The 42,925-nt window shown below is 44.1% G+C and carries 25 protein-coding genes and 1 tRNA gene; 8 read left to right on the top strand and 18 right to left on the bottom strand.

Annotated features, from left to right (window positions below; genetic code table 11):
* The first annotated feature begins 1,346 nt into the window (after nucleotides 1–1,346).
* Nucleotides 1,347–1,796, top strand: a complete 450-nt coding sequence (locus DXA54_RS15585; RefSeq protein WP_004305184.1) for a hypothetical protein — start codon at nucleotides 1,347–1,349, stop codon at nucleotides 1,794–1,796.
* A 301-nt stretch (nucleotides 1,797–2,097) separates the two neighbouring features.
* Entirely contained in the window at nucleotides 2,098–4,662 is a 2,565-nt protein-coding gene (locus DXA54_RS15580; protein ID WP_120067143.1) for an outer membrane beta-barrel family protein, read from the top strand.
* 27 nt (nucleotides 4,663–4,689) lie between these two features.
* On the opposite strand, the gene DXA54_RS15575 is transcribed toward DXA54_RS15580, so the two are convergent.
* From DXA54_RS15575 to DXA54_RS15485, 18 genes are all read right to left on the bottom strand, one after another.
* Nucleotides 4,690–6,063, bottom strand: a complete 1,374-nt coding sequence (locus DXA54_RS15575) for a glucoamylase family protein (protein ID WP_008024291.1) — start codon at nucleotides 6,061–6,063, stop codon at nucleotides 4,690–4,692.
* Between the two features lie 48 nt (nucleotides 6,064–6,111).
* Complete coding sequence (gene bglX, locus DXA54_RS15570; protein ID WP_120079988.1) at nucleotides 6,112–8,421, bottom strand: beta-glucosidase BglX; 2,310 nt, start codon at nucleotides 8,419–8,421, stop codon at nucleotides 6,112–6,114.
* 142 nt (nucleotides 8,422–8,563) lie between these two features.
* Nucleotides 8,564–10,096: a RagB/SusD family nutrient uptake outer membrane protein gene (locus DXA54_RS15565; protein ID WP_099146323.1), complete on the bottom strand. Its 1,533-nt coding sequence runs from the start codon at nucleotides 10,094–10,096 to the stop codon at nucleotides 8,564–8,566.
* Between the two features lie 64 nt (nucleotides 10,097–10,160).
* Nucleotides 10,161–13,226, bottom strand: a complete 3,066-nt coding sequence (locus DXA54_RS15560; RefSeq protein WP_120079986.1) for a SusC/RagA family TonB-linked outer membrane protein — start codon at nucleotides 13,224–13,226, stop codon at nucleotides 10,161–10,163.
* 180 nt (nucleotides 13,227–13,406) lie between these two features.
* Nucleotides 13,407–14,297, bottom strand: a complete 891-nt coding sequence (locus DXA54_RS15550) for a carbohydrate kinase family protein (RefSeq protein WP_008642866.1) — start codon at nucleotides 14,295–14,297, stop codon at nucleotides 13,407–13,409.
* 56 nt (nucleotides 14,298–14,353) lie between these two features.
* A tRNA-Leu gene (locus DXA54_RS15545) sits at nucleotides 14,354–14,438 on the bottom strand.
* Nucleotides 14,439–14,511: 73 nt separating this feature from the next.
* Nucleotides 14,512–15,546 carry a S41 family peptidase gene (locus DXA54_RS15540; protein ID WP_008649432.1) on the bottom strand — a complete coding sequence of 345 codons (1,035 nt, stop codon included), beginning with the start codon at nucleotides 15,544–15,546 and terminating at the stop codon, nucleotides 14,512–14,514.
* 45 nt (nucleotides 15,547–15,591) lie between these two features.
* A complete protein-coding gene (locus tag DXA54_RS15535; protein WP_008642868.1) occupies nucleotides 15,592–16,452 on the bottom strand; it encodes a DUF3316 domain-containing protein in 861 nt (286 codons plus the stop codon).
* Nucleotides 16,452–19,097, bottom strand: coding sequence for a DNA gyrase/topoisomerase IV subunit A (locus DXA54_RS15530; protein ID WP_004309592.1), 2,646 nt, complete (start codon nucleotides 19,095–19,097; stop codon nucleotides 16,452–16,454). Before DXA54_RS15530 ends, DXA54_RS15535 begins: the two co-directional genes overlap by 1 nt.
* Before the next feature lie 135 nt (nucleotides 19,098–19,232).
* Nucleotides 19,233–20,561: an MFS transporter gene (locus DXA54_RS15525; protein WP_008998021.1), complete on the bottom strand. Its 1,329-nt coding sequence runs from the start codon at nucleotides 20,559–20,561 to the stop codon at nucleotides 19,233–19,235.
* A 101-nt stretch (nucleotides 20,562–20,662) separates the two neighbouring features.
* On the bottom strand, nucleotides 20,663–22,414 hold the full coding sequence (locus DXA54_RS15520; protein WP_008642871.1) for a RagB/SusD family nutrient uptake outer membrane protein: 1,752 nt from the start codon (nucleotides 22,412–22,414) through the stop codon (nucleotides 20,663–20,665).
* 22 nt (nucleotides 22,415–22,436) lie between these two features.
* Complete coding sequence (locus DXA54_RS15515) at nucleotides 22,437–25,979, bottom strand: TonB-dependent receptor (RefSeq protein WP_120079982.1); 3,543 nt, start codon at nucleotides 25,977–25,979, stop codon at nucleotides 22,437–22,439.
* 23 nt (nucleotides 25,980–26,002) lie between these two features.
* The gene (locus DXA54_RS15510; RefSeq protein ID WP_004312646.1) at nucleotides 26,003–26,989 is read right to left on the bottom strand and encodes a FecR family protein; all 987 of its coding nucleotides are present in this window, start codon (nucleotides 26,987–26,989) and stop codon (nucleotides 26,003–26,005) included.
* 123 nt (nucleotides 26,990–27,112) lie between these two features.
* Nucleotides 27,113–28,195 (bottom strand): SGNH/GDSL hydrolase family protein, encoded by a 1,083-nt coding sequence (locus DXA54_RS15505; protein ID WP_004312647.1) that lies wholly within the window; start codon nucleotides 28,193–28,195, stop codon nucleotides 27,113–27,115.
* A 39-nt stretch (nucleotides 28,196–28,234) separates the two neighbouring features.
* The gene (locus DXA54_RS15500) at nucleotides 28,235–29,173 is read right to left on the bottom strand and encodes a glycerophosphodiester phosphodiesterase family protein (RefSeq protein ID WP_008020125.1); all 939 of its coding nucleotides are present in this window, start codon (nucleotides 29,171–29,173) and stop codon (nucleotides 28,235–28,237) included.
* Nucleotides 29,174–29,186: 13 nt separating this feature from the next.
* Nucleotides 29,187–30,068 (bottom strand): PL29 family lyase N-terminal domain-containing protein, encoded by an 882-nt coding sequence (locus DXA54_RS15495; RefSeq protein WP_008642877.1) that lies wholly within the window; start codon nucleotides 30,066–30,068, stop codon nucleotides 29,187–29,189.
* A 12-nt stretch (nucleotides 30,069–30,080) separates the two neighbouring features.
* Nucleotides 30,081–32,501: a PL29 family lyase N-terminal domain-containing protein gene (locus DXA54_RS15490; protein ID WP_225739704.1), complete on the bottom strand. Its 2,421-nt coding sequence runs from the start codon at nucleotides 32,499–32,501 to the stop codon at nucleotides 30,081–30,083.
* A 30-nt stretch (nucleotides 32,502–32,531) separates the two neighbouring features.
* Nucleotides 32,532–35,876, bottom strand: coding sequence for a PL29 family lyase N-terminal domain-containing protein (locus DXA54_RS15485; RefSeq protein ID WP_120079980.1), 3,345 nt, complete (start codon nucleotides 35,874–35,876; stop codon nucleotides 32,532–32,534).
* A gap of 417 nt (nucleotides 35,877–36,293) precedes the next feature.
* Here DXA54_RS15485 and DXA54_RS15480 point away from each other — a divergent pair, with 417 nt between their 5' ends.
* The 6 genes from DXA54_RS15480 to DXA54_RS15455 all read left to right on the top strand — a co-directional run bounded on the left by DXA54_RS15480 (nucleotide 36,294) and on the right by DXA54_RS15455 (nucleotide 42,825).
* A complete protein-coding gene (locus tag DXA54_RS15480) occupies nucleotides 36,294–37,235 on the top strand; it encodes a helix-turn-helix domain-containing protein (RefSeq protein ID WP_117892651.1) in 942 nt (313 codons plus the stop codon).
* A gap of 133 nt (nucleotides 37,236–37,368) precedes the next feature.
* Nucleotides 37,369–38,487 carry a tyrosine-type recombinase/integrase gene (locus DXA54_RS15475; RefSeq protein ID WP_087395221.1) on the top strand — a complete coding sequence of 373 codons (1,119 nt, stop codon included), beginning with the start codon at nucleotides 37,369–37,371 and terminating at the stop codon, nucleotides 38,485–38,487.
* A 258-nt stretch (nucleotides 38,488–38,745) separates the two neighbouring features.
* Complete coding sequence (locus DXA54_RS15470) at nucleotides 38,746–39,567, top strand: transposase (protein WP_120080004.1); 822 nt, start codon at nucleotides 38,746–38,748, stop codon at nucleotides 39,565–39,567.
* 197 nt (nucleotides 39,568–39,764) lie between these two features.
* Nucleotides 39,765–40,139: a helix-turn-helix domain-containing protein gene (locus tag DXA54_RS15465; RefSeq protein WP_087395202.1), complete on the top strand. Its 375-nt coding sequence runs from the start codon at nucleotides 39,765–39,767 to the stop codon at nucleotides 40,137–40,139.
* Between the two features lie 5 nt (nucleotides 40,140–40,144).
* Nucleotides 40,145–41,275, top strand: coding sequence for an AAA family ATPase (locus DXA54_RS15460; protein ID WP_117892648.1), 1,131 nt, complete (start codon nucleotides 40,145–40,147; stop codon nucleotides 41,273–41,275).
* A 437-nt stretch (nucleotides 41,276–41,712) separates the two neighbouring features.
* Entirely contained in the window at nucleotides 41,713–42,825 is a 1,113-nt protein-coding gene (locus tag DXA54_RS15455; protein ID WP_117892660.1) for a DUF6371 domain-containing protein, read from the top strand.
* The last annotated feature ends 100 nt before the right edge of the window (nucleotides 42,826–42,925 follow it).

The raw sequence follows: 42,925 nt of genomic DNA, 5'->3' as shown, positions 1-42,925 counted from the left end.
GTGTAGAAAACAGTCATACTGTATACATTAACTTCCCGTTTCCAGGCGGGGAACTGTCGTTTCCGGCATTAGAAATTACAATTTCCACGGTAGGAAACGAGAGTTTCTAAGGCGGGACACTACAGTTTCTACGTAAGGATACTGTCGTTTCCCCGTAGAGACACCACCATTTCTCCATAGAGTCACCCCAATTATCCCATAGCTTTGCATCAAGGAATCAAGGCTTTTTCTTTGATTATATAACGTGTTGCAGATACTTTATCTGCAACCTATCTGCCGCAGGTATCTGCAACGTTCCAACTGTTTGTCAACTAGTGTATTACACGCGTTTGGTTGCAGGTGCAGATGTTTTTATGTTTTTTCAACTTTATAGAGGAAGGATTACGCATCAAAATTAGGGTCACAACCGTAAGTCATAAACCCAATTCACCTCTGTGTCCTCCGTGTCCTCTGTGGTGAAAAGAATCAAAACTGCATAGAAACGAGTTAAACGGTGCGCTAATGAATAGGTCCAGGGTGAGGGGTGGTGAGGGTAGATTTATAACTTTCGTATTTTTTTTTGAGGATAAAAAAGGAGATAGTATAGAAAATAATAAAATAAAAGGTTATAAATCTACCCTCACCACCCCTCACCCTGGACCCATATCTTATAATAAAAAGATAACGGGGAATCTTAAAAACTCAATCATCTTTTTCAGATTTACCACAACGTTTCCAGAATACTCCATTATTTTATTCAAAACCGTACAGAGAATGAGCCAAACCCGTACGGGAATGAATCAATTTTTAGGGATATGGCTGTCCTGAACCAAATCCCCAAGAATTATAATTGAGCTGGCTTGCTGAATATACATAACTTCCAGCATTTATTTCCATATTTCCACCACATTTAAAAAAATATGTATATCTTTGTCACACGCTTTCTGCTCATCAGCGTGATGAAATTAGCGGGAGGCGCTATATATTACTTAAATTAGGAATATGTAAGTGTTATCTCTCGGAATCAGAATCTAGCGATTTAAACCAAGGAGAGATGATGCGACAGATGTTCCACGTTAACGGCTTATATCAACATATCCGTAAAAGATGTGTTATATATAAACGATTGACGTGGGTGTCTGTTGTCATTATTATCTTTTGGGAGGGTTTCGCTAGGCCTTGATTCCGGATAATGGTGCAACAGCATTCACGTCTTTTTTGTGTCCGGTCGGTTATGATTACCCCTAAAAGTCTAACCTAAACAATTCCCCGTCCGCCCGAAATACAGAAAACGTGGATGTCCGTTGTGCCACATAAACAAAATAATACTCCATTTTTATTGTGGAACACATTAAAACAAAAGCATTATGCCAAAATGGATTAGCGTAGAAGAAGCGGCGGCCAAGTATGGAATCAACAAAGAAGTAATCTGGCTTTGGGCGGATATGAAAAGATTCCCAATGTCGTATGAGAAAGGTATCACCACTGTTGATGAAGAAAGCCTTATCGGATTCCTGCATCAGAATAAGGATCGAGTTACAGCCGAGTATATCGACACATTGGAAGACCTATGTATTGAAAAAGCAAATATCTGTAACTTATATGCTGAAATTATTGGCTGTCAAGACAAAGAACTCTTGTATCAAAGAGAGCAAATAGCTCGAATGAAAGAGATACAAACAGCTATGAAAAGGCAAAACAGCCGGCTCCGGGATTGTGAGAAAGTGTTCACGAAATATGAAGAGAACTTTAGTACCTGCTGGGTTGGAAGAATCTGCGCTCACTTAAGGCGGCTGATATGGTTGATACGACGGTAAATACCATTCTATCTCCTTTTAAATAAGGAATAACCGATACCGTTGAGCGGAAATGTCTAAAAGTACTCTTGAATAGAAAATTTAAAGATGCCCATGAATAGATATATTTAAAGATATCCCTAAATAGAAATGTTTAAAAATACTAGAAATATACTGTAGTAAGATTTTTTATCCATTCGTTTTATATTCTTAACTCCGAAAAATTCGTAAGTGTAGATAAACCAACTACTTTTGGCTCTCGAATTTACAGCATTTTTGAATGTCTTGCGTCTAATAAACATAAACTAATATATTTCTAGTCATGAAACACAGACTGTTACTACTAATTCTATTCGTATTCGCTACCTCCGTGGCGGCGGGGTGGGCACAAAAATCCACAGCTCCTTCTTATACAGTCAAAGGAGTACTTATTGATTCTTTAACACAAGAGGGAGAACCGTATGCTACCATCAAAATAGCAAAGAAAAATGCTCCGGATAAAGCAGTCAAGATGGCGGTGACTGGGGCGAATGGTAAATTTCAGGAGAAACTGAATGTCGCTGCGGGCAATTACATCATCACTATTTCTTCGATTGGTAAAGCGCCGATAGTAAAGGAATTTACTCTAAAACCGTCCGTGAAGGAGGTTGACTTGGGCACAATGATTTCTTCAGAGGCCAATAACGTATTGAAAGGAGTGGAGGTAGTTGCACAAAAACCTTTGGTAAAGGTAGATGTGGATAAGATTGAATATAATATTGAAGATGACCCGGACTCAAAATCGAACAGTATATTGGAGATGCTTCGGAAAGTGCCTTTGGTAACGGTGGATGGAGAAGACAATGTACAGGTGAACGGCAGTAGCAGTTTCAAGATACATGTAAATGGAAAGCCCAATAATATGATGAGTAATAATCCGAAGGAAGTACTGAAAAGTATGCCGGCAAACACGATCAAATATATTGAGGTGATAACTTCACCGGGAGCTAAATATGATGCGGAAGGTATCGGAGGTATTCTGAATATCGTCACAGTAGGTTCCGGATTTGAAGGATACACGGCTACTTTCAGAGGAAATGCTAATAATAACGGAGTAGGTGCCGGCACTTACGCAATGGTGAAACAAGGTAAACTGACTGTTTCTGCCAACTATAACTACAATTATAATAATAGCCCGCGCAGCTATTCCGACAGTTATCGCGAAAACTACGAACCGGATAAAGAGAATGAAAAATATCTGGAATCGGAAAGTAGCTCCAAGTCGAAAGGGAATTTCCAGTATGGCAATTTGGAAGCCAGTTACGAGATTGATACGTTGAGGTTGCTGACCGTGGCTTTCGGAATGTACGGTAGCAGTGACAAAAGTAACAGTGGCGGAAATACGATTATGCACGGAGCTGATCGACAGGATTTTGCGTACCGTTATAGAACCGACAATCATGGAAAAGGGTCATGGTATTCTATCAACGGAAATATAGACTATCAACGTACTTCCCGAAAAAATAAAGAACGGATGATTACGTTTTCTTATAAAATCAATTCCCAACCCCAAACGAATGATTCATATAATACTTATCTGGACATCGAGCCTGATGAGAATAAACTGGATATCATCAAAGAATTGTCATTAAAGAATTTCCATTCGGACGGAAAGACAAATACGATGGAGCAGACTTTCCAGGTGGACTATACTACTCCGATTGGAAAGCTGCATACAATTGAAACCGGTGCCAAATATATTTTCCGACGTAACTCCAGTGATAATCGGTTTTATGAAGCCGAGGGAGCAAGTGAAAACTATGCATATAATGAGAATCGTAGTAGCGAGTACCGTCATTTGAATCATATTCTCTCTGCTTATGCCGGATATACGCTGAAATACAAGGGATTTACTTTCAAACCGGGATTACGTTATGAGCAAACCATACAAGAGGTGAAGTATCTGGTGGGTCCGGGCGAGAACTTTGATTCGAATTTTAGTGATCTGGTTCCTTCCGTTTCCTTGGGAATAAAACTAGGAAAGACGCAGAATTTGCGTGGTGGATATAATATGCGTATCTGGCGTCCGGGTATCTGGAATTTGAATCCTTATTTCGATAATCAGAATCCGATGTTTATCAATCAGGGAAATCCGAACCTGAAGAGTGAGAAGAGTCATTCGTTCGACTTGTCTTACAGCAGTTTTACGTCCAAGTTCAACATCAATCTTTCTTTGCGTCATTCTTTCAATAACAATGGAATTGAAAGAATCAGCCGTTTGATTACTGATAAAGACGGAGAAATCTTTGAAGGTGGGCATAAAGCTCCCTACGGTGCACTGTATAGCACATACGGTAATATCGGAAAGAGCCGGGAAACAGGATTGAACTTTTATTTGAACTGGAACGCTTCTCCTAAAACGAGAATTTACGTCAATGGACGTGGCAATTATAGCGATTTGCGGAGTCCTGCCCAAGAGTTGCACAATTATGGATGGAATGCTTCTGCTTATGGAGGAATTCAGCAGACCTTACCGGGAAAAGTACGTTTGAGCCTGAACGGCGGAGGTAGCACACCCCGAATCAGTTTGCAGGGAAAAGGTTCAGGATATAGTTATTATAGTTTGGGATTGAGCCGTTCTTTCCTGAAAGAAGAACGTCTTTCTTTGAATATTTATTGCAGCAATGTTCTGGAGAAATACAGAACTTACAATAATCACACAGAAGGAGCTAACTTTATTTCGAAGAGTTCGAGCAAATATCCGAGCCGGTATTACGGTTTCAGTATTAGCTATCGGCTTGGAGAGTTGAAAGCCAGTGTAAAGAAAGCCGCACGAAGCATCGACAATGACGATGTGAAAGGTGGCGGCGGAGGAGGTGGAAACACCGGTGGTGGAGGTGGTCAGTAGACCACTTCCGCACACCGAGATTCCCTCTTATTTCTGTCTCACGTCTTGCTTGTTGGTGTTAAAACCAAGTTTGGTTAATCCGGCCTGTACGTCGGGATGGCTCATGAAGAGTTTCCACAATAATCCGCTCCGGTAGTTTTCGATCATGACAGCAATAGGACCCTGGTCGATAGCCAGATAACGTTGCGGATACCAATTGTCCGTTTCGCTGAAAGCATCGTAGAATCCGAAAGGACCGAACACTTTATCTCCCATACCATATAGATGGCGCATCACTTGCATGGAATATTCCGGTGTATAGACAATGGATGAAAGCGCGGCGGTAGGGGAGATTACTCCTTTGTCCTCCTGCTCATTGGGCGAATGAGCTGCATATCCATCGACGGAATAGCTGGCGGTCAGTCCCCAACAATCCGGTCCGAAACCTTTGTAATGTTTAGGGTTGCGGATGCAGTAAGCACGGTTCACCAGTGTCAGGTTGCGCATTTCGTGGAAGTAGCTGGGGCAGTATTCATCTTTCAGTCCCACCGGATCAAGTCCGAGGAAAGAATATTGAGCCCAGAAAAGCGGTCCGGCTTCGGTGCCCTGATAGCGGAGGTGCAACTCGATTCCTTCCACTTTATGCGGAGAAACGATGGCTCCGTTCTGTGCCCAACCGTCATGATAGACAGCCGCAGGTACTCCGTGTGTAGGAGAAGCGGCGGCAAGAATATACATAATCATACATTCGTTGTAGCCGTGTACAGGGAAATTCATTTCCCAGCCATACGTCGGACTCCAATGCCAGTAAAGAACGTTTTGCCCGCCTTGCCGATACCAGTTCCAGTCGACATCCCGCCAAATCTGGTCGATACGTTGGGCGAGGGCTTTCTCTTTCTCGTTTCCGTTGACGTAATATTGGTGTACGGCCAGCAGCCCTTGGATGAGGAAAGCGGTCTCTACCAGATCGCCCCCATTATCTTTTTGCCCGAATGGTTTCACCTTGCCCGTATCACCATACCACCAATGAGGGTAGGCTCCGTGGAAACGGTCTGCCTTTTCGAGGAAAGAAACGATGCGTTCCATTCGTGCCAGTCCCTCTTCGCGGGTGACGTAACCGCGGTCGATTCCCGCAAGGATAGCCATGATGCCGAAGCCGCTGCCGCCGGAAGTGACTACGTTGGCATCGTTTTCAGGATAAACGCCGTCTACATGATAACGTTCGGGAGCTAAGCCGCTATTCGGCTCGGCACCTTCCCAGAAATAGAGGAAAGTCCGTCGCTGGACGGTATCCATCAGGGCGTCGTCCGATAACGAGTCGGTGGCTGCGGAAAGGTTGTTGCTTTTGCTTTTCCCTTTACAGCTCTGGAAAGTCAGGGCAACGGCGGATAGAAATAGTAACATGAGTGGAAGTGCACTCATTTCTATTATTCTTTTATATTTATCGTTCATAATCAAGGTGATAAAAGTTTAGTTTAACGTGAATTTCGCGGTTTTCACATCACGGCTGTTCGTACCGATCATCACTTCAAAGTCGCCCGGTTCGGCAACCAGTTGCAAGTCATAATTATAGTATCGAAGCATTTCCGGAGCAATCTTGAAACGGACAATCTTCATTTCTCCCGGTTCGAGGAATATCTTTTGGAAACCTTTCAGTTCTTTGACGGGACGGGTACTGCTACCCACAACGTCGCGGATATAAAGCTGTACCACTTCCGAGCCGGGCCATGTTCCGGTATTGGTAACCTCCACTGCCGCGGTCAACGAACCGTTCATGTCCATGGAAGAATGACTCAAGTCGATGTCGCTGTAAGAAAACGTCGTATAAGAAAGGCCGTAACCGAACGGATAAAGCGGATCATTATCCACATCGAGATAGTTGCTGCGGAATTTCTCGAACCATTTGCCATCTTTCAATGGGCGTCCGGTATTTTTGTGCGCATAATAAAGAGGTATCTGGCCGACATTCTTCGGGAAAGTCATGGTCAGTTTTCCACCCGGATTGACGTAACCGAAGAGGGCGTCACCAATGGCATAAGCGGCTTCACTACCTCCGAACCATACATTCAGAATGGCAGGCACATGCTCCTGTTCCCAGTTCAGCGTAAGCGGACGTCCGGTAAATAATACCAGTACCACCGGTTTGCCTGTCTTTAAAAGTTCTTTCAATAGATTCTGTTGTACATCGGGAATGTTCAAATCCGTGCGACTGCTACTTTCACCACTCATTTCAGAAGATTCGCCTAAAGCTGCGATGATAATATCCGATCGGCGGGCCACGTTCAATGCTTCGTCCAACAACTGTTGGTCGGTGCGGTTGTCACGGTTCAGGGAACGGCCGAACATCGTTGCCCGTTCTTCGTAACTTGCGTCACTAATCAGATTACTTCCTTTAGCGTACATGATATTCGCTTTTCCGGCTGTCATCTCTTTCAATCCTTCTACCAAAGAAGGGCAACGGTCGAGCACAGCAGCTACGCTCCATGTACCCGGCATATTGCTACGGCTGTTTGCCAACGGACCGATTACTGCAATATTTCCTTTAGGGTTGAAAGGCAACAACGGATTTCCGTTCGGATTACCGTCGGGACTGTCATTCTTTAGAAGAACGAAACTTTCTGCTGCAATTCTGCGGGCTGCATCACGATGGGCTTTGGTAAAGATGTCGCGTGCCGGACGTTTCGGATCGCAATATTTATAAGGATTATCAAACAATCCCAGTTTATATTTGGCTTCCAGAATACGACGGCAAGCCGTATTCAATGCTTCCATAGAGACTTTTCCTTCCTGAACGGATTTCTTCAGTGTCCCTACAAAACCCTCGCTTACCATATCCATATCCACTCCGGCGTTGATGGCACGGGCGGATACTGTCTGAAGATCACCGATACCGTGGTCGATCATTTCTGAAATGCCCGTATAATCAGTTACCACAAAACCGTTGAATCCCCACTGTCCGCGGAGAATATCCGTCATCAGCCATTTATTGGCAGTGGCCGGAATACCGTCTACTTCATTAAAAGAAGCCATCACGCTGCCTACACCCGCTTCAACGGCTGCTTCATACGGCAGCATATAATCATTGAACATTCGTTGGCGGCTCATATCCACGGTGTTATAGTCGCGGCCGGCTTCGCCTGCCCCATATAACGCAAAGTGTTTTACGCAGGCCATGATTTCGTCATTCCGTTCCATGTTTTTCCCCTGATAGCCGCGCACCATCGCTTCGGCAATCATGGCACCGAGAAACGGGTCTTCGCCACTACCTTCGGATACGCGTCCCCAACGAGGGTCACGTGAAATATCCACCATCGGGCTGAAAGTCCATGAGATTCCATCAGCACTTGCCTCTACGGCTGCAATGCGGGCAGACTCTTCAATGGTTGTCATGTCCCAGGTGCAAGACAAACCGAGCGGGATAGGGAACATCGTTTCGTATCCGTGAATAACGTCCATCCCGAACAATAACGGAATACCCAGCCGGGAATCTTCCACAGCTTGTTTCTGTACTTCACGTATTTTCTCTACTCCTTTCAGATTGAACAATCCTCCCACTTCGCCTTTCTTGATTTTTGCGGCGATGTCGCTGCTTTTAGCTTGTCCCGTAGTGATCTCTCCGGTGACGGGAAGGTTTAACTGTCCGATTTTTTCTTCCAGCGTCATTTTATTCATCAATACGTCGATGAAACGATCCATATCCTGTGGCGACTTTTGTGCCGACGCGGTTAGAAAACCTGCGGCAAACAACAGGACGGATAGGCTTAACTTTTTGTATATCATATTATTATGGTTACTTTTATCTCTATTCATATAAAGTCCTCCTGATGCGTTGAATGTTCGGCACCGAGGAGGACATTGTTCGACACCGAGGAACAGTAGTTTCGGCACCGAGGAAACAACCGTTCGGCACCGAGGAACTTTCTTATTGGTAGTCGGGGTTCTGTACTAACACTCCCTTAGACTTGTCGATCTCTGTCTGCGGCAGTGGAAGCAGTGCGTTTTTGTCCTGATAATTGGTTTTACCGGCTGCGTGCAACACTTCTTTTGCAATGCCCCAACGAACGAGGTCATAGAAACGGTCGAATTCCAACCCTAATTCCACACGGCGTTCGTGGCGGATGGCCTCACGCAATTCTCCCTGATCGGTAGTCGTCACTTTAGGCAATATATTGCTATTGGTGCCTCTGGCGCGTGCGCGTACTTGTTCCAAATAGTCGATTGCTTCACCCGGAATACCTTTTTCATTAGCTGATTCGGCTCCCATCAGCAGTACATCTGCGTAGCGGATCAGACGAATGTTTACCCAGAATCCTTTGTTGGTATATTCTTTACGCAATGCCGGGTCGGTATAGGCTTTCTTATTGAAATAAGCACCCATTGCCGGGGAAACCGGAGACTCGCCGTATGGTTCGTTGGTGTTTTCCGGTGTGATAGGATCGCTGTCCGAGTGGCGGAAGTAGAGTAGGGTAGAGTTTTTGCGTGGATCACCCTGTTCGTATGCTTGCGCCATATACTCTGTTGCCATGTGCCATCCCCATCCCAAGTCCCATTGACCTGCTCCGCGTACACCTTGTACTTCACAGAACTGGCTACCGATAACGGTACTTTGAGGAAGAGCGGCAGTAGCTGTACATTGCAACTCGAATATGGAACCTCCGTTATTTTCACCATCATCCGTGAAAATCTCATTATACGGAGTCTTTAAGTTGTAGAGCCCCTTTTTGATGACATCGGTGGAGGCTGTGTACATATTGTTCCAGTCGTTGCGCATCATATAAGTACGCGCGTGTAAGGAACGGGCAGCTCCCCAAGTCAGTCGTCCGGTGTATTCGCTGCTCCATGTTTCCGGCAATGACTCTTCTGCTGTTTTCAGGTCCTTGTCGATTTGCTCATAGATTTTATCAGCACTTGTCTTCGGGATATTGGCTTCCGAAGCATCGTTGATTTTATAAGTCACCAAAGGAACTTCGCCGAAAGCTCTTACCAGATTGAAGTAGCAATAAGCACGGAAGAAAGAGGCCTCTCCCTTATTGATGATGTCTTCAGTTTCTGTTTGTCCGGCTGTTTCTTTTTCTGCAATGGCATCAAGAATCTCATTACATTGGTAGATGATGGCATAATTCTGTCCCCAATAAGCACCCAGTAGGCCGTTGGTCGGTGTATACACAAAATCATCATACATTTCGGCTACATCAGAGCCATCGCTGGCAATACTTCCTTTTTCCGAATCTTCCGAACGAAAACAGTGGATGGCAAAAGCAGGAGGGCCGGCTGTCACATTATAGTTACGCATCATCGTATAGACATTATAAATCTTACCGTTGACCAGAGCGTTCGGATTATCATCTTCCGTGAACTGTCCTTGCGGACTACGATCCAGAAAGTCACTACAGCTACCTAGAAATAATGTAGTTGAAGTAATAAGGGTTGCAAATATATATTTATTCAGTTTCATATAATGATAGTTTTAAAGATTAAAGTTGTGTTCCGCATGGAAAACTGGCAGTGGCACCTTGTCACTAGAATGTTAGGTTGATACCGAAGGTATAGACTGCAGGTACAGGATAACTGCCGTTATCTACTCCGAATGCGGTGGCAGTTCCTCCAAGTTCGGGAGTATATCCGGTGTTATGTTTCCATGTCTTCAGGTTCTGTATGTTGACATAGACTTTCAGAGCTTGCAGACGTATTTTGGAAATTAAGCTCTTGTCGAACGTATACGCTAACTGTACGTTGCGGATACGGAAGAATTTGCCGTCCTCAATGTAATAGTCGGAGTTGAGGTTGTTGATGGAATGTTTGGTGTTCAGCAACGGTTGGGTGTTGGACGTACCTTCTCCGTGCCAGCGGTCCAAACGTTGTTCCAGGTAGTTGAACTGGGCAAAATTGTAGTTATCCCATGTACGGAAAATCTTGTTTCCACCTTGTCCCATCATGTCGATGCCTAACGACCAATTCTTATAGTCTACTCCGAGAGAAAAACCGTAAGTTACCTTTGGAGTCGGGTTACCTATCATGGTACGGTCTTCCGGGGTGATTTCTCCGTCACCGTTCACATCGGCGAATTTCAGGTCACCGGGGGTAACGGTAGCCAGTGTATTTTTGGGTGATGCGTCAATATCTGCTTGTGACTGATAAACGCCTGCCACTTTGTAACCATAGAAATATCCGATAGGATAACCTGCCATTGTGTAACTTTGCTGCTTATCTCCGGCAATGATGGAATATCCTTCCTGAACAAGACTTTTTACCTCATTCTTGATAGTAGTCAGGTTGGCACTGACGGAATATCCCCAGTCACCAATCTGATCGCGCCAGGTTACAGCCATTTCCACTCCTTTATTCTGAATCTCTCCCAAGTTTCCGATACCGGGGATAGTTCCGGAAATCCCGGGAACTTCGGCTAACAAATCTTTGGTATTCTTCTTATAGTAAACACCCTCAAAATGCAAGCGGTTGCGAAGCAGGTTCGTTTCAAATCCGGCTTCCCAGGCTTCTACTTTTTCCCAACGCAGGTTAGGATTAGGAAGATAGGCAAGCTGGTACCCGGGATAAATGATGGACGGTTTACCGAATACGGCCGAATAAGCATTGGTCAATAAGGGTTCGGCAGGATAGGCTTTATCCAGGTTCTGGTTTCCTAACGTACCGTAAGATGCTTTGATTTTCAACATATCCAGCCATTTGATGTCTTTCATAAATTCTTCTTCGGACATCAACCAACCTCCACCCAGCGAGAAGAAGTTCTGCCATTCATTTCCTGTATAGGAGAAAGCGGAAGAACCATCCCGGCGGAAAGATCCGTTGAACAGATATTTACCTTTATAGTTGTAGATCACACGTGCAAGTACGGATAATGTACTGCGTTCCCATTGAGTACTTCCATTGGTAGCGGTAGCCGCATCGCCGATGCTGACAAACCATTTGTCCGGATTATCCGGAATAACCAGTCCGACCCCCTGCTTGCGTGCTCCGTCCAACCGGCTCAACGAATTATAATAGGTAGTAAAACCGGCAGTAGCTGTCAGGTTATGATTTCCATTATCAAAGCTGTTGGTGTATGTCAACAGGTAGTCGCTCTGAACTTTTGTTTCATTCTCTTTAAACTGGCTGACCTCGGTCTTGCCTGTTCCCAAAGTAGAGATCCCTCCGTTGACAGCGGCATCGTATACTTTTACGATCGGTGTATACGTCCGTCCGTTGTTCGACGCATAATCCATGGAGAACATTGCTTTGAACGTGAAATGTTTCAGGAAGTCTACTTCACCATAAATATTACCGGATGCCCGGTAGTTCTCCGCTTTGGTAGTATTCGCTTTCAATTCGACGTCTACCATCGGGTTGCTAATCTGCGCTTTCTGGAATTCGGGCAGAGCCGTATATAATCCGTATTCGTTGTTATACACCGGAGCGATAGGAGTTGCACGCAGGGCATTCAACACCTGTTTGGAATCGGCAGGAAGCATACGTGCTCCGTTGAATTGGAAACCGACTTTTAAAAAGTCCGTAATCTTATAATCATTACTTGCGTTGATGGTTACCTTGCTGAATTTCTCATGCTCGATGTTGCCTTGTTCGTAAGAGTAGCCTACGCCCAGATAGAAACTGTGTTTGGGCGAAGCCCCTGTAATACTGATGTTATTGTTTGTAATGAAAGCAGTCTGGAAAATTTCGTCTTGCCAGTCGGTATTGGCATCCCAGCCGGTATAATCGAAAGGGTCATCTTTCTGATTGGCAAGCTGTTCGTTATATAGTTCCTTGAATTGTGAACCATTCACCAGTTTCACTTTATCTACCACTTTCTTGAAACCGAAAGAAGTATTAATATTGACTAGTGTCTGTCCCTCTTTGGCTTTCTTTGTGGTAATGATGATAACACCATTCGCACCGCGAACACCGAAGATAGCCAGAGATGACGGGTCTTTCAGGATTTCCATGGATTCGATGTCCTCCGGATTCAGGAAATTGATGTTGTCATTGAATAATCCGTCGACAATGTACAGCGGTTTATATCCGTTGATGGAGTTTGTTCCGCGAATACGGATTTCCGGGTCCGATCCGGCTCGTCCGGAGTTTACAATCTGCACACCTGCCACTTTCCCCTGAAGGGAAGACAGCGGATTCATTGCCGGTTTGTTGGCTAACTCTTCTCCTTTGATATTGGTGATAGAACCTGTCAAGTCTCTTTTCTTTGCACTACCGTATCCGATAACGACTGTTTCGGCTAGTACTTGTGAATCTTCTTTTAAAGTGACATTGATGACGTTCTGTGTCCCCACTTTAATGGTTTGCGAAGTCATCCCCACGTATGAAAATGCCAGTACGTCCTCCGGAGTGACAGAGATTGAATATTTACCGTCCATGTCCGTGATGGTTCCGGTGGAAGTTCCTTGTACGAGTACCGATGCGCCGATCAATGGTTCATTGGCAGCGTCCGTCACTGTTCCTGTCACCGTCTTTGTCTGTGCAAAGGCTGATGCAGAGGCCAGTAGCAGGTAAACAAGCGTCATGATGCTCTTTGACCTGATGGCTTTTTTCTGAAGATGTTGTAAAAGTATAGTCCTCATTGCATTAAATTTTTCCATTTGTTATTATTTAGGTTGAAGTCTTTTTTCTGCCGTCTTTTGGCAAGAGTAACAAAGGAAACAAACGAAATTCAAAAAAGATTTTGGAAAAAAGAGGGAATGGTTGATTTTAACACTAAAAGAGAGGTGACTGTTGAAAAAAGTCAGGCACGAACCGGTGTTGTTCATGCCTTTCCTGTTTTAAAACATTTGTTCCGCAGTGGTCATACATTGAATGACGTCTTCTTTGCTGCCATTGAAAGGACCTGATTTCTCTATTTTTAAAGTTGACATGGCTGCTGCAAAACGTCCTGCTTCTTCGATGCCGGCACCTGATACCCGTTGATATAAATAGCCGATGGTATACGTGTCTCCACATCCCGTTGCGTCTACCACTTCTCTGGGCTTATAAGCCGGAATACGATAGAAGTCTTTTCCGTCGAAGATAAGTGAGCCCATGCCGCCTAATGTGACTAATACTTCTTTCACTCCCCATTCATATAATTGGCGGGCAGCTTCATGCGGGTCGGAAAGACCGGTCAGTACTTCCATTTCATGCTCGTTGACTTTGAGGAAATGAATATATTGCAAGGCTTCTCTCTTATCTGTCCAGTCCACCGGATAGACGTGGGTGTCACGCACTTCACGTAAATAGCCTTGTGAGTCTACTGCAATCAACCCTTTTTGAGATAGTTCTTTGATTACTTCCAATGAGAAGTCGTCAGCCAGCAGAGAGCCGAGATGGTAGATTTGCGCATCTATCTCTTTCAACTGACTGGCTGTGAACGGATCGGCTTTCGCTAATACCCGTTGGGTACGGTCGTCCGGATTGGCTCCATAGATGTTCTCGAAGTATACGGAGTGTTTGCTCGGTAAGGCAGTTACGTTAATACCCACTTTGCGCAGCTGCTCTACAACTTTCATTTCAGTGGCACCTACTGCCGTTACCAGCGCATAATCGATATCATTAAAATGGCGGATGGCATGTGAGCAATAAAAAGCTGTTCCTCCCGGCATGTAGACAGTGTTTTGAGGAGTGACTACTTTGTCTAATGTGATGTGACCGATGCAGCAAAGTTGATGTTTATTCATGTTTAACTAATTAAAAAGCCTCCAAGATAGTATCTTGAAGGCTTATAGTTTATTTTTGGTGCGGATGATAGGACTCGAACCTACACGCCTCACGGCACCAGATCCTAAGTCTGGCGCGGCTACCAATTACGCCACATCCGCATGTGTAGCTTTTTTGTTTAGCGGTGCAAAGATAGGAAGATTTTCTGATTTGGCAAATAATTCGACAATAAAGTTATTCACTTAAGATTTCGAATGCTTTTTCAATCAGAGTGTCTTTGTGCTTAAGTTGATCTGATTCAGACATATTGATGGCAATGTCCGGCTCAATACCTTCTTCCAAGGGTTGCTTGTTTTTGTCGAAATGCGGACTGGCGGAGAAACGGACGCTCCATCCATTAGGTAATTCCGATGAGAAGGGAAGTCCCGAACCACCTCCGGTCCAGTCACCTAACTGGATGATTCTTTTCTCTTCGTTGTCCTTGTTTAAGCTGCGCATCGCATTCACAAAATCATTGGTGGCACTATAACAACGACGATTGGTCAGAATGATTACTTTCTTCTGCCACCGGATGCTGTTGGATGGTTCCAGATAGATCGGCTCCATCTTGGAGAAATCATTATGTCCCGGTCCGGTTTTGTGCTGTATATATCCGGTAAGTGTTTTCTCGTTGGTAAACCGGGCGGCAATGCGGGTGGAGTTGGTCAGGTTTCCGCCTCCGTTATCACGTACATCGATGATTAATCCGTTGCAGGTGGCCAGGTAGAGGAGAACTTCATCCAAGTTGCCATCGCCCACTCCGGAACTGAAACTTTCATAACGAATATATCCTATATTATTATCGAATATTTTATACTTTAAACCGGCGGATGTATAGTATCCTGTGCTGGCACTGCCCAGATAAGTTTGATAGAGAATATCTTCCCGGTAGTTCCAGTCGTAACCCTGATACCATTCATCGTAGAAAGAAGTACGTTTGGCAGAGGATAGATTGACATGTCCGTCTTTTAAAATGTATAGCATCTGGCTTAGGATGTCGAACAGGTCGTCATTAGACATTGTCGGAATAATCAGTGGGCTATATTTGTCGTGAACGGCATCCCAGTCAATACCTTTTGCTTCCAGAAAACAATACTGTTCGTCGATGATCTTCCATAGTTGTTCGAAGTTTCCTACAGGATCATTGGCGTAGTCTTCTTCTCCGATGCAACCGGTCAATACCGGAAGACAGCAGAGCAGCCAAAGCATTTGTCTAATCTTATTTCTCATTCTTAATTGATCTCACTTGAAGTTTCAACATTAAATTTTGTTCTCTTAGTAGGCTCTGACCGATGAAGGCAAAGCTGTTCCTTTTTTGTTTCGGATACGGTATAGGTCTTTCACAAATCCTACCATGAATACGTGCGAGTAGGTATGTGTCTTGATATTGTTTACATTGGATTGTTGCAAATCAGCCAGATAGCTGAATCGCATTTTTGTATATCCTATCGGTAAGTCGACCGAGAGCATCTGCCGCAGTGAAGGCTGGTTGTGCAGGGAGGTGAACTTTATCACTCCACTCGAATTTCCCAGAGAGAATATCTCGTAGTAAGATTGTCCGTAGTGCGGTGAGAACATTACTCCCATCACCGGTAGATTGACTTGATAGCGTAATACCATCGGGTACCGTTTGATTTTCAAATGCCAGATAGCCATTCCGGAAGCATCCAAATTGACGTATGCCCGTGCGGATGCCGGATTGTTGGTGTTCCGGAGATTATAGACAAAGCCTCCGTTGGCATCTATCAATCCTCCGGCTAATAATTTGAAATTCTCCGTCAGTCGAAACTGGTAGTGTAATCCGTAATTCCAGTTGACTAATCCGGAGAAGGTGTTATTGTTATCGGCACGGTTATGGGTATAACCGATGTCTGCCTGAAAGAAATTCTGCACAGACACATTTCCATCGAATAACTTAGTCATCCGAATCGTCTCGCGGGAAATACGGAAGTCAATTCCTTTGTATTCCTGCGGTGAAAGATAGGTGTCGAATACGTTGGTAAATCCTACACCGTACATGGTGGCACGTGTTACATACCGATGGGTTTGCAGACTGTCAATCTGCGCTTGTAATCTGGTGCAAAGGGCGAACAGGATGCATCCTGTCAGCCCCAGATATATTAGTTTTTTCTTCATCAGAATAATTTCATCTGCCCGGTGATCTCATCAATAATATCGCCTTCGCTCTTATCACTGTCCGGGTCCAGATTTTCCGGTTCCTCTTCCGGGCTTTCCTGCTGCTCTTGTTCAGGTTCGGGGAAGCGGGTCGGTTCAAGTTCGTTGATCGTATCCACGGTATAGGTCGTGATGCGTTTTCCTTTGGCTTTGAACCCTTTGACAGCTATGAATTCATCTGCATCGATATCCAACGGATCACGGAAGCTGTCGTGTCCGCCAAATATAACTTCCAGACGCGGATAGTACTCATCGGTCAGCAAGATGAGACGGTTATTCTTATTCTCTCCCAGATAGTTCTGTTTGCGGTTGGAGGCCTCGAAGCAGAAACGTTTCAGGTACGGGTAATTCTGTTGATCGGCATCATAAAGTGCAGCGGTCCATACCTTATGGGGATCGAATTTCTCAACGATGCTCACATTGTCTTCGTAGTGATTGCTCAAATCGAAGTTGGTGGTGTAGAAATCACCATTGTTCAGTACAACCAGTATGGAGTCGTCACTTTGGAATTCTCCCAGGTATTCGCCGCGTCCATCATAGTTGAGGCGAAGTATGTCACGGTCGAACCAGACTTTACGTCCACCGAGAGTAGAGCCGCCTTTCTGTTTCAAGGATATTTTGTGTACCGGCAAGCGGGTGAGAATTATCCCCCGTGCCTGGCGTCCCTTGATACTGACTTCGCTGAAGTCATGCTCGAAGATGATGCGGCGTACACGCGGGTTCGGCTTCAATGTCACTTTGATAATTTCGGCTTCTCCGTTCGGGTTGGCACTGAAATAGGTAATTCGTGAATCGGGAGTTCCCAGTGTCACATCATATTCGCGGTCGCGGACCACGGAAGTTACGGCGAAACGTTTTACGTAGGTCGTTCCTTCTTTTCCGTCGCGGTAGGCTACGTTGTAGATTGTACGTTTATCGTTCTTCTTGAATACATTGACATAAAGAACGTTCTTACCGACAAATTTCTTATCGGCAACGGGGGTGACGATATATTTACCATCACGGAAGAAGATAATGACATCGTCGATATCCGAACAGCAGGCTACGAACTCATCTTTCTTCAAGGTCGTTCCGATAAATCCTTCTTCACGGTTGATATAGAGTTTCTCGTTTGCTTCTACTACTTTGGCTGCTTCGATGGTGTCGAAGTTTCGCAATTCCGTGTGGCGCGGGAAATTCTTGCCGTATTTGTTCTTCAGCATCTGATACCAGTTGACGGTATAATCCACGATGTGAGCCAGGTGGTTATCAATCTCGGCAATTTCCTCTTTCATCTTGGCGATCAGTTCATCTGCTTTGTCTGAGTTGAATTTCAGGATACGCCCCATTTTGATTTCCATCAACTTGAGAATATCTTCTTTCGTAACTTCACGGATAAATGTCGGATAGTAAGGTGTCAGACGTTCGTCGATATGTGCACAGGCTGCATCCATGTCTTTGGATTGCTCGAACTCTTTATCCTTATAGATGCGTTCTTCGATAAATATCTTTTCGAGAGAAGAGAAATGCAGGGATTCCAGAATTTCTCCTTTCTTGATTTCCAGCTCCTGCTTCAGCAAATCCATCGTATTGTCTGCCGACTTTTTCAGGACTTTGCTCACAGTGAGGAAATGTGGCTTACTGTCATCGATAATACAGCAGTTGGGCGAGATACTTACTTCACAGTCAGTGAAAGCGTACAGAGCATCAATCGTTTTATCTGATGAGGTGCCGGGTGCGAGGTGCACTAATATTTCTACGTTGGCAGCCGTATTGTCGTCTACCTTACGAATTTTGATCTTTCCTTTATCAACAGCTTTCAGGATAGAGTCGATCACTGTCGAAGTCGTCTTTCCGTATGGAATTTCTGTGATAGCAAGCGTTTTATTATCAATCTTGTTGATCTTGGCACGTACTTTCACGGCTCCGCCACGCTCTCCGTCGTTGTATTTGGCTACATCGATAGAGCCTCCTGTCTGGAAATCAGGATATAGTTGGAATTCCTCTCCGCGTAAATAGCTGATAGAGGCATCACAAAGTTCGTTGAAATTGTGTGGTAAAATTTTTGAAGAAAGTCCCACGGCGATACCTTCCACTCCCTGTGCTAATAATAACGGGAATTTCACAGGAAGAGTGACCGGTTCCTTGTTTCGTCCGTCATAAGAAAGTTTCCATTCGGTAGTTTTGGGATTGAAGACAACATCCAGCGCAAACTTGGACAAGCGTGCTTCGATATAACGGGGAGCAGCTGCGCCGTCTCCGGTGAGGATATTACCCCAGTTACCCTGACAATCGATCAACAGGTCTTTCTGTCCCAACTGTACCAGGGCATCTCCGATAGAAGCATCACCGTGAGGGTGGAACTGCATGGTGTGTCCCACAATGTTAGCCACTTTATTATACCGTCCGTCGTCCAGACGTTTCATTGAATGTAAAATACGTCGTTGCACAGGCTTTAAACCGTCATTGATATGAGGCACGGCACGTTCCAGTATAACGTATGAAGCATAGTCCAGAAACCAATTCTGGTACATGCCTGTTAACTGATGCTTTACGTTTTCGTCCCGCGTGTCCGCCGGTTTGTAGTCTGAATGTCCTTCCGTTATCTCGTTGATTTCGTCACTCATATATCAATCTTCGCTTTGCTTTAACAACAAATTATCTTCCTGAACATCAAAAAAGGGGATGTCCACGCAAAAATACGAAATAAATTCATATGAGGACGAAAAGAACTCACGTTTTTTATGATACTGACAGTTCTGTTAATCCTTTGATTTCACATTCCATACCAATAAAGCAAAAAAGACGGAGAGTAATGCGGCTCCGATCCAAAAAATATTGATATAAGAAAAGTCATAGATTTCTTTGCCATCGACAATGCTTTTATGCCCTCCTATGAGAATACCGCTCATAATATCCTGTATACCTGCCCCGATGTAACTGGCAATACCTACGATTCCTAATGCTGCACCTGAAGCGTTCCGGGGAGCAATGTCAACTGCCATCAATCCGCCCAAGAAACAGAGGAGTACTCCGATCGCAGTACCGAACAGTACCATGGATAACGCGTCTACCCAAAAGTGGACACCCGGAACTAATAGAAACAGACAAAGTGCCATTACATTCATCAGACCGAAGATGAGTGCAGGAGCATTTCTGCGCCCACTGAAAAACTTGTCGGAGATGACACCGGAAAACATTGTACCGATAATTCCACAAACCGAACCGATAGAAATGATAAAACTGGCGTCCAGTGTAGAATATCCTTTCTGGGTTTCCAGATAGAAGACTCCCCAGCTGTTTACGGCATAGCGGCTGACGTACATCAATGCACTCGAAATGGCAAGTATCCAAATTGCGGGCATCATTAGAGCTTGCCGTTGTGCCTTGTTGAAATCGGCAGCATCACCTGTTTCACTTTGCATTTGTGGATGATTGACGGCAGGCAGCCCTTCACTTTCCGGAGAATCATGAAAGAATCTCCAGACGATTAATGCCCCGATTATTCCGATACTTCCGGCTCCAATGAAACCGTATCTCCATCCTAAAGCACTGACAATGGAGGCGACAATAATGAAAGTCATTGCTTCCCCGATGTTGTGGCTTGCCGACCAGAAGCCATAGAACGATCCCCGTTTCTTATTTTCAAACCAACGGGATAATCCGACTACGCAAGAAGCAGCCCCCATTGACTGAAACCATCCGCTGATTCCCCATAATATGGCGAATAGAATGAAAGAGTGGGTGAATCCTAGGCATAAGTTTGCCAGGGCTGTAATTAGCAGTCCGGTGGACATGAAACGCCTGATATTGCTGCGGTCTGCCAGAAATCCGTTAGTGAATTTTCCGATAGCATAGGTGAAAAATAACACTGCTCCGATAATACCGAGCTCTGTTTCTGAAAAGATTCCTTCTTCAACAATCGGTTTCTTTACTACATTCAGGCTTAGCCGACAGACATAATAAATACCATATCCGGCTGTGGCGGAAAGAAAGGTAGCCCACTGCAATCTTTTAAGTTTTTTCTTGTCTTTTTTAAGAGGAGTCGCAGGAGTGCTGATGTGATAAAATTTGATAAGTTGTTTTAACATGGTGGTAGGATTTGATAGCCTAGTGAAAGGCGATAGTAATGGGAAGGTGTATCGATTATCTTCCGATACACCTTCTGATGAAGAAATAAATAAAGAGTTAGTTAGTAGCTTAGTCCATCTTCCCAACCCGGATTTTGGGTTAGAATGCCTTGTGTAAGTACGCGCTGGTCAGCAGGGATAGGCCATAAGTAGTCTCTTTCCTCTTTCCAGTCTTTGCCATAAGTAACTTTGGGGAATCCGATAATATAACCGGATGTTCCGTTGGAGAGATAGATATCCTTATCCAGTTTCTTTTTATTATCACATTGGGAGGTCGCTGTGGTTTCGTAGATTTCCAGATCAGGCTTCCCGTCACCATCCATATCGTATGTTCCTACTCCGGGAACATAAATACCGTAGTAAGGTACGTAATGATTGAACATTTGTTTACCTTCTTTCCAACGGAATAAATCCCATTGTCTCAACCCTTCCATTACTAGTTCAATTGTACGTTCGCGACGGATTTCGAGAATGACGCCCTTATTCGTTCCCTGCTCAACATTCGGATAGCAAGCTGCCAGATAAGGATCAGGGTTACTGTTGGCATCCGTAAGATTCAGATCCGGCATTTTAGCCCGTTCTCGAATTTTATTGATAGAGATATCCAGGTCTTCTTGTTTGAGTGTTCCCAGTTCGGCTTTGGCTTCGGCATAATTCAGGTAGACTTCCGCTGCTCGCATCAAAGGCCAATCGGAGGTACTTTTAGCGGCTCCGTCATGATCTTTGGTACCTACAAATTTGATAGGTCTGTAGCCGCAATAAGCAGTTAAGTCATTGGCGGTCACGGTTGTTTCTCCTTTTTGGATATAGTTCGGACAAAGTACGGTTTGTTGCAGGCGTGGATCGCGGTTTTTCACCTCGTCTGTGTAAAACATTGTTTCATATCCTTGTTTATCAGTGAAACGTGTTCCGTCCGCCATCAGGTAGTGATTCATAAACCGGCGGGTAAATCCCATTTGCAGGTTAGCGATGCTGAATTGTACGGAGTGTGATAATTGCAAACCTTCGAAGTTATAAGCTCTTGCCAGTACGACTTCTGTGGTTTTGGCGTTGTCGGCACAGAACATATCTCTGTAAGGTTCCGTTCCTTCTTTATACAGGCTGAAGCCGCTTTCGTCAATAAACTGCCGGGCAGTGCTTGCTGCAATTTCCAGGTATTTCTCATAATTATCCAGTCCATGGTATTTCCGATAAGTCCCTTCATAAAGTGCAGCTTGACTGGCAAATGCCAATGCCGCCCATTTAGTGACTCTTGTGTTCCGAGTGTCTGTGCTTTTAGTTGGTAAGCTGGTGGCGGCATCTTCGAAATCTTTGAGGACCCGATCCATCACAAATTCGCGTGAATCTCTGGCTTTAGCCAGTAATTCCTGATCTTCCGAACCTAATACCTGATCATACCAGGGCACGTCTCCATAACGACGTACCTTTACGAAATAGAAATAAGCTCTGAAGAACTGTGCCACACCGTTATATTGGCTGCGGGCGGTTTCATCATCACAATTGGAGGAATGTTGCAGAAAATAATTGATGTGACGGAGTTTGCTCCATGACCATCCGGTTTCGCTAGCAGCCGAACGGGTACCTTCAATCACCTGTCCCATGCCTTTGTCAATCATATCGTCTGCATTTGTACCGGCTGAAGCGTCCGGTTCATCCAGCAAAGTATAAAATTGATTGGTCCATAACTCCAGGTCGGATTTATTTTGAAAGTAATTCTCCGGTGTCACTGCATTTTCCGGTAGGAGTGTCAGGTCGCAACTACTGAACAGGGTTGTCACCATTCCCAGGATAATTATTTTGTTGATAGCTTTCATACTATATCTGATTAATCATTAATTAAAAAGTAATATCTACTCCAACAGTATAAACACGTGGATAAGCATATCCCGAACCTGTGTTGGATGAGTAAGTGCTACTAGAGATAGCCAATTCCGGATCAATGGTTTTATTATGCTTCTTCAGAGGCGACCAATAGTATAGATTCTCTCCTGAAACATAAACACGGACTTTTTCGAAAAAACGCTTGTTGATGGGCAGGGTATATCCGATAGAGAGGTTCTTGAAACGCAGATAAGCAATGTTCTGTATATATCGGTCATTGACTGTTCCGAGTGAACCTCCGGAGTAGGATTGATAACCTCTGATGCGTGGGAAGAAGGCATTTCTGTTATCTTCTGTCCAACAGTCTTCCGGGAATGACTTTTCTATAAATGAGGTAGAAGGGAAAGAGTAGGGGCCCCAGAAAGAATTCGCTCCTTGTGAACTGGAACTGGAGGACGGATACCAGTCTCTTTTACCGATCCCTTGAAAGAAAGCAGATACGTCAAAACCATTCCAGCTTGCATCCAGGCGGAAAGAATAGTTGTATCTTGGAGTCGTATTTCCGATGATCCGTTTGTCGCCCGGGTCATCTACGGTTCCTGCTCCTGCTCCGATCACGTTGTCTCCATTCAAGTCGGCAAAGCGTACATCACCGGCACGTAGATAACCGTCTACTTTACTACTGTAAACACGTCCGTTCACGGCTTTGTCATTAATCTTTGCCTGATATTCCGCAGCTTCTTTGTCTGTTTTAAACAATCCGTCTACATGGTATCCCCAGATTTCTCCCATTTTCTTTCCTACATAGTGGTCGGAAATCAGTTTGTCCGGGTTGTTGTATTTGGTGATTGTGCGCTGGTAATCTCCCAAGGTAGCTTGTATCCCATATCGGAAAGGCTTGTTGGCTACTTTGAACGAATCGTTCCATGAAACAGATAATTCCCATCCGTTTGTCCGTAAGTCAGCGCAATTGGCTTTTGGGGTAGAAGCACCGTATACATCCGGTAAAGTCAATGAGGTGGTCAGCATATCCGTTGTTTTACGGACGTAATAGTCGGCACTCATACTTAGACGGTTTCTAAGGAATGACATATCCAATCCGACATTGTATGTTGTAACAGTTTCCCAGGTCAGCCCGGAAGAGATTGGATTGGAAATTTTCGCATAGTATGCTTTTCCTTCTCCATCAAAGGTATAACTGAATTGGTTATCGGAAGTGATTGTTTGCAGATAAGCGTAATAATCTACTTGTTGGTTACCCAGACTGCCGACAGAAGCACGTAATTTTAAACTGCTCCACCAGTCACTTACAGGTTTGAAGAAGTTTTCTTCAGAAATTCTCCACCCTGCTGATACCGAGGGGAATATTCCCCATCTGTCTCCTTCTGCAAATCGGGAAGAACCATCAGCACGGCAGGATACCTCAAGCAAGTATTTGCCCATGTAGTCATAGTTGATACGCCCAAAGAAACCAAGAGTCTTATAGGCACTGATATCTTGTGATACGGTAAGCACACTTTCGGGTGTTACTGCCGAAAAGGAGTCGAGGTTATCATTGGACAAGTTGGTCATGGAAGTATCTTTGTTGACATTACGGTAAGTCTCATACTGACTACCTGCCACCACTTTAAGATTATGTTTCTTTGCCCATGAATGTTCAAAAGTAGCATAGTAATTCAGCATATGAGTGACGGGGAAAGATTCGTCTTCTTCATAGTTGTTAAAGATACTTCCGGAAGTGAATGTCTGTGTCACTCCCTGACTACGTGAATATTCAAATGAGTTGTTGCGATAGCGATACAGCTGTTTTCTTTGCTGATAACTGTAATTGGCAGTCAAAGTCAATCCTTCCAGTAAAGTAATATCAATCTGGTTGACTACAGACAAGAGTGTTCTGGATTTGGTGTTATGCCCTCTTTGAGATGTCAGATAGCCACCGTCGCCGGCTCCGAGAGGGGAGTTGGCATAAAGTTGGTTTGTATATTGCACAATTGTTCCGTCAGGATTGAAAGGCACGAATGACGGACTGATATTCGATTCCAGACGAGCAATGGTCATTGCATAATTGGAAGTTCCGTTATATCTGTAATTGTTGTTGTCCAATCCGATATTTGTCGACCATTTTATCCATTTATTCAGTTGGGCATCCATCTTGGCACGGAATGAGTAATCTTTATAGAGGTCTTTATCAATGTTGAACATACCATACTGCTGATAGTAGCGTCCACTGATATAATAATTCACCTTCTCGCCACCTCCGGTGATGGAAACGTTATGTTCCATCTGTGGGCGGGTGCGATTGTAGAAGTGTCCATACCAATCTGTATTTCCATAATAATAGTACTTCCCGTCTTCTCCGATTTCTACCCAGGGGCGTTCAGGATTCTCAGTCATATCATTCCTGCGGTCGTAGAGCTTCTGGAGTTCTTCATCTTCATACAAATACATATTCACACCATTGTATGCATGGTAGAACTTGTTGGCGAAAGTTACATAATCATACCCGGTACGGATAAAATCAGTGGGAGTCGTATTCTGTGTCCATCCGAAACGACCGTTATAGGAAATTTTGGCTTTTCCTTTTGTTGCGGCACTTCCCGATTTAGTGGTAATAAGTACCACACCAGCCGATGCTTTTGCTCCATAAATGGCACATGAAGATGCATCTTTCAATACAGAAATCGATTCGATATCATTTGCATTGACTTGATTTAGCGGTACTTCTACACCATCACACAATACTAACGGCGTGCCACCGTTGACAGAGATACCTCCACGAATGTTTAATGAATACCCTGACTCGGGCGAGCCTGTACCAAAAGTAAGATTTACAGATGGATCGGCTCCCTGCAATGCATTGGCAGCAGACACTACCGGGCGGTTGTTCAGGTCTTTACTAGAGATGGTGGAAACGGCACCTGTCAGGTTACTTCTGCGTTGACTACCGTAGCCTACTACGACTACCTCGTCAATCATCAGGCTGGAAGGAATCAGGCGGATGGTCTTGGTCTGATTGTCTTTTACATTGACTGTTGCCATTTCATAACCTACGTACGAAATTTCGATTGTTGAGGGTATGAAAGCTTCTAAAGAAAACTTTCCATCCAGATCGGTAATTGCTCCTTGTGCGGTTTCTTTGTTCATCACTGAAGCGCCTATAACAGGATTACCTTCTTCGTCATAAACAATACCGGTAATCGTCTGTTTCTTTTTCTCACCGGGCTTTTGCTGACTGGTATCTGACTTTTTACTGATAATGATACTATGCCCGTTGATGGCGTAGCTAACATTCTGTCCCACAAAAATCTGATCCAAAACGGCCTTAATAGGCGCATTAGTGGCATTGACTGACACTTTTTTACTCATGTTGATCTCTGCGGATTTGATCACAACAGAATAATTTTTGGTCTTATGTAAAGCTTCTATTGCTTCTTTTACAGTAACATTCTTTAATTGTAAGGTTATGTCTTGTGCTAGAATGGGTTGAGAGAAAAATATCATCACACAAGCAAACCAGATCGTTGATATATATTTTTTATAAATATTAGTTTGCTTCATATCAGGTTATACTACTGCTAATTTTATGGAGCTGCAGAAGTAATCAAGATTACTCCCTGACTCCGGGTTATGGACATTTGTCCGTCTGTATTGAGATTGGATAAAATCTCATCGAGAGTTTCCCCGTTAGTGAAGTAAGCAATGTAAGTGCTGTCACCTAGCTTTTGATCTAATATGATGATTCTGGTATCGAAATAATATTCCAGTTCCTTCACAATATCATTAAGGGGAAGATTACTGAAATAGAATCCTTCGTTTTTGGCCGGACACTTGTACAGATTGGCAAGGAATGTATCGCGGACAATCTTCTGTGAAGTTCGGTTATACTGAATCATTTCTCCTTTCTTCAAAATCTCATTAGGATGAGTTGGAGTTTTGAACAGTACCGAACCTTCTACGAGCGCGACTTCTACTGTCTCGATATTCTCGTAGGCACGGAGATTGAACTTTGTACCCAGCACCTGCACATGGACGTCACCAGCAGAAATGATAAAAGGCTTGTCTGGATCCTTTGCCACATCGGCAAAGAGTTCTCCACTGACAAAGATTTCTCTTTTATTTTCTGTGAAATCGGAAGGGTAAATTACTCGCGTGCCTGAATTGACATGGAGCGTCGTTCCATCCGAAAGAGTGAGTGTCTGATGCATACCGTGTGGTACGGTGATATCATTCCAGTGTGTATTTGCCTTCTTGTCAAGAAGTAAATATCCGGCTAAAAATAAGAGTGGTATAAAAAGGACGGCTGCCACACGCTGCATCCAGCGGATTGAACGCTGAAGTCCCGGGCGTGGTGTGCGGACCTGTTGGGGTTGAGTTGCTTTTTGAAATTTCTCAAAAGCTTTTTGAGATAACTCATGATTCTCCATTTGAATTTCAGAGATAATCTCACGGAAACTCTGGTCCACTAGGCTATTGTCATTTTCTGTCAACCACTTTTGGATTTCTATTTCTTCCTCGTGAGAACACTTATCATAGAAATAATCTTTTAATATGTCATTAGTTATCTTCATAGCGTATTTGTTTAAAGTACAAAAATGCATTTTTTTTCTTTATCAATGAGTATATTATGTTGATTATTTCTGAATAAGATATTCTATTTGGGATAGATTTGTATTTTTAATCTGATCTCATATTCATAAGCACTTGTTTTTATTTAGTATTTCGATTATTTTTTTCTCTAAATTCTTAGCCCAAAAGTAGTAGCCGAGGTCAGACGGATGGGTTCCGTCGGTACAGGTATCCCTGTTTTCGGGAGATGGCAACGGATTGCCTATCAGGTAGATATTCGGATATTTCCGGATGATCTCTTTCATAAGAGTTTCTACTATTTCCAGTTTGTCACTCTCCCTGGCTCGAATCAAGGTGTTAAATGCTTCATTGCCCCGTTGAATAGTTTGTACGAATATCAGAGGAGTCTTAGGGTGTTTGGCTACAATGATATCTACAAATGCTTGTAAACGTTCCTTGATTTGCATTGCGTCGGGGTTGGAAAACACATCAAATACAAAAGCATCGGCTTCGGTGGCTGCTATCACTTCCGCAAAATAAGACTGAAGTTTGGCATTGCCACTGAATCCTAAATTGCAGACATGTAAGTTTGTATTACGCTCTATTTGCAGCGGATAACTCATCCCCGGACGACTTGCTCCAATACCTTGCGTAAAACTGGAACCGAAGAATACGACTTTTTGCCCAAAAGGATTCGGGATCGTTTCGATTGAAGATCCCGGCTGAATGCCTATCTTCAGAGATTCGAGTTCGCTGTACATCGGCAGGTAAAGCAGACATTCTTTTTCCTTTGGCTCCATACCATACATCAGTGTGAATGCTTCGTTCCGTTTAGCAGGAGCTAGCGAATTGGCATATATCCATTCATTATTCTGTCTGATATAGAGGTCGAAGCCGGCAGCTGCTATTCCTGTTACATTATCTTTCCTGTATTCCCATTTATACGAGGGAAGCAGGTCAATCTGGGGTGAGTTGGTCCTGAAAACAACCGCTAATCCTGCTGAACATCTGGCTTGCTGGTTTTCTGATTTTGAAAATCCCTTGAAAGCTACCGTATCTATACGGTGATATAGATGTGGGGTAGGCAAGGCTTTTCCTACAAGGGTCAGTTGGGAGGCATCTACATAGCGGATGTCTTTTATACTTTGTCCCCATAGGATAGTCGGTGCCAAAAGCGAAGCCAAAAGGAGCAATCTGAAATTTCTCATGTTTTCTTATCTGGTAAATAGAATAATTACTTTCGGGGATTAATTGTGCCGTCCGATTTTCTTCAGGTAGCTGATTAATAACTCCGGTCGGTCGGTTTGTATGATGGATGTGCCGAGATCTAATACCTTTTGGTAAACTTCTGCCCCATGTTCAAAAGCATAGTCATCGTACATACCTGCTTCTTCACCTCCGCAGAGTGAGGCCCAAAGAGTATTTACCCAGATTTTAGAACCTTGTGCAAGTATATCCTTCATGCATTTTTTTACTTCCGAAGTTTCTTGCTGCCAGCATACTTCATATGCTAGAGGAATGATTTTCTTGTCCATATATTGACGGAACAAATCTTGTCCGCTTGGTTTGTTGATATCAATAATGGGCATGTACATCATGGCGTGTTTATACTTCTTAGCTTGTGCATCTACAAAATCAACCGACTTTTTACCTTTAATCAAGATTTGTTCTGTGACTCCCAATTCTTCTGTGATAGCCATTACCAAATCATAATATTGGTACCCTTGGTCTATGTTAACCACTATACGGTCTTTGCAGACGGCCAATGCTTCTTTTAAGGTCGGCATCTTGTATTTAGTGGGGCAGTTATGACCTGTTTTCAGGAAACAGCTTTTGATATAGTCGTAAGTTACGTCGCTGACTCTGCCTTTTCCTGTGGTAGTCCGGTCGATAGTACCGTCGTGACAAAGGACAAGTACACTGTCTGCTGTTAGTTTCAGGTCTAGTTCCATGACATCAACTCCCATGCGGATAATCGATTCGATGGCAGGGATGGAGTTCTCCGGATAATCCCGCCAGTCTCCCCGGTGGGATACTACCACTACATAGTCTGTTTTCGGATTGTGAATGGCTTCTACTATCTTTTGCGCATGTGTCTTGTCCGGAGCGACAGGAGTGACTGCAAAAGTGCCTAGAGTCAGCAACAGAAGAAGTCCGGTGAATAAGATTCTTTTTTTCATATTCATATCATTTTAAGGATTAATTTTTTTTGAATAAAAGAGGACGAAGTACAAGATGCTGAAGATCGTAAGCTGTGATGATCACATGACCTTCATCAAAATTGTTTTCGAATATTACAGTAAGGGTATGAGTCTCTTTGTCGATTGTTGCTTTTACGTTCACCGCTTGGGCAATAGTGACTAATGCTTCTTCTGCAGATGCTCCCGTTACTTCATATTCAATTTTTAGGGGACTGGAAAGATCGGTTATTTTTGTAACAGCATTTGCTTTTAACCTGAGATTCAGAGAACTGAACACTTCCAGTGTGAGTGTTTCCCCATTACCCAATGTGATTTTGAGATATCCCTCATCAGTCTTGGTAATATTTTTAAAAATGGCCGTCTCGTCGGTTGTAGCTGTAATAGGAGTCCCCTTGTTATCCTTGAGTATCTCACCATTGACTGTCCAGTAACCGTCGGCATTTACCCCCATTTCGGGGGTATAGCCACAGACGGGTACTTTTTTTTCGGTATCATCTGTGAGCCAGTTTGTCTCATTGCCAATAGTGGTGGTCCAGTAATACAACTGGTCGTCATCGTTGAGGCGTACACCGAGTATAGGGGCTTCTATTACATCTTCCTGGGTTGCTACAACAACTGCTTTTTCTTCATTATTGTTGTCTTTATAGGTAATAACATATTGCCCGTCCGAGTTTCGGGAAACAGAGGTAATTACATTTCCTTCCGTCAAATATCCCAGTTTTGAGATATCTTCATTGAGTTTATCCGCTTTGGTTTGAAGGGCGGCTATTCGCTCTTTGAAATCATTGAGCTTATTCTGAATCGAAGAGTCATCATAATCCCCACAACTGGTGAGCAGGAGGGAAAAAAGCACCGAACAGACAAAATATATTCTTTTCATATCTTGTGTCTTTTAGAAATTAATACTAGGATCGAAATTTTGGTTTGCATGACAAAATGCATTCTGGTTAGTGGCATCTGGTGCAGAAGTAGGATCGTCCTTATACTTGCTGTAATCACCGACATAGCCTCCACATACACAAGCCTTGCAATTGGTCCAGGTTGCAGTGGAAGCACCAGAATAACCACATAACCAGCCCGGACCATGTCTGTTGGTCCCATTTCCTTCGGTGAATACATCTCCCAAAACAGCACCTTTGTTTACGCAACCGATAATCTGTATGTTAGAGTGACCGATGATGCCTCCTGTGCGGACACTTAGGTGAGTCATGACATTTCCGTAATTCGTGCAGGACTCTACTGTATATTCCGGTTTGGTTTTCAGGTCGTCTGTACCTCCTACAATTCCACCCATACGTTTGTAATTGTAGGTCACACTCGCTTCTTTGCCTTCATGTTGCCCTACTTTGTCATCTTCAATGGTTCCTCTGTTGTCACAGTTGTAAATGTTACCATACATTAGTGTTGCTACAATTCCGCCCGTTCTTCCGCTCGGACAACTGATATCGCCATAGTTGGTGCAGTAATTCAATTTTCCTCCTTCTGCTTTAGCCATGAAGGCGCAGATTCCGGCTGTCTGCATACCTGTACCGCCATTAGCTGTATTGCTGATGCGTCCTGTACGGACAAATCCTCTGTTGGAACAACCTTGTGCTTTGGATTCTCCTCCAATGGTTGTGTTGGCAATTGTACCTACCAGGCCGGAAAGTGCGTTAAATTCTCCGGATTTATTATCGGCTGTGAAGTCGATATTATAATAGTTGGTACAGCCCTCTATTACCGATTTTTTGGCGAAGCAGACAAGAGGAGCTATGACAGTATATTTAGATGCTGTTCCGCTCATCATCCAAGTTATAGTGGTACTGGCATCTCCTAAAACTAAATTTTTGATTGTCGCATTTTCTATCGAACCGAATAAACCATACGCCAATCCACCATTTGTTATATCTGCACTACAATTCAGGTTCTTGATAGCATGGCCTTGTCCGTTGAAAGTTCCAGTAAACGGATGTATGGAAACATAGGGTTCGGCCGTAGTATAGTTGGAAGCATCTATATCACCGATAGGTGTCCAACTGGTCACGGATGACATATCAATATCATTCAACAATACTATCTCTCCGGCGTCATTCTGCCAGCGGGAGGTACTTGTTCCGTTATTTACGGCTTTTGCAAAATTAACTAGATCGGCAGCAGTACTGATTCCTCCTTTAGCTTCCACTTCTTTAGCTTCTTGTATCACATCGATACTTGAAGATATATTATACAGCGAATTAGAGAATATTATTTTCCCGGAACGTTCGTCACCCGTTTCATTAGCCAGAATGGTGAAGGCATGTGTGGTTGTAATTAATGCACGGGTTCCTTTGTAAGTGATCCACTCGTTTTCTGTACTGACCTGATAGAATATGTTGGCAGATATCTGCATTTCTATGTCCATTTGGGTGCCTTTGAGTTGGATAGGACCTACATGACCTTGGTATAGTGGATCGTCCAGAATTGCGGTACCGTATGTGAAGTATATCGGTTTCAATACGGTATTATTTCCTGCACTTGCCAGCAACAGAATATTTCCTTCAGTCGCTCCTTCTTTCATGGTAGCGATGAGGGTGGAAGAGGCTTTATCTATTTTGACTTCCATATTGTAGGCAGTAAACAAGTCTACATATGCATTTTCCGATTGGGTACCATATATTTCATATGGAATACTAACCGGAGTAGCATAGTCTGTTACTGCATTGTAAACCGGACTGTTGAACCGGATACCGAGTGCCTCTTGTAAACTCATACGCAATTCCTGACCGTCTGCCAGAATAAATACGGCTTCTCCTGTTTTATCATCTATATAAGCCGATTTGAATAACAGATTACTTAAATCATTGGCTAATACACCGGTGCTGGCGCCATTCACACTCCAATAACCGTTCTCGTTTATTTTAACGTCAGGCATCGTTCCGCCTATCGGAAATTTCTTTCCGTCACCGTCGAGAATGAATGTATAAGTCTTCCCTTTATCAGTCGTCTGCGCCCAATAGAATTTACTGTCAGTATCCTGTTTGGCCGTGATGATAGGAAGTTTGATGGCATCTTCTTGAGTAGCGATCGTAACGGTGTGGGTTTCCCCACCACCGTCACTGTAAGATATTACGTGGTTGCCATCGGCATCCTGACTGATTAAAGTGATAAACGAACTCCCGATCACTTTAGACAGTGAAGTCATTTGCTTGGTCAATGTTTCGGCTTGAGCTTCATAATCTCCGATCGTCTTTTCTATTTCGTTGAGGTCCTGCCAGATTCGTTCGTCGTCGTAAGAACTGCAACTTCCCAGAAAACAGGCAGATATAAATAATGATATACTTATAAACTTTTTCATATATTCAGTGATTAACATTCGTTTGATTCATTATTCGAGTACTCTGACATGCAGATAGTTCATACAACTTCTCTCACCTTTCGTATCCGACACGTGATTGATTACTTTTCCGATACCATTCTCATAAGTCCACATTACTGTAGAGCCTCCCCCATCGAAACGGATTACATCATATAATCCCAACTTTTTGCAAACACGGTAAGCTTCGTAGAAATCAAGTCCTCTGTCACTATCTGTCCTTCCGTCTACACAGAAAATAACAATCTTTGATTTATCCTGTGTCATACCGAGATTGGTGGTCGGGTTGATTGTCTCTGCATCTTCTTTTTTAGGAGGTGCAGAGTATACGCCATTATATACATAGCGGTACATACTGGAGTTGTGTACTTTGATTGGATTAGTAGAACTGCCTATTTTAAGTTCGGCACTGATTTGTACTTTATCACCGGTTTTTAGGTTTTGAACTAGTTCGTCAGCTTTGTCTCCTGTTACTTGCAGTACCCATTCATTTTTATCTGTTACGTATGGGGCTTCTACTGTAGTGCCTCGTCCGTCAATGATTTTAGTAATTGTGGCTTCAAAATCACCAGAGTTAACCTTTAGCGGTTGGTTGTTCTTGCCGATGATAAATAGGGCTTTAGTTCCTATCGGGTTAGTTAATCCGGGATGGGGCTCTTTTACATACCTGAAGGTGTACAAGTTTGCATCGTATGATGGTTTTCCACTCAAACGGACAATAGTATCATTGACTGAATAATATTCATATTCCTTGGTACCAACTTTCAGTTTGCCTGTGAAATCTCTTTTTTCGAAGCTAACCGTACGGTTGTCAAAGAAGGTGAATCCCCAGACATGATTAGTTAAGATAGAACGTACATACGGGTTATTGATGAATACCGGTTCTCCTTCTTCAATATGCATTCCTCTGGGGAAGCCGTCATGTGAATTGAAGAAGCCGGTATTTATACCTACAATAATGTTTCTTCCTTCATCTCTTCGTCTGGTACAAGTCTCCGATAAGGTTTCGCGGAGGACTTTACCATTATTTGAATTATTATTACCATTCGGGTTTGGGCAAATTTCGTCTGCCATGACTGTCTCGAATGTAACTTTGGGGTTGTTCATGTCAATTTCAATAGCATAGATATTTTGATTGAAATTGATAAAGGAGTAGTGTTTGTACACAATACCTGATGCTAGTTCACGGTCCTCGGTCACCTGCCAGTCATAGTATGCCTCATCCTGGTTAGAGAAATTATTGGCTTCTTTGGAGAAAGCTCCGTGACGGACAGCGTTACTGTAAGTTGCTCCCGGAGTATCTTCCGGATTATTTTTGTAAATACTGTAATCTCCAACTTTACCTCCGATATGACAATCTGTGATATAGTTCGTACCGTTTTTGGTGCCACTATAACCACAGGCCCATCCGGCACCATGTTTGTTGGCTCCATCAGCAGTTGCATCGGACAAGATGATTCCATTGTTTGTACACGATTGAACAAATCCGGCATTGTGTCCGACAAATCCACCTGCACGACTTCCGTTTTGGGAATAGACATTTCCGTTGTTAATACAATTTTTGAGGTATTTATCTGTATTTATACCTCCTGCAAGTCCGCCGATGCGTTTCACATTATATCGTTTGGAAGTTGAAGCAAAAACACCATTCACGTCATCTTGAATGACTCCTTCGTTAGTGCTGTTTTCAATAATTCCTTCCTGTAGAGTTCCTGCAATTCCACCACCACGCCCGGAAGGTGCACTGATATTTCCTTTGTTAATTGCGTAGCCGATATAAGCCTCATCATTTTCTATATATCCCGCAATACCTCCTTGGTTGAAAGCTGAATAGGCACCGGAAGCAGTGTTGACTATGTTGCTGCACGTCAGGTTACCTTCGTTGCTGCAACCGTTTGCTTGTGTTGTGTCGCCTATTTTATTTCCGTATAATACACCTGCTAAACCTCCCATTCGAACACCTACATTAGCAGCGTCTGTTCCTTCAAAAGATAGATTTATTTGGTTGGTACATGCCAGTATGCTTCCCTCACAATAGCCTACTAAGCCGCCAATAGCAGCTCCTTGCGGAGCTTTACCTGTAATGGTGGCATTACCCGAAATCACTAAATTCCTGATGACACCGGAACTGCCGAGTGCATTGAATAATCCATGGGCAATATTGCCGTCTTCAAGATTATATGTAAAAGTCAGATTAATAACTGAATGTCCTTTACCATCAAATACATCGTTAAAGGTTTGCTCGCCGATTGTATAAACCACTTTTGTATTGGCGTTGGTCGTATTGCTTGTTACATTACTTCCTGCACCGCTCGTCAACGTGATATCTTTCATATCAATATCGTTCAACAGAATAACGTTTCCTTCCGTATCTTTGAATTTACGCAAACTACTTCCACTGGTCACAGCATCTATAAATGCTTTGAAGTCTGTTGCAGTAGCAATGCCTCCGTTTTCAATGATAGGCAAAGTGAAGCGCATCGGTTTGATCAGTACGTTATCTTCAGTGTCATAAAGCATAATCATTGTTACCCCTTCTTCGAAATCATCAGCGAAGGTGACGACCAATGTTTTATTACTACTATTTAACCTGGCTTCTAATCCATCGTCGTTGCGTGTGATGAGCATCAATGCTTGTGCTGCCTTTTTCCCAATGATATTATAATTTAAGGTAAGGTTTTTTGTTCCTTCCTCTATAATAATAGGAGAAATGGCAGTCTGATCTGTATTTTTAAACTCCACATTAAATAGTGTAAAGGTATTGACCGATAGAGTTTCTCCGTTGCCTAGAGTAATTGAAGCAGTTCCGTTATCGTTCATTTCCACTTTAGTAATAAGTGAAGTTGTTTTTCCTTCAGCTTTAATCGGCTTTTGGTTGCTGTCTAGAATTTGCTGGCCGTTAATAATCCAATATCCATTCTCATCCACTCGTATTTGAGGGGCGCTACCTGATACCGGTATTTTTTGTTTGTTGGCATCCAGCAGGAAAGTCGTTTGACCTTTGGTGGTAGTAGTCCAATAATATGTTCCGGCTTCTTCTTGTATTCCGATAATCGGACTGGAAATCATTTGGTCAGTGGTAGCAATGGTGAAACTATGCTCAATATTGTCACTTCCTTTATAAGAAATGACATAACCACCGTTAGCAGCTTCTGTGACAGAGGTGATGGCTCCTCCTTTCACAATCTGGCTCAACGCATTCGCTTGCAGTTGTAAACTGTTTAGCTTCTCTTTCAGTTGATCGAGATCTTTGTAGATTCCATCAATGTCCTTCCAGGCAGCCGAGTCATCATAGTCATCGGTGCAACTGCCAATCACGGGCATGAGTAGCAGGAATAAAAGTAGAAAATTTCTCATGTTCTTTAAATAAATTGATTCAATGGTTAATAGCGCGCTATGTGTGATTCGTTTCTATAATGTATTTAGAACCTCATAATAACCCAAAATAACCAGAAACATCTAAGCATAAATCTTTAATATTCAATATATTCTAAAAATTAACAGTTTTCGACTGCTTTTTGATGCTTCCCAAATTTCCACTTATTTTTGAGCCATATTTCTGACGTGGAGAATTTGCGGAGCTTATTTTTTGTTATACCGTACAGTGAGTTGTCAAGGGTTTACAACCATTTACAATGAGTGACAATTTCCTCCCCGATATGTAGCAACAGTCATATCGTGTAGAAATGCGACAACGGTTGACTTCCGTTTACATCCGTTTACCACTTCATGAATATATCAATAAAGAAGCTAACAAGTAAACGATAGAGCAGTATGAAAACAACGAAAAAATGCATTTTTTGTGGCAAGCCGTTTGCAACTCGGAGCGGGATGCAAAGGTATTGCAGCGAGACCTGCCAGACGGAAGCCAAGCGAGCCAGAACAGCGCAGAAGAACAACCTCTTCAAAATTGCCAGTCCTATTATGGAGATACAGCACCAGGAGTATCTCACCTTTTCCAAAGCAGCCATCCTCATGGGCTGTTCCCGGCAATACATTTACAAACTGGTAGCCACCGGTAAGTTGAAAGCCTCACGCCTCAGCAATCGCATGTCATTCATCCGTAAGGCTGACATTGAGCGAATGTTGGAAGGCAATCCCTATCACCGTATTCTCCCGGGCAGCACCTCCAGACCGAAACAATCCACTTCATCTTTCTTGCTTGCCAAAAAAGAAAAGAGGGAACATAAGGCTGATGAAGTGCTTGACTTCTATTCTGGCGAGGAAGTGATGTCCCTTTTTAAGGTAAAGCGGTCATGGCTGTACACTTCTGCAAAGCGTAACCATATCCCCATTTGTCGCATAGCTGGGAAGAACTATTACAGCAAGAAGCATATTGACGACTTCTTTGGTGTGTCTGTCGATATAAGCAGGATAACAGACTGGCTCCTGACGGAGGAAGCGGAAAACCTGTTTGGAATGAAGCCCTCTGCACTCCGGGCATACGTTTACCGCCACAAGATACCCACCAAAAGAGAATACGGACGTACCTATTATTCCAAATCTCATTTGGACGAACTCCGTAGAACCGACCTTGTGAACGATGAACGCTATTGTACGGTAGAGCAGGTTCAGCAAATTTACGGGCTTTCATCCGCCAACATCTGCCACATCGTCAAAACAAAGCACATTGAAAAGATAAAGGTGGGTGTGAAGAACCTGCTCCTGCGTTCTGATGTAGAACGTGTCATGGCAGAGAGGAACAACCAACCGTGAACACTCCGTATCATCGGATAATTATTTCAAAATGATTGTCGTGAGAATACTCACGATTGTTTCACGTTATTCCTTTGCACTGAAAACACGGGACATTCCCGAAAATGTACAACCTATTAAAACCATCACCCATATGAGTAAATGTAAGACAGTTACCTTGCGCAAGCGCAAGATTAAGAACGGAACACAGTATTCACTATGTCTGGACTATTATCCCGGCTATCGTGACAATACCACCATGAAGGTGATTACCCGTGAAGCCCTTGGGATTTACATCTTCGCCAGACCCGCCAACCAGCAGGAGCGTGATTTCAATACACGCATGATGAAAAAGGCGGAAATACTGCGCAACCGACGTTATGAAGCTATCTTCAACGAGAACAACGGCTTCTTTGACAAAGCTAAAATGAAAGGCAATTTCCTCGCCTACTTCAAAGAACTGGCAGACAGGAAAAACACCAAGTGGCAGCATGTATATAAACACTTCGAACGTTTCGTGAACGGCAAATGCACCTTCGAAGAAGTGGATGTGGACTTGTGTCGCAAGTTCATGGAGTATCTGCTTGATGCCCCACAATCCGTTCATACCGGACAGAAGTTGCATGTCAATTCTGCTGCGGGTTACTGGTCTGCTTTCCGTGCCGTTCTCCATACCGCTTACCGTGACAGGAAGATTAAGGAGAACCCAAACGGATTCTTAGACCGCATAGAGAGCATCCCAACCATGAGAGAGCATTTGAGTCAGGAGGAACTGATACGGCTTGCCGAAACTCCCTGTGAAGAGGAAGTTTTGAAAAGGGCGTTCCTTTTCGGCTGCCTGACCGGACTGAGGAAAAGCGACATCAAACAACTTACCTGGCAGCAGATACAGCCGTACACCAACGGCAAGATGTTCGTTACCACCCGTATGCAGAAAACAAAGCAGATTGTACACAACCCCATCAGCGACGAAGCCTACAGGCTGCTTGGAGAGCGGCATGACGGACTTATCTTTGACGGATTCAAGGACAAAATGCTGCAAGGACCGTTGAAACGGTGGCTCCTTGCGGCAGGCATAACCAAGAAGATAACCTTCCACTGCACCCGACATTCATTTGGAAGTCTGCATGTGGAAATGGGTACGGACATGACTGTTATCCAAGCCTGTCTGGGACATAAGAACATAACTACCACACAGATTTATTCCAAGATGGCTGCGCAGCAGATGTGTGAAGTTGTTGACAAGATAACCTTGAAACGCAAGGAGGTTTAAGGCATATTAAACAGTCTCCGGTTCATTGATGGAGGGTACGGTCAAGCGTAAAGACGACAACCGTACCCTCCATTTTTCCAGTATTCCGCTAATACTAACTCTGGAATATGAAAACCGGATATGATTTAGGATTTTTGGTGAAAAACGATGAAAAAAAGCCCTCCAGCCGCAAGGAATGGAAAATATTCGGAAGAATACTATTATTTTTGCAAGGAAGGAGAACAGAATCGAGTAATAACCAGAAACAAAGACATGAATATGGAACCGTCCATCAAAGACAAATATATCATTTTAGGCTTCATCTTCGTAGCCATCTGTATGATTTCTTTTTTTATCACGATAATCATCGCAGCAAGTTTCAACCAGGACAATTTTGTAAGGCTGATAGTCTTCGTGTGCAGTAACCTTCTCGGATGGCTGCTGTATCTCTCTTTTCAGACAGTTATCTTCGATACATACGAAATCTACAGAATCAAGTTCGGCAAAAAGGAGATGAAAGAGATTACTACGGAAACCGTAGCCTTGCAGGAAGAAGAACCGCAGAATACAATAGAACCAGTAACGCAGATAGCGGAAGAGGCAAGCTCCGATGCACACCCCATAGAGCTGAATATCGACCCGAAGCGTCACGAAGAAATCCGTTCAAGTTATAAAGATGAGCAGGACAAGGAAAATGAGAGACGCATCCGCATGGTAGTGGAGTATATACATTTCTACATGCCCCGTATCGCAGACGAGGAGACAGTGAACCATGTCTGCAATGAGGTGAGCAACTGGATGAACAAGAACAACTACAAGCCGAAGCCGATAAAAAGGCGGCTGACACAGGACATCTCCAATATTCCGCTCCGTCATTTCATATGGAACATAGCGGAGCGTTGCATGTACAAGAGATATTATAATGGGGATAACCGTGCCCGTTTCGTCAAAGAGCTTTTCCCACGCGAGTTTTCCGAAACGGATATAGCGACCATCAAGAACTTCAAGGTTGACCCGTTAAAGTCCCCGATTCCCATTGACGAACCCGAAGACGGTAAACCGGATTTCCATTATCCGAATGGTTACTTGCGAAAAGAGTAAGAATCATCCCGTCTTTGAGCAATAACGACAAGTAGCCGACACTACTTAACAGCCTGTTTAATAGCATTTCCCGAATAACATTACCCATCGTTCACGGTTGGGCATCGTTATTTGGGAATTATTTTTTCGTGGAGGTATTCACGACCCTATCATTGCAGTCCTTTGCGGCAAGTCTTACAAAAGAGACGAATCGCAATATGGAAAGAACCAATCTGACTTTCAACGACCTCCCAGAGGTTGTGGCTCGGCTTCTGGACGAAGTCATGAGCCTGAAAAGCCTGCTCACCGAGCAGCACAGTGTGAACCATGCCAAGGCGGTGGACACCCATGTCCCCATGTCGGTAGATGAAGCGGCAGAGTACCTGGGAATACCCAAAGGAACGCTCTACATGAAGCTCTCGGATGGAAGTATTCCTGCCACTAAACCCGGCAAGCGCTATTGCCTTTACCGGGACGAACTTGACAAGTGGCTGGAATCCTCCCGGAAGAATCCGGTACCATTGTCCGACGAGGAACTGAATGAATCCATTTCCTCCTCACACCGCCGTAAACCCACCCAACGTAACTGGTAAGCGTTATGGAAGAGGACAAGAATTATATCAGTCTGATACAGGGCGACCTTGCAAGGGCTTCCCAGGTGCAGACCGGCATGCCGGAAAGTGTAGGCATGATGACCATCAAGACAGCCAACCTAACTATTCTTGAAGCGTCACAGCAACCTGCACCCCGTGCACTGTGGAAGAGTTTCTGGTATGAGGGCGAATTGTCCTGCCTCTTTGCGGACTCCAATGTTGGTAAGTCCATACTTGCCGTGCAGATAGCCGACCGTATCGCCCGGACAGACATTGTCCTGTATCTGGATTTTGAGCTGTCTGAAAAACAGTTCCAGCTTCGCTATACCGACAGACATGGCAGGCTGCATACCTTTCCCGACAAACTGTACCGGGTATCAATAGACTGCAACTCCCTGTTGGATGCCAACTTTGAGGAAGCCATTATTGGCAGCATCGAACAGATGGCATTGCAAACCGGATGTAGGATTTTCATCGTAGATAATCTTACCTACCTGTGCTGTGCTATTGAGAAAGGTGATGCAGCGGGACGGCTGATGATACACCTAAATAATCTCAAAAAGAGGTACGGACTGTCAATCCTTGTACTGGCACACACTCCCAAGCGTTCCATGGAGTGCCCCATCACATCCAACGACCTTGCAGGAAGCAAGCGGCTCTACAATTTCTTTGACAGCGTATTCGCCATCGGAAAGAGTGCCCTTGACGGGGGACTTCGCTATGTGAAGCAGCTCAAGGTGCGTTATGGCACCTTCTCCCATGATGCGGACAATGTGATCATCTATGAGATTGAAAAGGTGGATGCTTTCCTGCAATTTGTTCCCAGGGGCTTTTCTACAGAAAAGGAACATTTGAAACGGCTTGGCGACAACGAATCAAGCCAAAGGGACTTCCAGATTCTGCACCTTGCCCAATCCGGAAAATCTGTACGAGAGATAGCCTCGCAAGTGAACTGCGGCAAATCAACCGTCAGCCGGATAATCCAGCGCAGCAAAAATGGCAGCCATACAGATGAACTGAGTGTCCCACCGTCCCGTCCCATAGGGAAAAGGGACAATGGGACAGATAGGACAGCCAACGAAGTAAGACAGACGGAACTGCTTGCAGGACAAGGAAACGGGGAGGACAAGGCATGAACAAGTGGCCTGCACATACCTGTTTAAAGAGGAATGGTTCCACTTGCCGGATAAATGACCGTGCAAGCAGAAGCCGTTTTTACTGTTCTGTTTCAAAGTGTCCCACTGTCCCGGTCTTCATACCCGGGACAGTGGGACAGCATGGGACAGACGATACCCGACCAAGCAGATTTCGGAAAACCATCAAAGGTGATTTTGTAAAGAACTCCAAAAGGATTTTATATAAAGTAATGACAGTCAGTAGAGTGGCTACAGATGAAAATAGCAAGTCACCTGCCTTTCACTTGACAATTCCAAAACAAAAGGACTGTGAGAGCAGAGATTGTCCCAAGTGTCCCGAAGTGTCCCATCGTCCCAATCCTTGGAAGGACGGGACGTGGGACAGCGGGACAAGACGTGGCAGCAATAAAAATCAACCAACAGAATTGACATTAGGTATGGTAAACTATTCGTTACAGAAATACAAAGGGACTGCAACACGGCATACCTGCCCGAATTGCGGTGACAGACATTCTTTCGCCTACTATGTGGACGATAGCGGTGTACCGTTGCATCCGTCCGTAGGCAGGTGCAACCATGAAAGCAGTTGCGGTTATCATTATACTCCCAAGGAGTATTTCCACGACCGCCCTGAATGTCGTACCGCCAAGAGTTTTTCTTTTGACAAGAATAAAACAGAAAGGAAAACCGGACAGGCATTCCGGCAGACGGTTACAGGTTACATATCGCCACAGTATGTGGAAAGGTCGCAAAGCGTGCATAGTAACTTCTTCCGCTTCATTTCCTCTCTCCTTGGCTCTTATTACGGCAGCAAGGCAAAGGAAGTATTGAGGCGGTTGCTGGAAGAGTACCGCCTTGGAGCTACTCGGGACGGTGCTGTCATTTTCTGGCAGATTGACCGGGAAAACAAGGTACATACAGGCAAGGTGATGCAGTACAATCCAGAGAACGGACACCGTATCAAGGGAGGAGAAGCATTGGCAGTGGACTGGATACACAGCAAACTGAAAAGGCAACGGGTATTGCCGGAAGAGTGGCAGCTATCCCAGTGCCTCTTCGGGGAACACCTGCTGAATGTCTATCCCGATAAGGTAGCTGTCTTGGTGGAATCCGAGAAAAGTGCAGTTATCGGCTCTGCCATATTTCCCGGTTATGTATGGCTGGCGGCAGGAGGCAAGAGTCAGATGAGAGAGGAAAAACTCCGTGTGCTGGCCGGACGAACCGTACTCCTCTTTCCCGATGCCGATGCTTATGCCGAATGGAAGCAGCGTGCCGAGTGCATGAGTTTCTGTAAAGTGATAGTGTCTGACCTTATAGAAAAGAACGCCACACCGGAGCAGAAAGCAGCCCATATTGACATAGCCGACTGGATTGTCTTCCAGATACGGGAAAGTAAAATAATGTGTACAACCAGCCATCTTGTAGAGGCGGAAAGAATCCTCAGGCGGATGATTGACAAGAACCCCGTTCTGCAAAAACTAATCAATGAACTTGACCTTGTATTGGTCGGTGCCGCCCCAATATGCAACGGTAGCGAAGACCCTCCATGACGGAGGAGAACGGAAGCCGGTGACACGGGATGCGGGAAGAAGTGCTTGCACTCTTATAGCCCACTATAACTACACGCTCCGCTTTCGTAGTTGTGGGCTC

It is taken from the genome of Bacteroides sp. OF03-11BH (genome assembly GCF_003604005.1).
Taxonomy (GTDB): Bacteria; Bacteroidota; Bacteroidia; order Bacteroidales; family Bacteroidaceae; genus Bacteroides; species Bacteroides ovatus.
The sequence above is the reverse complement of the archived record's forward strand: the minus strand, read 5'-3'. Positions and strand labels throughout refer to the sequence as shown.

Coding starts and splice junctions, on each gene's coding strand:
- DXA54_RS15585 (WP_004305184.1), top strand. CDS start 1,347: ATGCCAAAATGGATTAGCGTAGAAGAAGCGGCGGCCAAGTATGGAATC.
- DXA54_RS15580 (WP_120067143.1), top strand. CDS start 2,098: ATGAAACACAGACTGTTACTACTAATTCTATTCGTATTCGCTACCTCC.
- DXA54_RS15575 (WP_008024291.1), bottom strand. CDS start 6,063: ATGAGTGCACTTCCACTCATGTTACTATTTCTATCCGCCGTTGCCCTG.
- bglX (WP_120079988.1), bottom strand. CDS start 8,421: ATGATATACAAAAAGTTAAGCCTATCCGTCCTGTTGTTTGCCGCAGGT.
- DXA54_RS15565 (WP_099146323.1), bottom strand. CDS start 10,096: ATGAAACTGAATAAATATATATTTGCAACCCTTATTACTTCAACTACA.
- DXA54_RS15560 (WP_120079986.1), bottom strand. CDS start 13,226: ATGGAAAAATTTAATGCAATGAGGACTATACTTTTACAACATCTTCAG.
- DXA54_RS15550 (WP_008642866.1), bottom strand. CDS start 14,297: ATGAATAAACATCAACTTTGCTGCATCGGTCACATCACATTAGACAAA.
- DXA54_RS15540 (WP_008649432.1), bottom strand. CDS start 15,546: ATGAGAAATAAGATTAGACAAATGCTTTGGCTGCTCTGCTGTCTTCCG.
- DXA54_RS15535 (WP_008642868.1), bottom strand. CDS start 16,452: ATGAAGAAAAAACTAATATATCTGGGGCTGACAGGATGCATCCTGTTC.
- DXA54_RS15530 (WP_004309592.1), bottom strand. CDS start 19,097: ATGAGTGACGAAATCAACGAGATAACGGAAGGACATTCAGACTACAAA.
- DXA54_RS15525 (WP_008998021.1), bottom strand. CDS start 20,561: ATGTTAAAACAACTTATCAAATTTTATCACATCAGCACTCCTGCGACT.
- DXA54_RS15520 (WP_008642871.1), bottom strand. CDS start 22,414: ATGAAAGCTATCAACAAAATAATTATCCTGGGAATGGTGACAACCCTG.
- DXA54_RS15515 (WP_120079982.1), bottom strand. CDS start 25,979: ATGAAGCAAACTAATATTTATAAAAAATATATATCAACGATCTGGTTT.
- DXA54_RS15510 (WP_004312646.1), bottom strand. CDS start 26,989: ATGAAGATAACTAATGACATATTAAAAGATTATTTCTATGATAAGTGT.
- DXA54_RS15505 (WP_004312647.1), bottom strand. CDS start 28,195: ATGAGAAATTTCAGATTGCTCCTTTTGGCTTCGCTTTTGGCACCGACT.
- DXA54_RS15500 (WP_008020125.1), bottom strand. CDS start 29,173: ATGAATATGAAAAAAAGAATCTTATTCACCGGACTTCTTCTGTTGCTG.
- DXA54_RS15495 (WP_008642877.1), bottom strand. CDS start 30,068: ATGAAAAGAATATATTTTGTCTGTTCGGTGCTTTTTTCCCTCCTGCTC.
- DXA54_RS15490 (WP_225739704.1), bottom strand. CDS start 32,501: ATGAAAAAGTTTATAAGTATATCATTATTTATATCTGCCTGTTTTCTG.
- DXA54_RS15485 (WP_120079980.1), bottom strand. CDS start 35,876: ATGAGAAATTTTCTACTTTTATTCCTGCTACTCATGCCCGTGATTGGC.
- DXA54_RS15480 (WP_117892651.1), top strand. CDS start 36,294: ATGAAAACAACGAAAAAATGCATTTTTTGTGGCAAGCCGTTTGCAACT.
- DXA54_RS15475 (WP_087395221.1), top strand. CDS start 37,369: ATGAGTAAATGTAAGACAGTTACCTTGCGCAAGCGCAAGATTAAGAAC.
- DXA54_RS15470 (WP_120080004.1), top strand. CDS start 38,746: ATGGAACCGTCCATCAAAGACAAATATATCATTTTAGGCTTCATCTTC.
- DXA54_RS15465 (WP_087395202.1), top strand. CDS start 39,765: ATGGAAAGAACCAATCTGACTTTCAACGACCTCCCAGAGGTTGTGGCT.
- DXA54_RS15460 (WP_117892648.1), top strand. CDS start 40,145: ATGGAAGAGGACAAGAATTATATCAGTCTGATACAGGGCGACCTTGCA.
- DXA54_RS15455 (WP_117892660.1), top strand. CDS start 41,713: ATGGTAAACTATTCGTTACAGAAATACAAAGGGACTGCAACACGGCAT.